Consider the following 57,398-nt stretch of genomic DNA (forward strand, 5'->3'; position numbering starts at 1 on the left):
GAAGGGAAGTGCATGTCCACGCACCTCGCAGGTCACGTCACGGGACAGCTGACTGGACAGTTGACGGTGATGGCGGAGACGCTGATCGACGCGCAGTTCGTCGACTACGCGATCCTCGCGATCTACTTCGGCTTCGTGCTCGGGATCGGACTGCTCGCGCGGCGGCACATCTCGGACTCGGTCGACTTCTTCCTGAGCGGCCGCTCGCTGCCGGCGTGGGTGACCGGGCTGGCGTTCATCTCCGCCAACCTCGGCGCCGTCGAGATCATGGGCATGTCCGCATCCGGTGCGGAGTTCGGGTTGCCGACGGTCCACTACTTCTGGGTCGGCGCGATCCCGGCGATGCTGTTCCTCGGCGTCGTGATGATGCCCTTCTACTACGGCTCGAAGGTCCGGTCGGTCCCCGAGTTCATGCTCCGCCGGTTCGGCCCGGGCGCGCACCTGGTGAACGCGATCTCCTTCGCGCTGGCCCAGCTGCTGATCGCGGGCGTCAACCTCTACCTGCTGTCGACGATCGTCCAGGCGTTGCTCGGCTGGCCGCGCTGGACCGCGCTGTTCGTCGCGGCCATGGTCGTGCTCTTCTACATCACGCTCGGCGGTCTCTCCGCGGCGATCTACAACGAGGTCCTGCAGTTCTTCGTGATCGTGGCGGCGTTGCTTCCGCTGACGCTGATCGGCCTTCACCGCGTCGGCGGCTGGAGCGGCCTGACCGACGAGATCACCAAGGCAGCAGCGAACAACGAGGCTGGACCACCGGCGGACCAACAGCTGAACTCGTGGCCGGGGCAGGCGCTCACCGGCTTCGACTCACCACTGCTGTCCGTCATCGGGATCGTCTTCGGCCTCGGGTTCGTGCTGTCGTTCGGCTACTGGACGACCAACTTCGTCGAGGTGCAGCGGGCGATGGCGTCGAACTCCATGTCGGCGGCGCAGCGGTCGCCGATCATCGGCTCGTTCCCGAAGATGTTCGTGCCGTTCATCGTGGTCATCCCCGGCATGCTCGCGGCGGTCACGGTGAGCGAGCTCGTCCAGCTCAAGGAGGACGGGTCCGGCGGGGCGACGTACAACGACTCGATCCTGTTCCTGATGCGCGACCTGCTGCCCAACGGGATGCTCGGGGTCGCGATCGCCGGCCTGCTCGCGTCGTTCATGGCCGGCATGGCGGCGAACATCTCGGCCTTCAACACGGTGTTCTCCTACGACCTGTGGCAGACCTACTTGGTGAAGGAGAAGGACGACTCGTACTACACCGGCGTCGGCCGGGTCGCGACGGTGGCGGCGACCGTGATCGCGATCGGTACGGCGACGTTCGCGGCCAACTACTCCAACATCATGACCTACCTGCAGACGCTGTTCGGGTTCTTCAACGCGCCGCTGTTCGCGACCTTCATCCTGGGCATGTTCTGGAAGCGGATGACCGCCGCGGCGGGTTGGTCCGGCCTCGTGGCCGGGACGGTCGCCGCGGTCACGGTGTGGGTCCTCAGCGAGGACGTGCTCGGCGTGATCGCGATCGGCGAGCAGGGGGCCGCCTTCGTCGCCGCCGGTGCCGCCTTCGTCGTCGACATCATCGTCTCGGTCGTCGTCAGCCTGGGCACGGAGCCCAAGGCGGAGAGCGAGCTAGAGGGGCTGGTCTACTCACGCGAGCGTCGGGCGAGGCAGCACGCGGAGTACTCGCGCCTGCCCTGGCACCAGCAGCCGGCCCGTCTTGCCGGGGTGTCACTCGGCCTGGTCGTCCTGCTCAACATCCTGTTCTGGTAACCCGAGGGAGTCGTCATGTCCGAGTCCAGCCCCGGCACCCCGTCACGGGAGACGTCCGAGGGTCGCCACCAGGCGGGTGCCTTCGACATCCGCGTCTTCATCGCGAGCCTGATCGGGTTGTACGGCGTGGTGCTCGTCGTCACCGGCCTGGTCGGCACGTCAGAGGAGGAGCTGGCCCGCGCCGGCGGTGTGAACGTCAACCTGTGGGCCGGCCTCGGCATGATCGCGTTCGCGGCGTGCTTCCTGGCCTGGGCGCGGCTGCGTCCCGTCGTGGTACCGGAGAAGCCGGACGCCGCCGAAGACGGTGCGGACGAGGGCGACGCCGCGTCCCATTGACCCTCGAGCCGACGTCCCAATTGTTAAAAATGCAAGAAACTGCATCGTCAGCAGCAGAGCCGGCGCCACAATCGCCGTAGGCAGGGGGGAACTTGCCTACCTGACAATTTCACCGGCTCTGAGGGGGGCTATCCGCGTGGGGGAGAAACATGTCGACGGGCTACCGCCGGCCGCAGCACTGCTGCGCCGGCCGGCGGTCATCGTCCGTCACGAGATCATGTCCGGGCTGGCTGCGGCCGGCTACACCGACGTCCTGCCGGCTCACCTCGGGGTGTTCCAGCATCCAGGACCTGACGGCCTGCGACCCGGCGTGCTCGCTGCACGCACGCTGGCGTCGAAGCAGGCGATGAACCATCTGCTCCACCAGCTCGAAGCCGGTGGCTACCTCGTCCGTGAGGCGTCGTCCGGCGACCGGCGTACCCGCGTCGTCCGGCTGACCGAGCGCGGCTGGGACGCCCTGGCCGTCATCCGGCAGACGGAGCTGGAGGTCGAGAAGCGCTGGGCGGAGTCTCTGGGGGAGGAGACCTACCGCGAGCTGCGACACGGCCTGACCCGACTCGAGGAGCTGCTGGACCGGCCGAAGGGCTGAACCGACCGGGGGAGCCGGCCCGGCGTCACGCCGGGCCGGCGTCCCTCCGCCCGCAATCGGGTGGGCCACCCCGGAGTGGGTGGGGTAACCTACGCCCATGCGGAAGAGCCTCCTGCTTAGCAGGCCGCGTTGACGCTCCGGGCCTGACCCGGATCGACGTCCACGCGGCTACCCCTCACGCCTGAGGGGTTTTTTTGTGCCCGGCGCGAGCCGCCGGCACGAAGAAGCCGACCGGCAGGAAGCAGCCACCAGCAGACCGCACAGGAAGACGACGAGACGACATGACTGACCACGCTGACACCTCGCGTGACACCTACGACGTGGTCGCGGCCCAGGAGAAGTGGCGCAAGGTCTGGGAGGACCTGGACCCGTTCCGCGCCGCCGACGACGGCTCCCGCGAGCGCCGCTACGCGCTGACGATGTTCCCCTACCCGAGCGGTGACCTGCACATGGGTCATGCCGAGGTGATGGCCCTGCACGACGTGATCGCCCGTGCCTGGTGGCAGCAGGGGTACGACGTGCTGAACCCGATCGGCTGGGACTCCTTCGGGCTGCCCGCCGAGAACGCCGCCATCAGGAACGACGAGCACCCGGCGACGTACACCTACGCCAACATCGAGACGCAGGCCGAGTCGTTCCGCCGCTACGGCATCTCCTTCGACTGGTCCCGGCGCCTGCACACCTCCGACCCGGACTACTACCGCTGGACCCAGTGGCTGTTCCTGCGCTTCCGCGAGCGCGGCCTGGCCTACCGGAAGTTCTCGCCGGTCAACTGGTGCCCCAACGACCAGACGGTGCTGGCCAACGAGCAGGTCGTGGCCGGCATGTGCGAGCGCTGCGGTGCGGAGGTCACCAAGCGCGAGCTGTCGCAGTGGTACTTCAAGGTCACCGACTACGCCCAGCGGCTGCTGGACGACATGGAGGGGCTGTCCGACACCTGGCCGGAGCGGGTGCTGGCCATGCAGCGCAACTGGATCGGCCGGTCCGAAGGCGCGCACGTCGACTTCGACATCGAGCCCCGCGAGGACTCCGGCGGCGGCACGCTGGCCGGCCGGACGGTCACCGTGTTCACGACGCGGCCGGACACGTTGTTCGGCGCGACGTTCTTCGTCGTCGCCGCGGACGCGAAGCTGGCCGCGGAGATCTGCGCGCCCGAGCAGCGGCAGGCGTTCGACGCCTACCTGGCGGAGGTCCGCAAGGAGACCGACATCGACCGGCTGTCGACCGACCGCGACAAGACCGGGGTGTTCCTGGGCCGGCACGCGGTCAACCCGGTGAACGGCGAGCGGATCCCCGTCTGGGCGGCCGACTACGTGCTGGCCGACTACGGCACCGGTGCGGTGATGGCGGTCCCCGCCCACGACCAGCGCGACCTGGACTTCGCCAAGACCTTCGACCTGCCGGTACGCCGGGTCGTCGACACCGGCGAGGACAACCCCGAGGACACCTACGTCGCCACGGCGGGCGACGGCGTCTACGTGAACTCGACCGGCGACGGGTTCAGCCTGGACGGGCTGACGGACAAGGCCGCGGGCATCCGCTCGATCGTCGAGCACCTGGAGAGCACCGGGACGGGCAAGGGCGCGGTGAACTTCCGGCTGCGCGACTGGCTGCTGTCGCGGCAGCGGTTCTGGGGCTGCCCGATCCCGATCGTGCACTGCGACTCGTGCGGCGAGGTCGCCGTACCCGACGACCAGCTGCCCGTCGAGCTGCCCGACCTGCGCGGCGCCGACCTGAAGCCGAAGGGCACGTCGCCGTTGGCCGCCGCCGACGACTGGGTCAACGTGGCCTGCCCGTCGTGCGGCGGTCCGGCCAAGCGCGACAGCGACACGATGGACACGTTCGTGGACTCGTCGTGGTACTTCCTGCGGTACTGCTCGCCGCACTACACCGACGGTCCCTTCGACCCGGAGGCCGTGCGGGGGTGGATGCCGGCGCATCAATATGTGGGCGGCGTCGAGCACGCCATCCTGCACCTGCTGTACGCGCGGTTCTTCACCAAGGTCCTGCACGACATGGGGATGCTGGACTTCACGGAGCCGTTCCGGGCGCTGATGAACCAGGGCCAGGTCATCAACCAGGGCAAGGCGATGAGCAAGTCGCTGGGCAACGGCGTGAACCTGGGCGAGATGATCGACGCCTACGGCGTGGACGCGGTCCGGCTGACGCTGGTGTTCGCGGGCCCGCCGGAGGACGACATCGACTGGGCGGACATGTCGCCGGCGGGGTCCTTGAAGTTCCTGCAGCGTGCGTGGCGGCTGAGCGGCGACGTGACCGCCCCGGTCGGCGCGCCGGCCGACGAGGGTGACGAGGCGCTGCGCAAGGTCACCCACCACGTCGTGCACGAGGCGGCGCAGCTGGTCGAGGGCCACCGGTTCAACGTGATGGTGGCGCGGATCATGGAGCTGGTGAACGCCACCCGCAAGGCGGTCGACTCCGGCTGCGGCCCGGCCGACCCCGCCGTGCGCGAGGCGGTCGAGGCCGTCGCGATCCTGCTGAGCCTGGTCGCGCCGTACACCGCCGAGGAGATGTGGCACCGGCTGGGCCACGAGCCCACCGTGGCCCGCGCCGGCTGGCCGACCGTCGACGAGGCGCTGCTGGTCGAGGACACCGTCACCGCGGTCGTCCAGGTGCAGGGCAAGGTGCGCGCCCGGCTGGAGGTCAGCCCCGAAGTGTCCGAGTCCGACCTGGAGGCGGCCGCGATGGCCGACCCCGCCGTCCAGCGCGCGCTGGATGGCAAGACCGTCCGCAAGGTGATCGTCCGCGCCCCGAAGCTGGTGAACATCGTCGCCAGTTGAGGGGGGCGGCGGGGGCCCAATTACCACGGTCCCGTGGTAATCGCCCGCTTCCCGGGGCGAACTCTCCACGGGATGCGGGAGATCCCCTGGGGATGCTCGTGCGCGCGCCGCCTCCCTGGCCCGAGCAGCGCCGCCGGCGGCTCCTACTCGTAGTAGAACTTCTGCGGACCCGGGTAGACCCACGAGAGCGCGTCGCGGAGCCGGTCCCGCCAGTTCTCCCAGTTGTGCCCGTCTCGCGCCTCGACGTACCGCACGGTCATCCCGGCGGACTCGAACGTCGGCACCATCGACCGGTTCTGCACGATCAGCGGCTCGTAGACGCCGCAGCTCACGAAGAGCCGGTCGGCGACGTGCTTGGGACGCGCGCGGTACTTGTTGACGAACTTCACGACCGGGTCGAACACCTCTCCACCGCCATGGTCGGCACCGATGTCGGTGAACACGAACGACCCCGACATCAGGATGAGTGAGCCGTAGGTGTCAGGGGACCGAACCGCCGCCGACAGCGACGCGACCGCTCCGAAGCTGGAGCCCATCAGGCATCGCCCGGACGGTTTGCCAGACAGGGGCAGTTCGGTCTCCAGCCGCGGCAGCAGCTCACTGGTGAGGAAGCGCGAGTGGCCGACCGAGTTCGCGTACTCGGTGAGCCGGTCCCGTGGGTGCAGGAACGCTACGACGGTCTCCGCGACGTCGAGCTGGTGGATCAGGTTGTCGAGCACGGTCTTGGCGGCGGCGTACTGCAGGAAGTCCGGGCCGTCGTGCACGACCAGCAGGGGGTACGACGCGGTGCGGCGGAACCGCGCGGGCAGGTAGACCGTCACCGGGCAGTCCGCCCGCAACGCTCGGCTGCGCACCGTCAGCTCCATCAGGTCACCGGGCCGCACCTCCGGGTTGGGCATCGTCCACTCCGGGGACTCGTAGCCGTGCCCGAAGCAGACGGAGGACGTGCCGACCGGACTGTAGGACAGCTTCTCGTTCAGCGGGTCGTTGATCCGCTCGACGTGGTCCCCTCGTCTGACCTCGAGCTGGTAGTTGACCCGCGACCCCTCGGGCAGCTCGAGCACGAGGAACCACAGATCCGTGCCGTGGAGGGGACGCAGCGGCAGGAGCTCGGGCAGGCCGACGATCCGCTGGGCCAGGGACACCGCGTCGGCCTCGCCGCGATAGAGGAACGTGCAGCGTGAGCCCTCGACGATCGGGACCTCGTGACGCGCGAGGAACCGGTCCACGGCGGCGTCGTCGAGCGGCTTGCGGGCTCGCAGCCGGTTGATCGCGAGCCGACGCGCGGGCGGGCGGGTGCCGGGCGTGCTCACGACGCCGCCTCGGTGATCTGACCGTCGTCGGAGACCACGCGGGCATCAGGCGGGGGCTGTCCGTCGGGTGACAGCGCGAGACGCACGCCGTCGTCGAGGACGACGCAGCGGGCCGGCGCGAACCGCCGGGCCAGCACCGACATTCGCACCGGGTCGTCCACGCGCAGCCGGCGACGCACGTGCGGCAGCGGCACCAGACCACGGACGACCCCGAGACCCTCGCCGAACACCTCCGTCTGGGCCACCCCGTGCGGGACGAAGTCGTGGAAGAGGACCAACCGCTCCGACAGCGCCATCGCGCCGGCGGACCAGGCGATGACGGTCTGCGGAAGGTGCGGCTCGACGTGGAACAGGTGCAGCACCCTCGCCAGCTCGCCGACGTGACCACCGGCGACCACCACGGCCTGCGCCTGTGCCAGCACCTGCCGCACCTCGTCGCGGTGCTGCGCGATCACAGGCCGCTCCTCGGGCCGCCACGCGGAGTAGAACGCGTGCTGGGCGGCGCGGACCCGCGTGAGGTGCTGGCGGTCGACCAGCCGGATGACGTCGATGGCGTCGCCGAACGCCGCCTCGCTGAGCCGGGGGCGGGACTCCCTCGCGGTGCCGACGCCGTACGCCGCGAGCAGCGCGTGGTCGAGCTGGTTGAGGTACAGGCTCCTCAGCTCGGCCAGCGCCACGTCGTGGTCGCGCTCGGCGTGCGCGTACTCCCGGTCCCGCTCGTGCACGTCGAGCCAACGGCGGTGCAGCCCGAGGTTGACCGCCCGACCACCGAGCAGCTCCTGGAGCTCGGCGTCCTCGGGCTCGCGCTCCTGCCAGCCGGCGGTCACGGTGACCACCGGCGCCTGCGGGTCGAGGTCGCGTGCGACGTGCTGGACGCTCGGCCTGCGCTGCGGCCCGAGCAGGGTGACGGTGCGGCTCACGCCACGTGCACGCGGACGGTGCGTCCGACGTCGTCCAACATGCCGCGGAGGACGTCGTAGTCGGCGTGGCGCATCCGGACGTAGGCGTTCGCCATGTAGCCGGCTTCGACCGGCTGGGTGGGGGTGCCCGGGTTCGGCAGGTGGGCGTCGAGCACCCACTCGCCGTGCTTCGCCTGGATCTCCTCGACGCCGGAGTAGCCGGAGATGTTCCCGTCCCGCTCGGGACGAAGGGCGACGATCCCGGTGGCGTAGCGGCGGGACGGGCGGGCCGCGACGTGTCCGTGCACGACGGCGTTGGCCCACTCGCGGTACAGGTCGAGGTCGTTGCCGGCCGAGTAGAGGTCCCACGCGCCGACGCCCGGTGGCCGGCAGCCGATCTCGGAGAACCTCAGCCCCTTGGGCCCGAAGAACCACTCCATGTGGGTGGCGCTGGTGCCGATGCCGAGCGCCTCGGTCACCCGGTGTCCGAGCTCGCGGAGCTCGGCGTACTCCGAGACGGCGTCCACGCGGTTGGTGGAGACGAACTGCGGCGAGATCCACCGGGTCCTCATCGCCTCCAACACGTTGGGGTAGTAGTGCGAGACGAAGTCGAGGGCCGCGTTCCCGTCGACCGACAGCGTGTCGTAGAACCCCTCGTGACCCTCCACGAACTCCTCGACGGCGATCGAGGTGGCCCCCTTCCCGCCGAACATCGAGAGTGCCGCCTCGAGCTGCTGCCCGTTGTCGACGCGGGTGGTGTCCAGGGCGCCGGCGCCGGTGCGCGGCTTGAGGATGATCGGGAAGCCCACGGCGTCGACGAACGTGCGCACCTGCTCGGCGCTCTCCGCCGCCGTCGAGGCAGCGGTCGGGACGCCGGCTGCTCTCAGCGCATCCTTCATCGCCGGCTTGTCGCGGCACAGCCACGTCGTGCGCACGGATGTCCCGGGGATCGTGCAGCGCTCCCGCACCGCGGCGGCGGCGAGCGTGTGCGCCTCGATCGTCGCCTCCAGGCGGTCGATCCAGAGCTTGTCCTGCAGCCAGCGCACCGTCTCCGTCATGCCGTCGACGTCGACGACGTTCGGCACCTGGTGGTAGTGCACCATCCAGCTCCTCAGCTCGTCGTCGAGGTGCTCCTGCGGGGACTCGCCGATGCCGATCACCTCGGCGCCGACATCCGACAGGGCACGCACGAACTGGCGCTGGTTCTTCGGGAAGCCGGGCTCGACGAAGATCACTCGCATCCCGGCATGCTAGCCCCGCACGCAGCCGGCCAGGGTGTCGCTGCGAGCCCGGGTCGCCCGCGACGACTGTCCCCGGGTCTGCGGTGCCGGTAACGTCCGTGCCATGGTCGCCGCCGCCTTCGTCGCGCCGTACCTGCTCGAGGCCACTGCGCGGTTCGTCACCTGTGCGGCCTCCCTTCCGGACGTGCGCCTCGGTCTGGTCACCAGCGACCCGATCGACCGGATCGCACCCGAGCTCCGCGACCGGCTGGCCGGGCACTGGCGGGTCGACAACGCGCTCGACCCGCGCCAGATCGCCGAGGGCGTCGCCGGGCTGAGCCGTCAGATGGGGCGGGTCGAACGGCTGGTGGCAGCACTCGAGCAGCTGCAGGTGCCGCTCGCTCAGGTGCGCGAGGCGATGGGCATCGAGGGCATGGACGTCGACACCGCCATCAACGTGCGAGACAAGCCGCGGATGAAGGAGGTCCTGCGGGCTGCGGGCGTGCCGTGCGCCCGGCACGCGCTGGTGCACGACGCGGCGCAGGCGAGGAGCTTCGCGGCCGAGGTCGGGTTCCCGCTGGTGGCGAAGCCCCCCGCCGGCGCGGGCTCGCAGGCCACCTACCGCCTCGACGACGGTGCCTCCCTCGACGGATGGCTGGGGGTCGTCTCCCCGAGCGGCGACGCCCCGTCCCTGCTCGAGGAGTTCCTGGTCGGGGAGGAGCACACCTTCGACAGCGTCACGATCGGCGGTGAGACGGTCTGGTCCTCGATCGCCGACTACCACCCCCCGCCGCTGGAGGTGCTGCGCAACCCGTGGATCCAGTGGACGGTGCTGCTGCCTCGTGACACCTCGGGGCCCGAGTACGCCGGCATCCACGAGGTCGGACCGGCGGCGCTCCGCGCGCTCGGGGTGACCGACGCGCTCACGCACATGGAGTGGTTCCGGCGGCCCGACGGGTCGGTCGCCGTCTCCGAGGTCGCGGCCCGTCCGCCCGGCGCGCAGCTGACGTCGATGCACGGCTACGCGCACGACTTCGACATCTACACCAGCTGGGCGCGACTCGTCGTGCTCGGCTCGTTCGACGTGCCCGAGCGGCAGTTCGCGGCCGGCACGGCGTACCTGCGCGGGATGGGGCGGGGCAGGGTCCGCGCGGTTCACGGGGTGGACGAGCTCAACCGGCAGATCGGCCACCTCGTCGTGGAGTCGCGGCTTCCCCGGCAGGGTGAGGAGGCAGGCACGGACTACACGGGCCAGGGTTACGTGATGGTGCGCGACCCGGACACCGACGTGGTGCGCGATGCCCTGCGCCGGGTGATCAACGGGACCCGGGTCGAGCTGGTGGAGGCGCTGTGACGAACGTCGTGATGATCTCGCCGGGCTACCCGCTGGAGATGTCCTACTTCACCCGCGGACTGGCCTCCGTCGGGGCCAATGTGATCGGGGTGGGCGACCAACCCCGCGACGCGCTCCCGGGTCCCGCGCGCGAGGGCCTGGCGCACTACGAACACGTGTCGTTGGCCGACGAGGGCGCAGTGGTGGCGGCCCTGCGCGGGCTGTCCCGGCACGTCCGGATCGACCAGATCGAGTGCCTGTGGGAGCCGTACATGCTCCTGGCCGCGCGGCTCCGGGAGGTGTTCGGGCTGCCCGGCATGACGGTCCAGCAGACGCTTCCGTTCCGCGACAAGGAGCTGATGAAACGCACGCTCGACGCCGCCGGGATCCGGACCCCCTGGCACGTGAGCGCCACCACCGTGGCCGGGATCTGGGAGGCCTCCGAGCGCATCGGCTACCCGCTGATCGTGAAGCCGATCGCCGGGGCGGGCTCCGCGGACACCTACCGGGTCGACTCGCCCGACGCGCTCAGCGAGGTGCTGCCACTGCTCAGGCACGTGCCCGAGGTGAGCGTGGAGGAGTTCGTCGAGGCCGAGGAGCTCACCTACGACACCGTCTGCGCCGGTGGCCGGGTGCTCTTCGAGCACATCCTGCTGTACCGCCCCCGCCCGTTGCAGATGAGCATGCACGAGTGGGTGAGCCCGGTGGCGATCTCCCTGCGCGACCTCGGCGTCCCCTACCTGCAGGGCGGTCGGCAGATGGGTGCGCAGGTGCTCGCGGCGCTCGGGTTCGAGACCGGGTTCACGCACATGGAGTGGTACCGCAAGCCTGACGGTGAGGTGGTCTTCGGCGAGATCGCCGCCCGGCCCCCCGGCGTGCGGGTGACCGACCTGATCAACTTCAACACGGACGACGACGTGTACGTCGGCTGGGCCGAGGCAGTGGTCCACGGTCGGATGCGTCAGCTCGAGCACCGGCACAACGTCGGCAGCATCTGCAAGCGGGCCCACGGGTCCGGGCGGATCACGTCGGTGCAGGGCATGGACGAGCTGCTCCGCGCCTACGGCGAGCACGTCGTCCTGGTCGACCTGCTGCCCGTCGGGGCACCGCGCCGGGACTGGCGGGCAACGACCATCGGGGACGGGATCGTGATCGTGCGGCACCACGACCTGCAACGGGTGATGGAGATGACCGAACGCTTCGCGTCAGACCTGCGGCTGTACGCCGCGTGAGCCGCACCGACGCCGACATCCAAGCGGCGGTGACGGCCGCCCTGCCACAGGCCACGGCAGGCCTGGAACGACTGGTGCGCATCCCCTCGGTCTCCGCCGACCCGGCTGCGCGGACCCACGTGGAGGCCTCGGCGGCTGAGGTGGCGGACCAGCTCGCAGCGGCCGGGATGCCGGAGGTCGAGGTGGTGCGGGCCGAGGGTGGCCTGCCGGCGGTGCTGGCGCGACGGCCGGGACCGCCCGACGCCCCGGTCGTGCTGCTCTACGCCCACCACGACGTGCAGCCGGTGGGGGAGCCGAGTGCCTGGCACAGCGAGCCGTTCGACCCGGTGGTGCGGGACGGCCGGCTCTACGGCCGCGGCGCTGCGGACGACAAGGCCGGCATCGCGGTGCACCACGCGGCGATCAGGGCCCTGGGGGACGACCTCGGGGTCGGCGTCACCGTGCTGGTGGAGGGCGAGGAGGAGATCGGGTCGCCGACCCTGCCGACGCTGCTGACGGCGCACCGGGACCGGCTCGCCGCGGACGTGCTGGTCCTGGCCGACTCGACGAACTGGCGGGTCGGGACGCCCGCACTGACGACCTCGCTCCGCGGTGGCGTGAGCGTGGTCGTCGAGGTGGCCACCTTGCGCCACGCGGTGCACAACGGGGTGTACGGCGGGCCGGTGCCCGACGCGCTGACCGCGCTGGCCCGGCTGCTCGCCACCCTGCACGACGAGCGCGGCGACGTCGCGGTTGGAGGACTGGCGCGCGACCCCGCCGACCCCCTCGACCTCAGCGAGGACCGGCTCCGCGAGGAGGCCGGGGTCCTCGACGGGGTCCGGCTCATCGGCTCCGGGTCGCTGACCTCCCGGCTGTGGCGGGGCCCCGCGCTCTCGGTGGTCGGCATCGACGCGCCCCGCGTCGACGGGGCCGGCATGGTGCTGGTGCCGTCGGCCCGGGCTCGACTGGCGCTGCGGATCGCCCCCACCGACGACGCCGGGGCGGCACGCGACGCGCTGGTGACTCATCTCGAGACCCATGCCCCGTGGGGTGCGCAGGTTCGGGTGACGGCGGGGCGGCCGGTGGCGCCGTACTCGTGCGTCACCACAGGACCGGCGTACGCGGCGGCTCGGGACTCGTTCCTGGCCGCCTGGGGGGTGCCACCGGTAGAGATCGGTGTCGGCGGCTCCATCGGCTTCCTCGCGCCGTTCGCCGACGCCTTCCCGGACGCCGAGGTGCTCATCACCGGCGTCGAGGACCCGGACACGCGCGCCCACGCGGCCAACGAGAGCCTGCACGTCGCAGACTTCGAGCGGGCCTGCCACGCCGAGGCGCTGCTGCTGCACCGGCTCGGCGGGCTCGGCTAGCAGACCTCGTTCAGGTACTGCGGCAGCATCCGCCACCAGGTGGCCCAGTCGTGCTCGAACTCGGGCCCCCACGAGTCGACCCGGTTCGGGACGCCCTTGCTCCCGAGCGTGTCGGCCATCGCCCACGACTCGCCGATGTCCTCCCACGCGCCCTCACCCGACGCCAGGATGACCCTCCGCTGCCGGAGGCTGTCCAGCTGCGGTCCCTCGAGTCCGGGCAGGAAGTCCAACGGCGACGCGAGGTAGAGGTCGTCGCTGAACTGCTCGTCGAGGAACCGCTGCAACCGGTAGGTCCCGCTCATCCCGATCGCGGCATCGAACAGATCCGGGTAGCGGCACAGGACGGCCACCGAGTTGAACGCCCCGATCGACGCCCCCGCGGTGACGACGCGCGACCGGTGTCCGCCGAGGTCCGCGTAGATGGCCGGAAGGACCTCGCCGGCCACTGCCTCGTGGAACTTGTTGAGCAACCACATGCGGTAGGCCGGCGTGCCGGCGAACGTGGCAAGCGCCCGCCCGGCGACGCTGTCACAGGAGTAGAGCTTCACCCGCCCGCTCTCGACCAGCTCGCCGCACGCGCCCACCAGGTGGTTGCGCTCGATCTCCTCCGCATCACCTCCCGCCGTGGGGAAGACCAGCACCGGTGTGCCGTAGTGGCCCCACCGCGCCAGGCTGATCGGTTGCTGCATCCGGTCAGACCACCAGCGTTCGGTCGCCTTCATGCAACCCGCACCTCCGCACCTGCATCTCGGTCGTCCCCGAGCATGGCCCAATCCGGCCGTTTCTCATAGATTCGTGTCCGTGACTCACCATCTCATCGGTCTCCTCCTCGGTGCCGAGGACGACTGGCCACGGGCCTTCGAGGCGATTCTCGGCATGGTCGGGCCGATCGACCACGGCGGCGCCACGCACGAGGTCTCCTGTGAAAGGCTCACCATCGAGCCCTTCCAGCTCGACGACCCGGTGCGTACGCCGCTGGTGATCGACAGGCTGGCGCACTGGTACTACCACCCGCGCGAGTGGCTGAAGAAGGCGTCGCTGGTCAACGGCACCTACCTGCTCAACAGCCCGTTCACCTTCCAGTCGATGGAGAAGCACAGCGCGTACTGCGCCATGGTGAGGCTCGGTCTGAAGGTCCCTGCCACCACCCTGGTGCCGTACAAGAACCCGATCGACAACGTGCGCTGGGCCTTCACGTCCGAGCGCTACAACCGGTCCTTCGACCTTGACGCCCTGGCCGAGCAGCACGGCTACCCGCTGTACATGAAGCCGTTCGACGGTGGCGCCTGGCGAGGCGTGTCGCGGATCGACGACCGCGAGGACCTGCACCGTGCCTACGACGAGTCCGGCGAGATGCTGATGCACCTGCAGTCCACGATCGACTACGAGCACTTCGCCCGGGCGCTCTCGATCGGCCCCGAGACGATGGTCATGGACTTCCGCCCCGACCAGCCCATGCACAACCGCTACGCCGTCTCCCACGACTTCCTGTCCGAGTCCGCAGGGTCACAGACGGTGGCGATCAGCCGCATCGTGAACGCGTTCTTCTCCTGGGAGTTCAACTCCGCCGAGATGCTCGTCCGGGGCGACGAGGTGTACCCGATCGACTACGCGAACGCCTGCCCGGACGTGGCGGTCACCTCGCTGCACTACTACTTCCCGTGGGCGATCACGGCACTGGTCCGCTGGTCGACCTACTGCGCCGTCACCGGCCGCAAGTCCAACGTCGACCTGCGGACCCGTGCGTACTTCGCGATCGCCGACGACCCCGACATGTCGTACGACGAGAAGCTCACCGCCTACCTTGCGCTGGCCGACGAGTACTTCGAGACCGAGCGCTACTGGGAGTGGTGTGCCGAGCACCTCGGCCACCTCGAGGAGCGCGTCCACGAGTGGGTGGCCTCCGACGAGTTCGACCGGATTCTGCGGGAGACCGTGTCGGCGACCTACCCCCCGCACGAGCACGAGCAGTTCATGGCGCACTTCCGCGGTCTCATCAAGCTCTGGCTGGACGACCACGCGCCGGCGTGACTCGCTGCGTCGGCGGCGGACCGCGGCTGCCGCTACAGCGAGGCGAGCGCCTCGTCCACGGGCGTGTCTCCACCGAGCAGGTCGAACGTGGCGCCGCTGGTGGACGGCGTGTGCAGCACGGCGAGCAGAGTCGCGGCCACGTCGGCGCGCGGCACCTGTCCGCGCCCGAGCGCCGCGCCGACCTGGATGCGGCCGGTGCCCGGGTCGTTTGTCAGCCGGCCCGGCCTGACCACGGTCCAGTCGAGGTCGCGGGAGCGCACGTCGTCGTCGGCGGCCTTCTTCGCGCGCAGGTACACCTGGAACACGTCGTCACTCGTCGGGTCCGCCCGGTCCGTGCCCATCGCCGAGACCATCAGGTAGCGACGTACCCCGGCCTTCTCGGCGGCGTCCGCGAGCAGGATCGCGGCGCCCTTGTCGACGGTCTCCTTGCGCGCGGCACCGCTGTTCGGGCCGCCGCCCGCCGCGAAAACGACGGCGTCCGCGCCACCCACGGCACCCGCGACGGTGTCGGCGTCGGTGTGCTCGAGGTCGAGGACCATCGCCTCGGCGCCCGTGGCCTCGACGTCCGCGACGTGGTCGGGGTTGCGCACCAGGCCCACGGCCCGGTCTCCGTTCTCCGACAGTGCCCGCTCGAGCAGCAGGGCGATCTGGCCGTGTCCTCCGGCGATGACGACGCGCATGGTGGACCTTTCGTCGAGGGTGCGTACGTCCGTGGCAACAGGCTCAGCGCGGTCACCATTCCATGCGCGTACAGGTAGCCTTCCCGCATGTCCCGCCGGGTCGCGCTCGTCACCGACAGCACCGCGATGCTCCCGCCGGACGTCGTGGCGGCTCGGGACATCATCGTCGTACCCCTCCAGGTCGTCATCGGCGCCACGTCGTACGACGAGGGCGTCGACCCCGAGGCGACGCCGGAGACGATCGCGGCCGCACTGCGGGAGTGGACCCCGGTGAGTACGTCGCGTCCGGCGCCGTCGGTGTTCCTCGACGCGTACCGCCGGGCGCACGACGCCGGCGCCGAGGCCGTGCTCTCCGTGCACCTGTCGAGCCAGGTCAGCGGGACCTACGAGTCGGCGCAGCTCGCCGCTCGGGAGGCGCCGCTCCCGGTGCTGACCGTCGACACCTTGCAGCTCGGTGTCGCCACCGGGTTCGCCGTGCTCACGGCGGCCGACCTGCTCGACGCCGGCAAACCCGTCGAGGAGGCCAAGGGGGCCGCGCTGGCCCGGGCCGGTGCCACCACCTCGCTGTTCTACGTGGACACCCTCGAGTACCTCCGACGTGGCGGTCGCATCGGCGCCGCAGCCGCCGTGCTCGGCTCGGCGCTCGCGGTCAAGCCGCTCCTCACCCTCCGCGAGGGCCGGATCGCGCCGCTGGAGAAGGTGCGCACCACCGCCCGGGCACTCAGCCGACTCGAGGAGCTCGCGGTCACCGCGGCCGAGGACCGGCAGGTGGACGTGGGGGTCGCCCACCTGGCCGGAGCGGACCGCGCACAGGCACTCGCCGAACGGCTGGGCACGCGGCTCGAGGCGAACCTCGACGGTCGGGACGTCATCGTCGGCGAGGTCGGCGCCGTGATCGGTGCCCACGTCGGACCCGGGATGGTCGCCGTCGTCGTCTCTCCCCGCTGACCGGCTCCCGTCCACAGGCCGACCCGCGTTGCCGCCCGTCCACAGCCCGCCCCGGCGCACGTCCGCGCGCACTCCGCGACCCCTACCGTCCTCGACATGCGCTCACGCAGGTCCGCCAACGAACAAGTCGCCGAGGTGGCACGGCGACGGTTGGAGCTGCTCAGCGCCGAGCTCGCCGCGATCCGTCCCGACCCGGGTGCTCCCCCGACACCTGCTGTCGCGGACGGGTCCGGCGAGCACCCTTCTCCACTCCCACGGGCGACCCAGCCGCCGACCGCGGGCGAGCGGGGCAGGCACGCGCGGCGCCGGGCGGGTGTCGCGACGGGGTGGGTCGAGGACCGGCTCCCGTCCACGCTGCAGGGCCGAGTCCGGGTCGGCGCCTCCCAGCTGACCGTCGTCGCCGTGATGGCCGCGGTGGGCCTTGGTCTGCTGGCCTGGTGGTCGGTCCGGGCCGCCGACCCCGGTGACCTGGTCGCGGCCCGGTCGTTCACCGACACCGCGCCGACCGCCCTGGCGAGCAACCTGCCCAGCCCCTCGGCGGAGGCGGTACCCCCGGCACCCCCGGTGGCCGGCTCCGCGTCGGCCGCCGCGCCGGCCGGCGAGCTCGTCGTGGACGTCGCCGGCAAGGTGCGACGTCCGGGCATCGTCTCGCTGCCCGCCGGGTCCCGGGTGGTCGATGCGATCGAGGAGGCCGGTGGTGCCAGACGCGGGGTGAGCCTCACCGGACTCAACCTCGCCCGGCTGCTCGTGGACGGCGAGCAGGTCCTGGTCGGCGTAGGCGCGGTGCCCGGCGTCGCTCCCGAGGCGGCGGCCGCTCCCGGGGCGTCCCCGGGCACGCCGATGGTGAACCTCAACACCGCGGACGCCGACCAGCTCGACACGCTGCCCGGCGTGGGCCCGGTCACGGCGGCGGCAATCCTGCAGTGGCGCGCCGAGCACGGGGCGTTCAGTGCGGTGGAGGAGCTGTTGGAGGTGTCCGGGATCGGCGATGCCACGCTGGCCGACCTGGCACCGTTCGTCACCTTGTGACCCGGCCGCGACCCGGTCCCGCCGGTCGGCCCGACCTGCGGATGGTCGTGCTCGGAGTGGCCGCCTGGTGCGGCGGCCTGCTCGCGCTGCTCAGCCCCGGGTGGGTCGCACCCGCCCTGGCGGCAGCTGCGTTGGCGGGCATCGGCACGGCCGCCCGCCGTGGTCGCCCGACCGGGTTGGCCCTCGCCTGTCTGCTGGTGGGCTCCGCAGTCGCTTGCTGCGCACTGGTGCGGGCCGAGGCGAACAGCACCGGGCCGGTGGCGCGGCTCGCCGAGCAGGGGGCGGTGGTCAGGCTCGAGGCCAGGGTCACCTCCGACCCGGTCACGCGGGTCGGCCGGTACGACGACTTCGTGGTGGTTCGGCTCACCGTCAGCCGGGTCGAGGGGCGAGGCCGGAGCTTCTCGACCCGGGCACCGGTCGTGGTGCTGGCCGACGAGACCTGGGCGGGCCTCGAGCTGGGCTCCGTGGTGACGGCGCGCGGCCGGCTCGAGACGCCCGACGACCGGGGCGTCGCAGGGGTGCTGTCGGGATCGCCCGGTCCCGTCGTGATCGACGCACCGGCCGGCCCGTTCGGTGCGGCCGAGGCCGTGCGAGCCGGCATCCGCGAGGCCGTGTCGGGGGCTGGACCCGAGGCGCGCGCGCTCGTCCCCGCCCTGGTCGTCGGTGACGACCGGCAGATGTCACCTGAGGTCGTCGCGGACTTCCGCACCTGCGGTCTGACCCACCTCGCCGCGGTGTCCGGCACGAACCTCACCCTGGTGGTCGGGTTCCTGCTGCTGGTCGCCCGCGGCGTCGGCGCCCGAGGACGCGCGCTGACCGTGGTGGGGATCATGGGCGTCGCCGGCTTCGTGCTGCTCGCCCGGCCGGAACCGAGCGTGGTGCGGGCAGCGGCCATGGGCTCGGTGGCGCTGGTGTCCCTCGGCTCCCGGGGCCGCACGCGAGGCGCTCGCGCGCTCGGCGTCGCCACGGTCAGCCTGCTGCTGGTCGACCCGTGGCTGGTGCTCTCGGCAGGTTTCGCGCTGTCGGTGCTGGCCACCGCGGGGATCCTGTTCGTCGCGCCGTCGTTCCGCGACCGGCTGCGGAGGTGGCTGCCCCGGTGGGCCGCCGAGGCGGTCGCGATCCCGCTCGCCGCCCAGGTCGCCTGCACGCCCGTGGTCGCGGCCCTCTCCGGTGAGGTCAGCCTGGTCGCGGTCGCGGCCAACATCGCGGTCGCCCCGGCGGTGGCGCCGGCGACGGTCCTCGGGTTGGTGGCCGGCCTCGTGGTGCTGGTCGCGCCGCCGCTCGGGCTGCTCCTCGGCCTGGGCGCCGGGGCGTGCGGGGGCTGGATCGTGCTCGTCGCCACCCAGCTCGCTCGGCTTCCGGTCCCGTCCGTCGACTGGTCCTCCGGCGTCGTCCCGATCGCCCTCCTCACCGCCTGCTGCGCGGCCGGCGCCTGGTGCGCGGGATGGGTGCTCGCCCGAGGACGTCGTACCGCGGTCGCGACGCTCGCACTCGCCCTCGTGGTGCTGCGTCCGCTGCCGGCGCCCGGCTGGCCGCCTGACGGGTGGGTGCTTGTCGCCTGCGACGTCGGTCAGGGCGACGGGCTCGTGCTCAACGCAGGCGGCGGACGCGCTCTCGTGGTCGATGCCGGCCCGGAGCCAGAGGCGATCGACGGCTGCCTGCGCAGACTCGGCGTGGACGAGGTGCCGGTCGTGGTGCTCAGCCATTTCCACGCAGACCACGTCGACGGTCTTGCCGGCGTCCTCGAGGGACGTCGCGCGGGCGAGATCCTCACCACGCCGCTGCGCGATCCGTCCTACGGCGCCGCGGCGGTGGACGCGCACGCCGCGCCGCACGGTGTCCGGATCCGGTCACCGGAGCTCGGCGAGGTCGGTCGCGTCGGAGCCGTCACCTGGCGGGTGCTCGGGCCGCCGGAGTCGCCGCCCGATCCGGGTGCCGAGGGGTCGGCCGCCAACAACGCCAGCATCGTGCTGCTGGTCGAGGTCGCCGGTGTGCGCGTGCTGTTGCCGGGCGACGTGGAGCCGGAGGCGCAGGCGGTTCTCCGGCGCGTCGTGCCCGGCCTCACCGTCGACGTACTCAAGGTGCCGCACCACGGCAGCCGCTACCAGGACACCGAGTGGCTGCTGGGGCTCGACGCCCGCGTCGCCCTGGTGTCGGTGGGACAGGACAACGGCTACGGACACCCGTCGCCCGAGCTGCTCGCGGCGCTGGCGCGTGACGGCGCCCTGGTGCGTCGCACCGACCTGGCCGGCGACGTGGCGGTGCTGGTCGACGGCGGCGGCGGGCTGCGGGTGCGCGCGGCCGACTGACCGGCTAGATCGTCTGGTCGCCGGCGATCAGCGGCCCGCCGCCCTCGTCGACGACGTCGAGGCGGTGCCGCTCGGTGCGGGTCTCGCCGTCGGCGTTGACGAAGACGAGAGTGGCCTCGACGGCGGCACCGCCCGCCACCGTGCGGAGGCTTCGGGCGTCCACCGAGTCGATGGTCGACCAGAACCCGTCGTAGGAGCCTCGCCCGACCTCGGCCTGGTAGTCCGGTGACAGCATCGCCCACCCGGCGTCGAGGTCGTCGGGAACGGTGTCGTAGTAGCTGTCCACGAACGCGGCAGGCTCGGCCGCCGCGCCCTGCTGTTCCGACTGGTCCGGGGTCGGTGACTCCTCGGCCTCGTCCGTCGGCTCGGCCGCCGGCGAGTCGTCCTGTCCCTGCTCCTGATCTGGTTGCTCGGACGCCGACGGCTGTTCGGTGCCACCGCCCGCGGCGTCCTGGTCCACCGGGTCGTCGGAGCCACCGGGGTCGAGGACCAGTACGAGGAGCAGCGCGGCCGCGAGTGCGAGCACCCCGAGCAGCACCGGGCCGACCGGGCTGCGACGCCGTTCGCGCCCGGGCTCGGCGCGCTCCGCTGTAGGCATGGCCCCGGCTGCGGCTGGGGCGGCCGGGGCGGCCGTCGCGGCCGTCGCGGCCGTCGCGGCCGGGAGGTCCCCGGTGAGCGTCGTGGTGCGTTCACGGTGCCTGTCGCTGATCCGGTGCAAGGCGTGGGCGACGTCCTCCATCGACCAGCGCGTCGCCGGGTCGCGATCCAGCATGCGGGTCAGGACCGCTTCCAGGTCGCCCGCACGTCGAGGCCGCGGCGGTGGCTGCTGAGCGATGTCGTGCAGCACCGCGACCGGGTTGTCGCGCGGCTCGTACGGCGGTCGGCCCTCGACCGCGTAGTAGAGGGTGGCACCCAGCGCCCACACGTCGGAGGCGGAGGAGGGGTCGCCGCCGGACGCGAGCTCGGGGGAGAAGTACGTCGGCGTCCCGGTCACCAGGTCGGCGCTGGTCAGGGCTGGATCACCCTCCGTGCGTGAGATGCCGAAGTCGCCGACCTTGGCCAGGCCGTCACCCACGAAGATGTTGCCCGGTTTCACGTCGCGGTGGGTGATGCCGGCCCGGTGCGCGGCCACCAGGCCGTCCGCGACCTGGGCGCCGACCCACGCCGTCCGCTCCGGTGACAGCGGACCCTCGGAGCGGATGAGCTGGGCAAGAGTCCGGGACGGGACGTACTCCATCACCAGCCAGATGTGATCGTTCTCCTCGACGACGTCGAAGACGGTCACGACGTTGCGGTGGCTCAGCGCCGCCGTGGAACGGGCCTCGCGCATGGCGCGAGCGGTGTCGGTGTCGGAGTGGCCGGGCATGAGCCCGACCTGCTTCACCGCGACGTCGCGGGCCAGCTTGTCGTCGCGGCACAACCAGACCGTGCCCATGCCCCCCTTGCCGATGGCCTTGAGCACGCGGTACCGGCCGCCGATGATCTCGGGCTGCATCCAGCTCCTCACGGTCGTCGTCCGATGGCCCCCATCGTTCGGTTACCCAGGGACCCGTGCCGCTACGCGTCCACGCCGTCGTGTGGTCGGAGCCGTGTGGCAGGCTGACCGCACCATGGCGAACCCGAAGGCCTCCGACATCCTCGGCCACGTCACGCTCGTGACCGGGCCCGAGGAGTTCCTCAACCAGCGCACCGTCAGCGGCGCCCTGGCTGCGGTCCGCGCGGCCGACCCGGAGTCCGAGCTCAGCGAGACCGCCGCCGTGACGCTGACCATGGCGGCCCTCGGCGAGCTGGCGGCACCTTCCCTGTTCTCCTCCATCCGGTGCGTGGTCGTGCGCGGTCTCGAGGAACTTCCCGACGAGTCCCATGAGGGACTCCTCGACTATGCGGCCGCGCCGGCCGACGACGTCGGTCTCGTCCTCGTGCACTCCGGCGGACCGAGGGGCAGTGGGCTGCTGACCAAGCTGCGCAAGCTGCCCGCCGTCACCGAGGTGAAGTCGGCGAGCCTGAAACCGTCGGAGGTGAGCCGCTTCGTGGCCGGCGAGGTGCGGGCCCACGGCGGTCGGATCGACGAGCCGGCGGCGGCGATGCTCGTGCAGGCCGTGGGTCAGGACCTACGCGCGCTCGCCGGGGCGGCCCACCAGCTGACCAGCGACTTCCCGGACACGCCGATCACCGAGACGGTGGTGAAGAGCTACTTCGGCGGCCGCGCCGAGGTGAAGTCCTTCGCCGTCGCGGACGCCGCCCTCTACGGCCGCACCGCCGTTGCGCTGGAGGAGCTCAGATGGGCGCTCGACAGCGGCACGTCGCCGGTGCTGGTCACCAGCGCGTTCGCCAACGGCCTGCGCGGGCTCGCGAAGTTCCGGTCCGCGCCACGCGGGCTGCGGGAGGGCGACCTGGCCCGTGAGGCGGGCGTGCCGCCCTGGAAGGTCCGGATGCTGCGCGAGCAGGCCCGAGGCTGGGACGACCTCGGCCTGGCACACGCGATCACGGCGGTGGCGCAGGCCGACGCTGACGTCAAGGGCGCGTCCAGCGACGCGGCGTACGCCCTGGAGCGGATGGTCTTCCGGGTCGCGACCGCGCGCGGCGACCGCTGAGCAAACGAAAAGGCGCCTGCTCCCACAGGGGAGCGGCGCCTTGTCGGTGCGGCGGTTGCCAGCTCAGGTCAGAGCGAGGCGGCCTTCTTGCCGATGGCCGACTTCTTGTTGGCGGCCTGGTTCTTGTGGATGACGCCCGCGGAGGCGGCCTTGTCGAGCTTCCTCGACGCGACGGCGGCGAGCTGCGTGGCCTTCTCCTTGTCCCCCGCCTCGGCGGCCTCGCGGAACTTGCGCACGGCGGACTTCAGCGCCGACTTCACGGACTTGTTGCGCTCGTGCGCAGCGTCGTTCTGTCGGTTGCGCTTGATCTGGGACTTGATGTTCGCCACTGGGCAAGCCTCTGCTGGGTCTCGACTGATACGGGGAGATGGTTCGGGTGCCTGGCCGCGGGCTCGAAGCACCGGCGGACACGCAAGCGCCAACGTTACCAGCGGGGCGCATGGGCGCCCAAATCGAGCCGGTTCGGCGAATCGGCCGCTCAGCCCCAGCCCCGACGCGCCGACAGCCAGGCCCAGGTCGCCTCGGCCCACCAGTTGCTGTGCACGCGGAGGTACGGCGAGCTGGGTGGGACCGGCCGGTCCCGGGCCGTCAACATGAAGCCGGCCAGCATCGCCAGCCAGGCGTCGACGTGGTCGGGGTCGGCATCCCTGGTCATAGGGTGCACGGCGAGGATCGCGTCGGCGTCGAGCCCGTCGCCGTACGCCGAGACCAGCAGGTCGACGGCGTCGAGCCACACGGGTCCGAGGGCCGGCCAGTTCCAGTCGCACAGCATCGCCGGACGCCCCGGCGTGATCAGGAAGTTGTCGTCACGGGCGTCGGTGTGCGCGAACGCGTCGTTGCCGGGGAAGGAGTCGTAGCTCGCCGCCAGCGCCGCGGCGTCCTCGAGGTGCGGCCAGTCGGGGTGGTGCTCGCGCATGTGGTCCCAGCCGGTGACCAGTCCGGGCAGGTCCTCGGTCATGGGGTTCAGGTCGAAGCCGGCCGGCAGCGGGTTCATCGCCTCGGCGACCGCCGCGAGGCTGTCGAGGCAGGCGGTCAGCTCCGCCGGCCGCCAGGGCCGCTTGGGGGGTCGGCCGTCGACGCACTCGAAGCCGAGCACGATCCACATGTCGTCCTCGTGGGACCAGAGCAGCCGCGGCACGGGCAGTCCCGCCGGGAGCAGCGCGAGCTTGCGGACCTCCTCGGCGTACGACGCGGCGAACTGCCGCTGCGCCTTCTTCGACGCGGCCTTCACGAACATCCGGGAGCCGTTCTCACCGGTCAGCCGGGAGGCGAATCCGGGCGTGAAGCCGCTGCCCTGCGACTCCGCCCGCGCCACCGGAGAGCCCAGCCGGCCCTCCACCAGGCGACGCACCGGGGGAGGCAGGTGCGCCCACTCGAGCCGCCGCGCGGTCCGGCCGTGCGGGACGTTCTCGACGGTGGCCAGGTCCTGGGGTCCGGTCATGGTGCGGATTCAACCGGTTGCACACCTGTATCAGACCTGTATGCTGCGGCTATGACAGGTCGGGCCGCCACCGTGGCGCAGCAGCTGCGCGAGCGCATCGCCCTGGGCGACGTGGGTGCCGGCGGCGCCCTGGAGAGCGAGGCGGCGCTCGGCGCGCGGTTCGGCGTCAGCCGGGTCACCGTCCGCCGCGCGCTGCACGAGCTCCGCGAGCAACAGCTCGTCGAGAGCCGCCCGGGTGCCGGCTGGTACGTCACCGCCGGCACCTTCCACCAGGCGCTCGCCGTCGGCACCTTCCGGCACGCCGAGTCGGCGGTCGAGTCGGCCGGCAAGTCCGTCGTACGCCGGGTCGTGCAGTTCGGCTTCGTCGACGCGCCGCCCGCCGTCACCGATGCGCTGGCTCTCGGCGACGCGTCGGACGTGCTTGCCAGCACGTCGGTCCGTTCGGTCGACGACGCCCCCCTCGACCTGGTGCAGGAGTGGGTGCCGGCCTCGCTGGCGGGCGCCATCAGCCGTCGTGACGCCCAGGAGACCGGGATCTGGGCGACCCTGCAGCGCCAGGGTCACTCGATCGACGTGGTCCGCCAGACCGTGACCGCGACCGTGGCCACCGCCGAAGACGCCCGTGCGCTCGGTACGACCGAGGGGTCGGCCCTGCTGCTGGTGCGACGCATCGCACTCGACGCCGACGGTCGTCCCCTGGCGCTCAGCGACCACCGTTACCTGGCGCACCGGTTCAGCCTCGAGGTCGAGTTCCGCGGCTGGTCCGGCGGGACCTCCGACGACCCGCCCGGGCTGCGCAGCACGCCCGCCACCACCGCGACCCTCTGATCGCACCCCCAGATGCACACCCGCACGCCCGACCAAAAACACCACCAGCGAGGAGACAACACATGAAGGTGCTCGTGACCGGAGGTGCCGGCTTCATCGGCGCCAACTTCGTGCTCCGCACGGCCAGGACCCGTCCCGACTGGCAGGTCCGGGTGCTCGACGCGCTGACCTACGCCGGCAACGCCGACAGCCTCGCCGCGGTCTCCGACCGGGTGGAGCTGGTGGAGGGCAGCGTCGCCGACGCCGACCTCGTCGACCGGCTCGTCAAGGACAGCGACGTGGTCGTGCACTTCGCCGCCGAGTCGCACAACGACAACTCGCTGGACAACCCGTGGCCGTTCGTCGAGACCAACGTGATCGGCACCTACCAGCTGCTCGAGGCGGTCCGCCGGCACGGCGTACGGCTGCACCACGTCTCCACCGACGAGGTGTACGGCGACCTCGAGCTCGACGACCCGGCGAAGTTCACCGAGCAGACGCCGTACAACCCCTCGAGCCCGTACTCGGCGACCAAGGCCGCCGCCGACCTGCTCGTGCGCGCCTGGGTGCGCTCGTTCAAGGTGCAGGCCACGCTCTCGAACTGCTCGAACAACTACGGGCCGTTCCAGCACGTGGAGAAGTTCATCCCGCGTCAGATCACCAACATCCTCACCGGCGTGAAGCCGAAGCTCTACGGCCAAGGCACCAACGTCCGCGACTGGATCCACGTCGACGACCACAACGACGCCGTCGTGACGATCATCGAGCAGGGCCGGCTCGGCGAGACCTACCTGATCGGCGCCGAGGGTGAGCGCAACAACCGAGAGATCGTCGAGACCCTGCTGCGGCTGATGGGCAGGCCGGCGGACTGGTACGACCTGGTCAGCGACCGGCCGGGCCACGACCTGCGCTACGCGATCGACGCGACCAAGTTGCGCGCCGAGACCGGCTGGCAGCCGCAATACCAGGACATCGACGCCGGCCTGGAGGCCACCGTCGCCTGGTACCGGGAGAACGAGCAGTTCTGGCGCGGGGCCAAGGAGCGGGCCGAGGCGACGTACGCCCGCCTGGGGCGCTGACCGGCCGCCCCGCGGCACGCCTCGGATTCGCGGAGGCTCCCGCGGTGGGGGAGAATGGCCGTCCGCGCCCGAGCGCGTGAGTCCGGCCGAACCACCGACGATCCAGAAAGCCGCCCGTGTCCCTGTCGCACGCCCCTCAGCCGGGCAAGACCGACCCCGCGATCATCCGCAACTTCTGCATCATCGCGCACATCGACCACGGCAAGTCCACGCTGGCCGACCGGATGCTGCAGCTGACGGGCGTGGTCGACGAGCGCAGTGCGCGGGCGCAGTACCTCGACCGGATGGACATCGAGCGCGAGCGCGGCATCACGATCAAGAGCCAGGCGGTTCGGATGCCGTGGACGGTGCCGACCGGCAACGAGGCCGGCGCCGAGCCCGGGACCTACATCCTCAACATGATCGACACGCCGGGCCACGTGGACTTCACCTACGAGGTCTCGCGCTCGCTCGAGGCGTGCGAGACCGCGGTGCTGCTCGTCGACGCGGCGCAGGGGATCGAGGCGCAGACGCTCGCGAACCTCTACCTCGCCCTCGGGGCCGACCTGCACATCGTCCCGGTGCTGAACAAGATCGACCTGCCGTCGGCGCAGCCGGAGAAGTACGCCGCGGAGCTGGCGCACATCATCGGTTGCGACCCCTCCGACGTACTGCAGGTGTCCGCCAAGACCGGCCACGGCGTCGAGCGGCTGCTCAACGAGATCGTCGCGCAGACGTCGCCGCCGGTGGGCAACCCCGATGCCCCGCCACGGGCCCTCATCTTCGACTCGGTCTACGACACCTACCGCGGCGTGGTCACCTACGTGCGGGTGGTCGACGGCAAGCTCAGCCACCGCGACCGGATCAAGATGATGTCGACCGGCGTGGTCCACGAGATGCTCGAGGTCGGTGTGATCTCGCCCGAGCCGATCAAGGCCGGCGACCTCGGCGTCGGCGAGGTCGGCTACCTGATCACCGGGGTGAAGGACGTCCGGCAGTCTCGGGTCGGTGACACCGTCACGAGCCAGAACCACGGCGCCACCGAGGCCCTCGGCGGCTACAAGCACCCCAACCCGATGGTGTTCGCCGGGCTGTTCCCCATCGACGGTGACGACTACCCGACGCTGCGGGACGCGCTCGACCGGCTGCAGCTCAACGACGCCGCCCTGGCCTACGAGCCCGAGACCTCAGGGGCGCTGGGCTTCGGGTTCCGGTGCGGCTTCCTGGGCCTGCTGCACATGGAGATCGTGCGCGAGCGGCTCGAGCGGGAGTTCAACCTCGAGCTGATCTCGACCGCGCCCAACGTGGTCTACGAGGTCGTCATGGAGGACGGGACCACGCACACGGTCACCAACCCGAGCGAGTACCCGGCCGGCAAGATCGCCGAGGTCCGGGAGCCGGTCGTGAAGGCCACGATCCTCAGCCCGAGCGACTACATCGGCGTGATCATGGAGCTGTGCCAGTCCAAGCGCGGGCAGCTGCAGGGCATGGACTACCTCTCCGAGGACCGCGTCGAGATGCGCTACACGCTGCCGCTCGCCGAGATCGTCTTCGACTTCTTCGACCAGCTGAAGTCGCGCACCAAGGGCTACGCCTCCCTCGACTACGAGCCGACCGGCGACCAGGCGGCCGACCTGGTGAAGGTCGACATCCTGCTGCAGGGCGAGACCGTGGACGCCTTCAGCGCGGTCGTGCACCGTGACCACGCCTACTCCTACGGCGTCGCCCTCGCCGGCAAGCTGCGGGAGCTGATCCCGCGCCAGCAGTTCGAGGTGCCGATCCAGGCGGCCATCGGGGCCCGGGTGATCGCCCGCGAGACGATCCGCGCGATCCGCAAGGACGTGCTCGCCAAGTGCTACGGCGGTGACATCACCCGGAAGCGCAAGCTGCTGGAGAAGCAGAAGGAGGGCAAGAAGCGCATGAAGATGGTCGGCCGCGTCGAGGTCCCCCAAGAGGCGTTCGTCGCCGCGCTCTCCACGACCGAGCGCGGCGAGAAGGGCAAGAAGTAGCCCCTCGTCGTACTCCCCGTGGCGATCTGCCGGTTCCCGTGGAGAGTTCACTGGGGGAAGCGGGCAATTCACTGGGGACCCAGGGGATTGGCCCCACGCTGCCAGGATGGCGCGGTGACCCCGACGCCGGTGCAGCTCCCGCCGGGCCTGACCCGTCAGGCCGGGCTCGGGCCGGACTGGGCCGACTGGCTCGACGCGCTGCCGCGCCGGATCCACGACCTCCTCGACGAGTGGGAGCTGAGCCGAGACGGTGCCGAGGTCTGGCACGGGTTCTGCTCCGCGGTGCTGCCGGTCCACACGTCAGCGGGCGGGCGCGCCGTGCTCAAGGTGAGCTTCGACGGCGACGACGAGGGAGCGCACGAGGGGCTCGCCCTGCAGCACTGGTCGGGGCGCCGGACCGTGCGGCTGCTGCGCGCCGACCCGGGCCGCAGGGCGCTGCTGCTCGAGCGGCTGACCCGACGGGACCTGACGACGGTGCCGGAGCTCGAGGCATGTGCCGTGGTGGCCGGTCTGTACGCCGAGGTGCACACCCCCGCGATGCCGCAGCTGCGCCACCTCACGTCGTACGTCGGGACGTGGCTGGACGACCTGGAGGCGGCGGGGCCGGACGTCCCGCTGCCGCGCCGCATGGTCGGCCAGGCGCTGTCGCGGGGGCGTGACCTCGTGGCCGACCCGGCATCCACGGGCGTGGTCGTGCACGGCGACCTGCACTACGAGAACGTGCTCGCGGACGACGACGGCACCTGGGTGGTGATCGACCCGAAGCCGATGTCCGGCGACCCGCACTACGAGCCGGCGCCGATGCTGTGGAATCGCTGGGACGAGGTGCTCGCCGCGCCGGACCCGAGGACCGCCGTGCGACGCCGGTTCCACACCCTCGTCGACGATGCGGCGCTCGACGAGGACCGGGCACGGGACTGGGTGGTGGTCCGGTCGGTGATCAACGCGCACTGGACGGTCCAGGACGCTGTGCGCGCCCGACAGGACCTCGACGCCGAGCAGCGGGCCTGGGTCACCATGTGCCTGGCGGTGGCGAAGGCCGTGCAGGACTGACACCGATATCGGTAGTCCGACCGTGACCCATGGACCACGGTCGGACTACCGATATCGGTTGTGGCCGCGGTGGGGTCGGCTGACAGGATCGCGACATGAGTGGTCGTGTCGCCTCCGTGAACGTGGGGCTGGCCCGCGACGAGGCATGGGCCGGCTACGTGCGGCGTACCGCCATCGACAAGCACCCGGTCGACGGCCCGGTCCGGGTCGGCGAGCTCGGGCTGAACGGTGACGAGATCGCCGACACCAAGCACCACGGCGGCACCTACCAGGCGGTCTACGCCTTCGCACGCGAGGACCTCGACCATTGGGCCGGGCAGCTCGGCCGGCCGATCCCGCCCGGTCTCTTCGGGGAGAACCTCACGACGGTCGGCATCGACGTCAACGAGGCGCTGATGGGGGAGCGGTGGCGGATCGGGACCGTGCTGCTGGAGGTGGTGTCGGTGCGGACCCCGTGCTCGGTGTTCAAGAACTGGCTCGGCGTCAGCGGGTACGACGACGCCCGGTGGGTGAGGCGCTTCGCCGCGGCCGGCCGGCCCGGTCCGTACCTCCGGGTCCTGGAGTCCGGCACGCTGGCCGCGGGTGACGCCCTCGTCGTCGAGCACCGGCCGGACCACGACGTCACGGTGTCGACGATGTTCCGGGCGCTCACCACCGAGCGGTCGCTGCTGCCGCGCCTTGCCGGTCTGGACCGCATCGACCCGCAGGCTCGGCGAGAGGCCGCGGCGTACGTGTCCGCCTGCGAGAGAGCGGCGTCCGCGGGCCAACCGGGTCTCGATTCGGTGCCGGTTCGCGGCCATTTGTGAGGGATACCTACCCAGCGGTAAGTGCGGTGATCTAGGTTGTGGGCATCCAGTCCGCCGCGGGTCCGGTCATGTGTGCGACCCCGCAGAGAACAGGGAGTCGATCAAGCGTGTCCCCCGAGCAACACGACCTGTCGTTCATCGAGAACCGGCCGGCCAACGTAGCCGTGCAGTTCAAGGAGCGGGTCACGGCCAGCTCGCACCGTGAGGCCTTCCGATACCCGAAGGGCGAGGGCTGGGAGTCGATCACCTGGGGCGAGACCGGTGACCGCGTGACCCGGCTGGCCGCGGGCCTGCTGTCGCTCGGCATCGAGCCCGAGCAGCGGGTGGGCATCGCGTCCGGCACCCGCATCGAGTGGATCCTGGCCGACCTCGCGATCATGTCCGCCGGCGCCGCGACCACCACCGTCTACCCGAGCACCATCTCCGAGGACGTCTCCTACATCCTGGCCGACTCCGAGTGCCGCGTCGTGTTCGCCGAGGACGACACCCAGGTCGCCAAGCTCCGCGAGCACAAGTCCGAGCTGCCCCACCTCGCCAAGGTCGTCGTGTTCGAGCCCGGCTCGGGGTCGGCGGTCGCAGACGGCGACTGGACGATCACCATGGACGACCTCGAGAAGGCCGGCCAGCAGCTGCTCGACGCCAACCCGACCGCCGTCGACGAGGCGATCGCCAAGATCCAGCCCGACGCGCTGGCCACCCTCATCTACACCTCCGGCACCACCGGCCGCCCCAAGGGCGTCCGGCTGCGGCACAGCTCCTGGACCTACGAGGGCGCCGCGATCCAGGCCCAGGACATCCTCCACGAGGACGACCTCCAGTTCCTCTGGCTGCCGATGGCGCACTCGTTCGGGAAGGTGCTGCTGTCCACCCAGCTGGCCTGCGGCTTCGCCACGGCCGTCGACGGCCGCGTCGAGAAGATCATCGACAACCTCGCCGTCGTACGCCCGACGTTCATGGGTGCCGCCCCGCGCATCTTCGAGAAGGCCCACGGCCGGATCGTCACGATGCAGGCCTCCGAGGGCGGGCTGAAGGAGAAGATCTTCAACCAGGCGTTCAAGGTCGGCCTCCAGGTGGACCGCCTCAAGCGCGAGGGCAAGCCGGTCCCGTTCCTGCTGGCCAAGCAGCACGCGCTGTTCGACAAGCTCGTGTTCAGCAAGATCCGGGACCGCTTCGGCGGCCGGGTGCGGTTCTTCATCTCCGGCGCCGCGGCCCTCAACCGTGACATCGCCGAGTGGTTCCACGCCGCCGGCGTGCTCATCCTCGAGGGCTACGGGCTCACCGAGTCCTCGGCCGGGTCGTTCGTCAACCACCCCGACGACTACAAGTTCGGCAGCGTCGGGCTGGTCTTCCCCGGCAGCGAGGTCAAGGTCGGCGAGAACGACGAGGTCCTGATCAAGGGCCCCGGTGTCATGGACGGCTACCACAACCTGCCCGAGGAGACCGCGTCGTCGCTCACCGACGACGGCTGGCTGCGCACCGGCGACAAGGGCACCCTCGACGCCGACGGATTCCTCACGATCACCGGCCGGATCAAGGACCTCTTCAAGACCTCGGGCGGCAAGTACATCGCGCCGTCCGCGATCGAGTCGAAGTTCAAGGCGGTCTGCCCGTACGCCAGCCAGTTCCTGGTGTTCGGCAGCGAGCGCAACTTCTGCATCGCCCTGATCACGCTCGACCCCGACGCGATGACCACCTGGGCGGCCGAGAACGACATGGAGGGCGCGTCGTACACCGACATCGTCCAGTCCGACAAGGTCCAGGCGATGGTCGGCGGTTACGTCGACGAGCTCAACTCGCACCTCAACCGGTGGGAGACGATCAAGAAGTGGGAGCTGCTCGACCACGACCTGACCGTCGAGTCCGGTGAGCTCACCCCCTCGATGAAGGTCAAGCGCAACGTCGTCGAGGAGAACTACAAGCAGCGCATCGACGCGCTGTACGCCTGACGCCACTGCACCACTTCCGATGTCGGTAGTCCCGGCGTGACCCCTGCGTCACCGTCGGGCTACCGACATCGGTGCGTCGGCGTCCGAGTAAAGGACAAGCCGGCGGGTTGGGTCTACCGTGGGTGGGGTCGCTCGGGCACGGACGTCCAGTGGGGGGCTCATGGCCGAGGTGACCGAGCCCGCTGCGCAGGCCGAGGAGCCTTCGCGCCGCGGGATGCTGCGCGAGACCCGCGACTCCATCGTCTCCGTGTTCGCCAACCGCAACCTCCGCCGGATCGAGCTTGCCTTCGTCGGGTCGGCGATCGGGGACTGGGCCTACGCCACGGCAGTCGCGGTCTGGGCGTACGGCGAGGGGGGCGCCAAGGCCGTGGGGATCTGGATGGCCATTCGGTACCTCCTGATGGCCGTGTGCGCGCCGTTCGGCGCTGCCCTCGCGGACAGGATGCCCCGCAAGCGGCTGATGATCCTGGCAGACCTCGGCCGCGCGCTACTCGTGGCGGCTGCCGCCCTGTGCCTGTACCTGGACACGCCCGCAGCGCCGGTCTACGTGCTGGCGACGTTGACGTCGCTGCTGAGTACGCCGTTCCTGGTCGCCCAGCGCGCGATGCTGCCGGCGCTGGCCGACCGGCCGGAGGAGCTCACCGCGGCGAACGGCACAGCGAGCACGATCGATGCGCTGGCGTTCTTTGCCGGACCCGCGCTCGGTGCGCTGCTGCTCGGGTTCACCACCGTCCAGGTCGTCTTCCTGGTCAACGTGGCCACGTTCGTGTGGTCGATGGCGCTCGTCGCGGGCGTCCGCCTGCCGGCGCGCGGTGAGCCCGGTGCCGACGACGTGGACCCTGGCGCGGAGAAACCGCCATCGCCCGGGTTCCTGGCCGAGACGTCGGCCGGCTTCCGGACCATCGGCGCGGACCGCGGTCTCCTGGTCGTGACGGCCGCCGCGTGCGTCCAGACCGTGGTGGCGGGGGCGTCAGCGGTCTTCGTGGTCGTGATGGCGGCCGACGTGCTCGGCACCGGTGCGCGAGGCGTCGGCTTCCTCGACTCCGTCTTCGGCATCGGGTCGATCGTGGGCGGTGTGCTGGCGATCGGCCGGGCCTCACGCGGCCGCCTCGCCACCGACCTCGCGGTCGGGGTCGGGCTCTGGTCGCTTCCGCTGCTCCTGGTCACGGTGCAGCCGAGCCCGGTCACCTGCTTCGCCGCGATGGCGCTGCTTGGCCTGGGCAACCCTCTGGTCGACGTGAACCTCGACACGATCGTCCAAAGGATCACTCCCGACGAGGTGCTGGGCCGGGTCTTCGGCGCACTCGAGGCCTGCTTCATCTCGACGATGGCTCTCGGTGCCCTGGTGATGCCGTTCCTCATCGAGTGGCTGGACCTCCGGTGGGCCATGCTGGCGATCGCGGTCCCCGTGGTGGCTGCGGTCGTGCTCGGCCTCCCGGAGATGCGTCGGCTCGACTTGAGGCTCCAGGAACCCGACAGGCTGCCCCTGCTCCGCAGCATCGACATCTTCGCGCCGTTGGCGCCGGGTGCGCTCGAGTCAGTGGCACGCCGGCTCACCGAGCTGAGGTTCGTCGCCGGCGAGGTGCTGCTGCGTGAGGGTGCGGAGTCCGACCTGTTCTACGTCATCGAGAGCGGGCTGGTCGAGGTCACGCAGCAGGGCCGGGTGCTCAGGCACGAGGGGCCGGGGGAGTACTTCGGAGAGATCGGTCTGCTGCGCAACGTCCCCCGCACCGCGACGATCACGGCGCTCGAGCCCACCGTCGTGCAGGCCCTCGCCCGTGAGGACTTCCTCCGGGCGGTGAGCGGGCACCGCGAGGCGCGTGTCGCTGCCGACAACGTGATCACCCGACGGTTGGCGGTGTAGCGAGATGGCCGCGTGCGTGAGCTGCTCCGTCGACCTCCCCGAGGGTGCCCGCTTCTGCTACAGCTGCGGCACCACCCAGGGTCCGCCCCCCTGCTCCTCGTGCGGCAGCCCGCTGGTCCAGGGCGCCCGCTTCTGCATGAGCTGCGGGGCCGCGCAGACGTCGTCGGCGCCCGCCGGGGTCCAGCCGGTCGCCGCCCGACGGGTCACCAGCGTGCTGTTCGGGGACCTCGTCGGGTTCACCGCGTTGTCCGAGGTGCGCGACCACGAGGAGACCCGCGAGCTGCTGACCCGCTACTTCGACGAGTGCCGGCAGATCATCGTCCGGTACGGCGGCACCGTGGAGAAGTTCATCGGCGACGCGGTGATGGCCGTGTGGGGCGTCCCGACGGCTCACGAGGACGACGCCGAAAGGGCCGTGCGAGCGGGGCTCGAGCTCGTGAACGTCGTCGCGACGATGGGCGAGGAGCTGGCGGTCCCGGGCCTGGACATGCGGGTCGGGATCGTGACCGGCGAGGTCGCGGTCACCATCGGCGCGGAGCAGCAGGGCATGGTGGCCGGCGACGCGGTCAACACCGCGGCGCGGGTCCAGTCGGCCGCGGCGCCGGGTCAGGTGTGGGTCGACGAGACCACCCGGCTGCTGACCTCGGCCGCGATCACCTACCTCGACGTGGGCAGCCACCCACTGAAGGGAAAGGTCGACCCGGTGCCGCTGTGGTCGGTGCGGGCCGTGGTCGCCGCCGTCGGCGGAGCGCAGCGAGCCGACGGGCTCGAGGCGCCCCTGGTCGGCCGGGAGCGGGAGCTGAGGCTGGTCAAGGAGCTGTTCCACTCTGTCGAGGAGACGCAAAGACCCACGTTGCTGGTGATGGTGGGCGAGCCCGGTGTCGGCAAGTCCCGGATCGCGTGGGAGTACGAGAAGTACGTCGACGGGCTCAGCGGCACCGTTCGCTGGCACAGCGGCAGGTGCGTCGCCTACGGGGAGGGCGTCGCGTTCTTCGCCCTGGCCGAAGCGGTCCGCGGACGGCTGCGCGCCGTGGACCCGGACTCAGACGTCGCGAACGAGGATCCGGGCCAGCTCCTGGACGAGGGGCTCGACCTCTACGTCCCGGACGAGACCGAGCGCACCTGGCTCCGCCCGAGACTCGGTGCCCTGCTGGGGATCGGCTCGGTCGGGACCTTCCCTCGCGAGGACCTGTTCAGCGCCTGGACGGCCTTCTTCCAGCGCGTCGGTGGCGACGAGCTGCCCGTGGTCCTGGTCATCGACGACGCCCAGCACGCCGACGACGGGCTGCTCCAGTTCGTGGAGCATCTGCTCAACGTCGCGACGTTCCCGTGCTTCATCTTCCTGCTCACCAGGCCCGGTCTGCTCGAGGCCCATCCGACGCTGGCGACCAACCGCCGCTCCGCCGTCAGCCATCTGGCGGCGCTGAGCGACGACCACGTCGGCGTCCTTCTCGACGGCCTGGTCGTGGGACTGCCCGTCCAGGTCCGGGAGTCGTTGGTGGCTCGGTCCGAGGGGGTCCCGCTCTTCGCCGTCGAGACGGTGCGTTCGCTGATCGACCGCGACCTGGTCATTCCCCGCGGCGGACAGTACGTGCTGGCGGACGCGGACACCCTGGACCTGGACTCGATCAGCGCGCCGGCCTCGCTGCACGCTCTGATCTCCGCCCGGCTCGATGCGCTCGCCCCCGAGCAACGACGGCTGGTCGACCTGGCGAGCGTTGTGGGCAACGTGTTCTCCCGCGACCAGATCGTGGATCTCTGTGGCACGCTCCACGGGCTCGCCGACGTGGACGCGGCGTTGGCCGGACTGGTCCGCTTGCAGATCCTCAGCCAGATGGCGAGCCGCCTCAGCGCCGACTTCGGCAACTACCAGTTCGTGCAGACCGTCGTACGACAGGTCGCGTACGCCACGTTGTCCCGCCGGGACCGTCGCGCGGCGCACCTGGCCGTCGCGGCCCAGACCGAAGCGGTCACCGACGCGTCCGGCGACCTGGCCCCGATCATCGCGCAGCACTACCTCGACGCAGTCGAGGCGCTGCCTTCCGAGCCGGATGTCCCCGACCTGGAAGCCCACGCGATTCTGCACCTCGAACGAGCGGCAGCGAGGGCGCGCTCGCTCGGTGGGCTGACCGAGTCGGCGGGACACCTGCTGGCCGCACTCGAACGGGCTCACGACCCCGCACTGCGGGCGCGGCTCGAGTCCGCGGTCGCGTGGGCACTCGTGGACGCCGGTGAGTACGCCGAGACGGTCCCCCACGCCGTCGCGGCAGTCGAGGCCTTCGACGTTCTGGAGGATGCCGTGTCCGCGGGCACGGCCGCCGCCGCCCATGGTGCCGCACTGACCTTGGACGGCGACAATGCCGGCGCCTGCGCACTCCTGGAGCCTCGGTGGCAGGCCCTGCTCGACGTACCGGGAGCCGACCTGGCCCTGCTGTCGATCGGCAAGGTGTTGTGCCAGGCGTCCGCACGGTTCGGCGACGAGCGTCGCGACGTCGTGGACCGTCGACTACAGATCGCCGAGCGGATCGGCGACAAGGAAGAGCTCGCCGACGCGTTGACCGCACTCAGCCTTTCGTACAGCGTGCTGGGCTCACCGGTGACGGCGCGGACGCTGATGTCGTCCGCGGCCGACCTTGCGCGCACACACCACTACCCGGTCGCGCTGGCTCGCTGTCTGTCCAACCTCACCGTGGAGTACAACCTGGTCGACCTCGACAAGGCGGTCGAGGTGGGGGCCGAGGCGGTAGAGGTTGCCGGGCGCGCCGGGGTCGCGATGTGGCAGAGCTACGCAGGGGCGAACCTGGACCTTGCGCTGTTTGCCGCGGGACGGTGGGCCGAGCTCGACGAACGCCTGGCACATGCGCAAGGCACTGCGGTCGTCGACCGCACGATCCATGCGGCGCTGAACGGCTACCTCACGGCCACCCGCGGCCACGAGGCTCCGGTGCCGTGGGGCGAGGGTGCGGCACCGGAGAGCGACGACCCGTCCGACACCGCGTGGGTCGCCTTCGCCCACGCCGCCGAGGCGCAGTCGCGAGGTGACCTGAAGGCCGCACTCGGCTTCGCGGTCGCGGCCGTCGACACGATGCACGAGCTGTCGGGCATGTCCGACGACTTCGTGCACATGTGGCCGGTTGCAGTCGAGCTGGCGATGGCCCGAGACGACGCGACCACGGTCGAGACGCTGCTCGAGATCGTCGACTCGGGTGCGGCCAAGGTGCTCGTCCCCGCGGCGATCCGGACCCACCGGACCAGGTTCGCCGGCCTGCGGGCACGTGGTGTCGACCCGGAGGTTGTCGAGGCGCTGCTCCGCGAGGCGATCGTAGGGTTCGCCGAGTGGGGGTCGCGGCACTACCAAGCCCGCGCCGAAGGGGAGCTCGGTGCCTGGCTCGCCGGCCGAGGCCGGGCCGACGAGGGCGCCGTGCTGCTCGAGGGAGCCCGGGCGGTGCTCACCGAGCTGGGCGCGGTGGCGTTCGTGGCTCAGCTGGGGGAGAGACAGCCTGCGTCGAGCTGAGCACGGGTACGCCTGAGAGAATGGGTCCGTGCCGTCCGTGCTTCCCGAGGGTGATCCCGCCCCCGTCGACGGGTCGCTACCGGCGGCGGCTCTCGCCACCCTCGGACAGCGCCCGCTGGGGGTCTACGTGCACGTGCCGTTCTGCTCGGTGCGGTGCGGCTACTGCGACTTCAACACCTACACCGCGACCGAGCTCGGCCGCGCCGGTGACGCACCCGGGGCCTCGCAGGCCACGTACGCCGACGCGGCGATCGCCGAGATCCGGTTCGCCCGGTCCGTGCTCGGCACGGCCGACGTGCCGGTATCCACGGTGTTCCTCGGCGGCGGCACACCCACGCTGCTCCCGCCGGCCGACCTGGTGCGGATCCTGGCGACGATCGACGCCGAGTTCGGGTTCACCGACGACGTCGAGGTCACCACTGAGTCCAACCCGGACTCCGTCGACCGGGCCGCCCTGGCGGCGCTGCGCGAGGGTGGGTTCAACCGGATCTCCTTTGGCATGCAGTCCGCGATGCCGCACGTGCTCTCGGTCCTGGACCGCACCCACGACCCGCGCCGAGTGCCACAGGTGGTGGCCTGGGCGCGGGAGGCCGGCTTCGAGGAGGTCAGCCTCGACCTGATCTACGGGACGCCGGGGGAGGCGGCGGCGGACTGGCGGGCCTCCCTCGACGCCGCGCTGGCCTGCGCCCCGGACCACGTCTCGGCATACGCCCTCATCGTCGAGGAGGGCACCGCGCTGGCCCGGCAGGTCCGCCGCGGGGAGGTGCCGATGCCCGACGACGACGACCTGGCCGACAAGTACGTCGCCGCGGACGAGGCGCTTCGGGCCGCGGGGCTCGACTGGTACGAGGTGTCCAACTGGGCCCGGCGGCCGGCGAGCGCCTGCCGGCACAACGTCGGCTACTGGACCGGGTCGGACTGGTGGGGCGTCGGCCCCGGGGCGCACTCGCACGTCGGCGGGGTGCGTTGGTGGAACGTCAAGCACCCCACGGCGTACGCCGCCCGTATCGGCCGGGGCGTGAGCGCGGCCCAGGCTCGCGAGACCCTCGACGACGAGACCCGGCGGGTCGAACGGGTGCTGCTCGAGACCCGGCTGCGCAGCGGTCTGCCGGCCGAGGTGCTCGACGACGCCGGCCGCACGACGGTCCCGGAGCTCGTCGGTCGCGGGCTGGTGGAGCCGGGCGACCCGCTCGTGCTCACCATGCGCGGTCGGCTGCTCGCCGATGCCGTGGTGCGCGACCTGCTGCCCTGACCGGCCTCAGCTGACCAGGCGCAGGCAGAGCGGGTAGCGGTACTGCTCACCGTTGGCCGCCTTGACCGTCGCCATGATGATCACGACCAGCGCGAAGACCGCGACCACGATCGCGACGGGTACGACGACGAGGGCACCGAGTCCGAAGGTCACCAGGGTGATGACGAAGCCGACCACGATGTAGATCAGTAGCGTGATCTGGAAGTTCAGGGACTCGACCGCGTGCTTGCGCACGTAGGCCGAGTCGTTGCCCTTGACCAGCATGATGACCAGCGGGGCGATGAAGCCCATCGCGAACCACGCGGCCACGAACGTGCCGACGTGTGCGGCCAGGGCCCAGTTGCGCTCCTCGGAGGTCGGCACGCCGCCGTAGCCCGGTTGGGGGGCGCCCGCGGGAGGCGGCGGGGGAGCGCCGGGCGGGTAGCTCATGGTGCCTCCTGTGGTGCGGTCACGAAGTCGATCAGCTCCTCAACCCTACCCAGCAGGGCGGGCTCGAGATCGGCGTACGACGACACCCTGCCGAGGATGTGCTTCCAGGCCCGGGCGATGTCGGCCTGGTCGCGGTGCGGCCAGCCGAGCTTCTGGCAGACGCCCTTCTTCCACTCGATGTTGCGCGGGATGGTCGGCCAGGCCTTGATCCCGAGGCGCTCGGGTTTCACCGCCTGCCAGATGTCGACGAACGGGTGCCCGACGACGAGCACGTGCCGGCCCACGGGGCTGCTGGCCACCGACGCCGCGATGCGGCTCTCCTTCGAGCCGGCCACCAGGTGGTCGACGAGCACGCCGACGCGGCGCTCCGGGCCGGGCCGGAAGTCCCGGAGCTGCTCGGCGAGGTCGTCGACGCCCTCGAGGTACTCCACGACGACGCCCTCGAGCCGGAGGTCGTCACCCCAGACCTTCTCGACCAGCTCGGCGTCGTGCCGACCCTCGACGAAGATCCGGCTCGCGCGGGCGACCCGGGCCCTGGTGCCGGGCACGGCGACCGATCCCGAGGCGGTTCGCGTCCTCGCCGCCGGTCCCTTGCGCGTAGGTGGGGTGAGGATCACCGGGACGCCCTCGAGCAGGAAGCCCGCGCCGAGCGGGAACGTGCGTCGCTTGCCGCGCCGGTCCTCGAGGGTGACGGTCATCAGGTCGCGCTCGACCGCGACGATCTCGCCGCACCAGTCGGTGGTGACCTCCTCGACCACCAGCCCCTTGTCGGCCGAGATCTCCACGGCGCGGCCCCGCCTCGGGGCACGCCAGTCGGTGTTGAGGACGTCGGTGCCGTAGCGGTCCACGGGAGGCATCGGGCCACCGTAGGGCGGTGCCGCGAGCACCGCCCGGTGGCGCGCCGTACCCGCTGTGCGATCCACTGGGCGATCCACTGGGCGATGAGATCCCGGTCACGAAAAGTCCTTGCGGGCGTAACAGTCGCGATATATCGTCGGACTATCGCGACTGGCTCGCGACTCGACGCTTCAACCGACGTGCGAAGGAGGGGTCCACATGGGACGCAGTCCATGGGACATGCCTTGGGACGACCCGCGCGCGGGTCGGCCGGGTCGGGGGCCGCACGGCTCCCACGGGCGCGGTGCGCCGTGGGGGTCCGGGCCGCCGCCCTGGCTGCAGGGACTGATCGGCCTGGCGCAGTCGGGTGGCACCGCCACCCGGGGGCCGCGGGTGCGCCGCGGTGACGTCCGCGCGGCGATCCTGGACGTGCTCGCCACCGAGCCGATGAACGGCTACCAGATCATCCAGCAGATCGCCGAGCGCAGCGGCGGCGCGTGGAAGCCGAGCCCCGGCTCGGTGTACCCGACCGTCCAGCAGCTCGAGGACGAGGGTCTCGTCGAGGGCACCGCCAGCGACGGCCGGCGGCTGCTCACGCTGACCGATGCGGGCCGGGCCTACGTCGAGGAGCACCCCGACGAGCTCGCCGCCACCTGGCGAGCGTTCGACGATGCGGCGGAGGCCGAGGGGGCCGACGGCGGTCCCGACCTCAAGCCGGTCATCGGCCAGACGATGAGCGCGGTGTGGCAGGTCGTGACGACCGGCACCAAGCAGCAGCAGGCGGAGGCGGCCGAGATCCTCGCCGACGCCCGGCGCCGCCTCTACGGCCTGCTCGCGGAGGGAGACACGGAATGAGCACTCCCGGGCGGCCGGAGCTGCGGATCAGCGACGAGGAGCGCGAGGCCGCGGTCGCCTCGCTGGGCGAGCACTACGCCGCGGGACGGCTGACCAAGGACGAGTACGACGAGCGCGCGTCGGTGGCCTTCAAGGCCCGGACCGCCTCGGCGCTGCGACCGCTGTTCGTGGACCTGCCGGGCCCGCACCCGTTCGCGGCGACGCCCCGCACGGGCGTGCCGCGGTTCGGCGCACCGGGGTTCGCAGCAGCCGGGTTCGGTGCGACCGGCGGGCAGCCGCGGCCTCCGGCAGGTCCCGGGCGTCGGCCCGGCTTCCGCATGCCGTTCATGCCGCTGTTCCTCGTGCTCATCGGGCTGTCGATCCTGTTCGGCACGCCGTGGCTGATCTTCATCGGGCTGGGCGCGCTGTGGTTCGCGAAGCTGCACCGACGCGGTTCGGCCTGGAGCGGTCACGGCTCCGCCTGGGACGCGTGCGGCTCGACGTCCCGGACGCGCGGGAGCCGCTGACCCGCGTCAGAGCAGGGGCAGGGAGCGCGCGGAGCGGGGCAGCTGCGCGTAGCCGCGGGCGACCGCGTGGCGAAGCTCCTCCTTGGGGTACGGCCAGTCGGCGGCGTCGAGGGCGTCGCCGACCGGTACGCCGCGGCTCGCGAGGTCGCGGATCGTCTCGGCGACCACTCCGACGGCGCTGCGCTGCTCCTGCACGAAGTCCTTGCTGACCGGCAGCCCGTGGCCGGGGACCACGACCGCGTCCTCGCCGAGCATCTGGATCACCAGGTCGAGCGCCGAGGGCCACTCCATCGGGAAGCAGTCGTCGCCGAAGCCGGGCACGCCGGACCGCAGGGCGGACTCCTCGACGAGGTCGCCGGCGAACATCACGTCGGCGTCCGGGACGCGCGCGACGACGTCGCCTGCTGTATGGCCGCGGCCGGGGTGCACCAGCTCGACCAGCCGGTCGCCGAGGTCGACGGCTCGCGCGGAGGAGAACGTGTGCGTGGGCGCGACCACCCGGGTGGCAGCGACGTCGGCGTGCTCGGGACGGCTGTCGTCGTCGCGGGCCTCCTGCTGCAGGGCGGGGGCGGATCGGGCGAGGTCGTCGGGCACCGAGTCGTGGGCGTACACCGGCGGACCGCCCGCCCCGGCGTACTCCTCGAGGAAGACCACGTTGCCGAAGGTGTGGTCGAAGTGCTTATGGGTGTTCGCGACCGCCACCACGTCGCCGACGCCGAGCGCGCGGACCTGCTCGACGACCCGACGGGCCGCCACCTCCGAGGCGTGCGTGTCGACGACGAGCAGCCCGTGGTCACCGCCGACGAGACCCACGTTGACGTCGAGGAACTCGAAGCGCGCCACCCAGCAGCGGTCGGCGACCTCGACGAAGCCGGCGTCGTGGCGGATCGAACGGGGCACCTCGGGCATGGGGTCACCGTACGTGCCGGCGCGGGTCACGACTCGGCGGTCACCCGGGGCGGCGGGTAGGCTTGGCACTCGAATCCAGTGAGTGCCAGGGCGATCGAGGAGGTGCCGGCATGGTCGAGGACCGCAAGCTCAACGTGCTGCGCGCGATCGTCGAGGACTACGTCGCGACCCAGGAGCCGGTCGGCTCCAAGGCCCTCGTCGACCGGCACCAGCTCGGCGTGAGCCCGGCCACCGTGCGCAACGACATGGCCGCGCTGGAGGAGGAGGGGTTCATCACCCAGCCGCACACCAGCGCGGGTCGGATCCCCACCGACAAGGGCTACCGGTTGTTCGTCGACCGGCTGAGCACCGTCAAGCCGCTGTCGGCGGCCGAGAAGCGGGCGATCACCACGCTGCTCGAGGGCGCCGTCGACCTCGACGACGTCGTGCAGCGCAGCGTCCGGCTGCTCGCTCAGCTGACCCGGCAGGTCGCCGTCGTGCAGTACCCGACGCTGTCGCGCTCCACCGTGCGGCACGTCGAGGTCGTCCCGCTGGGCGGCTCCCGGCTGCTGCTTGTGCTGATCCTGTCCACCGGACGGGTCGAGCAGCGGGTGGTCGAGCTGCCCGAGCCGCTGTCCGACGAGGCGGTCGCCGAGATCCGCACCAAGGTCAACCGGGCCACGCTCGGGGAGCGGCTGGCCGACGCCGCCGACAAGCTGGTGCAGCTGCCCGACGAGTTCGAGCAGGACAGCCGGGCGCCGATCGCGGCGTTGGTCGCCTCGCTGGTGGAGGCGATGAGCGACCACCGCTCCGACGAGCGCGTGCTGGTCGGCGGCACCGCCAACCTCGCCCGGTTCGGCGACGGGTTCGACACCAGCATCCGGCCGATGCTGGAGGCGCTGGAGGAGCACGTCGTGCTGCTGCGACTGCTCGGCGAGGCCACGTCGCCGTCGACCCTGACGGTGCGGATCGGGCACGAGGGACCCTACGAGGAGCTGGCGGCCACGTCCGTGGTCGCGACCGGCTACGGCCCGGGTGACGAGGCGCTGGCATCGTTGGGCATCGTCGGCCCGACCCGGATGGACTACCCGGGATCCATGGCGGCCGTGCGCGCGGTGGCGCGCTACGTCAGCCGGATCCTCGACGAAGGATGACCGCCCCGCACGGAACCGGACGGCGGACGCAAACGAGACGCAACCGAGCTGAGAGACCCACGTGAGCCAGGACCTGTACGAAACCCTCGGGGTATCCCGTGACGCGGACGGCGACACGATCAAGAAGGCCTACCGCCGGCTGGCCCGACAGCTGCACCCCGACGTCAATCCCGACCCGGAGACCCAGGAGCGGTTCAAGGACGTCACCCGGGCCTACGAGGTGCTCTCCGACCCCGAGAAGCGCCGGATGTACGACCTCGGCGGAGACCCGTTCAACGGCGCCGGCGGCGGGTTCGCGGGCGCGGGCGCAGGGTTCTCGTTCACCGACATCATGGACGCCTTCTTCGGTGGTGCCGCGGGTGGCGCCGCCGGTGGCGGGCGCGGGCCGCGGCCGCGGGTACGCCGGGGTCAGGACGCGCTGATCCGCCTCGACGTGGACCTCGCCGAGGCGGCGTTCGGCACGACGCGGGAGCTGAAGGTCGACACCGCCGTGCTGTGCTCGCTGTGCCAGGGCAGCGGCGCCGCCCCGGGGTCGTCGCCGAAGCAGTGCGAGACCTGTCACGGGCGCGGGGAGACCGTGCACCAACAGCGCTCGTTCCTCGGCGAGATCCGCACGATGCGTCCCTGTGCGGCCTGCCGCGGCTACGGCACGATCATCCCCGAGCCGTGCCGCGAGTGCTCCGGCGACGGGCGGGTCCGCTCGCGCCGCAACCTCAACGTGAAGATCCCGGCCGGCGTCGACACCGGCACCCGGGTGCAGCTGTCCGGTCAGGGCGAGGTCGGTCCCGGCGGCGGCCCGGCCGGCGACCTGTACGTCGAGATCCACGTCGCCGACCACCCGGTGTTCGTCCGGCAGGGCCACGACCTGCACTGCACGGTCACCGTGCCGATGACGGCCGCGGCCCTCGGCACCACCCTCGACCTGCCGCTGCTCGAGGCGGACCTCGTCTCCGACGACGACGAGGCCACCGAGCTGGAGACGACCGTCGAGCTCGAGATCCGCACCGGCACCCAGTCGGGCACCGAGATCGTGATCGGTGGCCTCGGCGTACCGGCCCTGCGCGGGAGCGGGCGCGGCGACATCGTCGTACGCGTGGTGGTGGAGACGCCCACGCGCCTCGACGAGCGCCAGGAGGAGCTGCTCCGCGAGCTCGCCGCGCTGCGCCAGGAGGAGGCTCCCGACGGGCAGGTGCACGCCGCGCCGAAGTCGGTGTTCAGCCGCTTCCGCGACGCGTTCAACCAGCGATGAGCCTGCCGGTCTTCGTCCACCCCGCGGTGGCCGGAGTCGCGCTGCACGAGTCCTTGACGCTCGACGGCGACGAGGCCAGGCATGCGGTGGTGGTGAAGCGGATCAGGGTCGGCGAGCGCATCGCCCTGACCGACGGCCGGGGTACGACGGTGCAGGGGACGGTCACCGCCGCCGCGAGGACCAGCCTGACCCTGGACGTCGAGGGCTCGGCCTACCTCGAGGGTGAGAACCCCCGGGTGACCGTCGTGCAGGCGATCCCGAAGGGGGACCGCGGGGAGCTCGCCGTCGAGATGCTGACCGAGGTGGGCGCCGACGTGATCGTGCCGTGGGCGGCCGCGCGCTCGGTCGCGGTGTGGCGCGGCGACCGGGCCGCCAAGTCACTTGCCAAGTGGCGCAGCACCGCCCGCGAGGCGGCCAAGCAGGCGCGTCGCGCGTGGTTCCCCGAGGTCACCGACATGGCCGGCACCGACGAGGTGGTCGAGCTGCTGCGCGGGGCGTCGGTCCCGGTGGTGCTGCACGAGGCCGCGTCCGGACCGCTGGCCGACCTTCCCGTGCCGGGGCAGGCCGAGATCGTCATCGTGGTGGGCCCCGAGGGCGGCATCGCCGACGAGGAGCTCGCCGCGTTCGCCGCCGTCGGCGCCGAACCGGTCCGCCTCGGCCGCTCCGTGCTGCGCACCTCCACCGCCGGCGTCGCCGCCACCGCCGCCCTGCTGTCCCGCACCCCCCGCTGGCGCTGACCGGCGAGGGGTCAGAACTTCAGGCTCCTGGACGGCGTGTCTCTGCATCCGTGACTCATCGCCGCGCGTCGGCTCTCAGGACATCAGCAGCGCGGTGACGCGGTCCACCTCTTCGTCGAGCCCGCGCCGCTCGGACCTCGACAGCTTCTTGAACACGTCGAGCACGACCCGGTCGTCGCGCCACCACCACAGGCCGGCCATGAACCCGTCGACGAAGACAGTGTTGCCGACGCCGCCGTTGGTGCCCATCCAGCGGCCGCGGACCTCCGGCGGGACGATCCGGTCCCGGTCGACGTGGGAGAGCCACACGTTGTCGTAGGCGCCGAGCAGTCGGACCGGTGCGGGTGCCGACCCGTCGAGGATCGGTGCCCCCGGTACGTCGTACAGCCGCTTGCCGCGGTCGGTCTCCACCACCTCGAGCTCGTCTGCCATCGACGCGAACACCGGGCCGAGCCGGGTCACCCGCGACCAGACCGTCATGTCCGCGGCCGTGGCCGGGCCGAACGCACGGAGGTAGCGCCGCACCAGCTCGCGGACGTCGACCTCGACGGTCGGCCGGCCGAGGTGGTTCTCGACGGTCTGGTAGACGACACCGCCCGATCCGCGCCAGAGGCCGCGTGGCGGCAGCTGCACGAGGGGTGCTCGTTCGCGGGCCAGGTGGGCGAGGGCGGCGGCCGGTGCGTCGGGGAAGGCGCCGGCCAGCCGTTCACCGAGCTCCTTGACCGGCAGCGGTCCCGCGGCGAGCAACCGTCGCGTCTCCGCGACGATGTCCTCGACCGGGACGTGTCGGGCCGGCTTGTTCATCTGGTTGCTCTTGCTGACCTGGTCGAGAGCGGGCTGCACCCAGGGCCGCAGGGCGAGGGCGTCGTCGGGCGTCAGCACGTGGATGGTGCCGCGCATGGTGAGCAGCCGGACCGCGTCGCCGCGCTCGAGGGCGCCCGACAGCTCCGACGGGTCGAAGTCGTCGATGCGGGCGGCGAGCGACAGGTACGGCGGCAGGTTCTCCTGCGCCTGCAGGCCGACGAGGTGCTCGACCATGGCGAGTGCCGGCGTCGTCGTACGCGAGAGCAGGTGCTGGCGTGCGAGCAGGGTGCGGTTGAGGTCACGAAGAGTCAGACCGCCGGGCACGGGGGCCAGCCTAGGCGAGCCGCCGAGGCTGCCGAGGAGTCAGTTGTGCGGCGACACTCCGCCGAGGGGCCTGAGTACCTGACCCCTCGGCGGGCTTGTGGGTTCAGCGGATGAGGGTCACGCGCTTGGTGTCGCGGAACGGGGCGAAGCCCTCGCCGCCGGACATGTCCTCGTCGTGCACGACCAGGGTGTAGTCGCCAGGCGCAGTGCCGTCGGGGACGTCGACGGTGAAGGAGTACGGCGCCATCGTGCAGCACTCCTGGGCGGTCACCGGGCGGTCGGCGTTGGACGCGACGACCCTGCCGTCCGCGCCGCCCTCCCTGAGCTCCCACGCGACGTTGGCCTCGAAGAACGAGCCGAGGCCGGTCACCTCGAACCCGTCGCGCACCTCGGCACCCTCGCCCGGCGTGATGATCCAGACCTGGGCGAGCGTGGAGGCGGCGTCTGCGCGGGCGAGCGGCTCGGAGACCGGGACGCCGAGCAGCTGGTCGGTGCGACCGCCGTCGAGCCGGAACTGCACCGGCGCCGTCGCCTGCACCGCGGCCTGGGCGGTGTAGACGAGCTGCTGGACCGCCATCTCCGCCTCGGCCTGGCTCATCCCGGCCGGCCGGTCGTGCAGCGGGGTGCCCGGGCTGGTCACGTCGATGTCGATCTGGCCGTCCGCGCCCGCACCGTCGAACGAGGTCGCCGCCTGGGTGCCCGCCGGCCACGGCGTGCGGTAGTCGGGGTCGTCCGGCGCCCGACCCACGGCATCGGCGACCGCCTGCGTGAGCGGGTCCCCGCCGGTGCCGGGGTGGAACTCGCGGTACAGCCGCGGCCCCTGACCGGTCTCACCCACGTAGTAGACCGGGACCGCACCCTCGACCGGCACCGGGTCGGCCTCCGGCGTGGACGGCTCCGGGTCCGTCGAGGCCGAGGCGTCGTCGGTCACCGTCGGCTCGGCCGCCGACGTCGTACTCGCGGCGGGGCCGGGGTCGTCCGTGGCGGTCGGGCCGCCGTTGTCACCGAGCACGGCGACCGCCGCGACGGTGGCGGCCGTGGTCACGACCGCCGCGGTGGCGGCGACCAGCCAGGGGCGCCCGGACATCGTCCTCACCTTCGTGCGGGTCTGGATCGCGTCGAGCCCGTCGCCGGGCTCTACGTCGGAGGTGGCGTCGTCGAGCAGGTCGCGGAGCCGCTGCTCCTCGTCGTGGCGGAAGCCCGAGGGCTCGTAGGGGTTGCTCATGACATGTCCTCCAGCAGCAGCGGGCCGAGCGACGTGCGCAGGGCGTCGGCGGCGCGCGAGGCGTGGCTCTTCACCGCGCCGTTGCTGATCCCGAGCGCCTCGGCGATCTGGGTCTCAGAGAGGTCGAGGTAGTAGCGCAGCACGATCACCTCGCGCTGGCGGCGGGGCAGGGCGGCGAGCGCGTCGAGCACCCGGGTGCGCCGCTCGTCGGTCACCGCGGTCTCGTCGGCTCCGGGCGCCTCCGGCAGCACCTCGGGCACGTGCCGGGCGGCCACGACCCGGCGGCGGAGCACCGACCGGGACCGGTTCACCACGGTCTGCCGCAGGTAGGCGAGCGCCTTGTCCGGCTCGCGGAGCCGGTGCCAACGGCCGTGCATCGCCACGAACGAGTCCTGCACGACCTCCTCGGCCGTCTCCACGTCGCGCACGAGCAGCACCGAGAGCCGCACCAGCCGCCGGTAGTGGGCGGCGTACAGCTCCTCCACCGCGACGTCGGCGTCCCACTGCTGGTGCTGACCGGCGGACGGGGTCGACGACGGCCGCGCCGAGGCGTCGGTCATCGCATCCCTCGTCCGGGGTCGCAGGAGCAGGTCCGTCCTCACGGTAGTTCCACGCGCGGCCGGACCCGGGGGTTGACACCCGGATGCGCCCAAACTTCGGGTACGCCGGGCCGGGCGCACCGGCATACCCTGGCTCCATGGCCGACGCGAGCACGTCCGACTGCCTCTTCTGCAAGCTCGTCGCGGGCGAGATCCCGGCCGACGTGGTGCACGAGTCCGACACCACCGTCGCCTTCCGCGACATCGAGCCGCAGGCCCCGACGCACGTCCTGGTGATCCCGCGGAGCCATCACGCGGACGCCGCCGCGCTCGCGGCGGCCGAGCCGACCGTGCTGGTCGACCTCGTCGACGCCGCCGCGGCGGTCGCCAAGGCCGACGGGATCGCCGACGACGGCTACCGGCTGGTCTTCAACACCGGCGCGTCCGCCCACCAGACCGTGTTCCACGCACACCTGCACGTCCTCGGGGGACGCACGATGACCTGGCCGCCGGGATGACCCGCGGCGTCGCGCCCTGGCTGCCGGTGCTGCTCGGGGTGAGCCTCGTGCTGGGCGGTTGCGGCGGTACGCCCGACGACGACGCACGAGACCCGTCGACGACGACGGCGCCCTCGGCGGAGCCGTCCGTGGACAGCCAGGCGCACGACGGCCACGGGGGCGACGGGGCCGAGCCCGCGAGCACGCCGCTGCGCGAGGGTGAGCGGTTCGCCCGGCTGGCCATGCCGGCGCCCTACTCGCCGTCGGCTCCCAACGGCACCGGGACCGACGACTACCGCTGCTTCCTGCTCGACCCGGAGCTCGCCGAGGACGCCTTCATCACCGGCTTCGACGTGCAGCCCGGCACCCCGGACACCGTGCACCACGTGATCATGTTCCGGGTGCCTCCCGAGCTCGTCTCGCAGGCGGAGGCCGCCGACAAGGCCACGCCGGGGGAGGGCTGGACCTGCTTCGGCGACGCCGGCATCCCGGCCGCGAGCGGCAGCGTCGACGACGTGCCGTGGCTCGGCGCGTGGGCGCCGGGCGGCGGGGAAAGGGTGCTCGCCGACGACCTCGGCACCCCCGTCGAGGCCGGCTCCCAGGTGGTCATGCAGGTGCACTACAACCTGCTCGCCGGCACCGGCCCCGACGTGACCGCCGCCAGGCTCCGGCTCGCCTCCGCGGACAAGGACCTCGCACCGCTGCAGACGATGCTGCTGCCCGCGCCGGTCGAGCTGCCCTGCCGACCCCGCCACTCCGACGGCAAGCTGTGCGACCGCGACGCGGCCGTCGACGACGTGATCGCGCGGTTCGGGCCGTCGGGCAACACGGCCAACGGGCTGCACATGTTCTGCGGCTCCCAGCCGGTCGGACCCGAGCAGCACTGCGACACCACCATCGAGAGGCCCGCCACGCTGCGCGCCGTGGCCGGGCACATGCACCTGCTCGGCCGGAGCCTGACCATCGACGTCAACCCCGGCACCCGACGCGAACAGCGGGTGCTCGACATCCCGGTCTGGAACTTCGACGACCAGGGCGCCGTGTCCGTCGACCCGCTGCGGCTCCGGCGCGGCGACACGGTCCGGGTGACCTGCACCCACGACCAGTCGCTGCGCGACCAGCTGCCCGCGTTCGAGGGGCAGGAGGAGCGGTACGTCGTGTGGGGCGAGGGCACCACCGACGAGATGTGCCTCGGCATGCTGCTGGTCACCCGCCCATGAGCGCGGCGCGCCGTACCCCGACCGGGGGTGGACCTTGCCGCGCGACAACTCGGTGGGCGGCGCAGAGGGGTCGCAGTAGCATGGAAGGGACAGATCGCCCCACGACCGCAGGAGGGCAGGCCGCACCGGCCACCCCATGACAGACACCGATACCCCTCAGCACATCATCGTGGTGCCGGCGAGCGTCCCCATGGTCGCCCTCCTCGGGCCCCGGGACGAGCACCTCGCCCTCATCGAGAAGGCGTTCGAGGCCGACATCCACGTCCGGGGCAACCAGGTCACCCTGCGCGGCGAGCCCGCCGAGGTCGCCCTCGTGGAGCGGCTGCTCGACGAGCTCGTGACGATCATCCGCACCGGCCAGGGCGTCACCCCCGAGACCGTCGAGCGTGCGATCGGCATGCTCCGGCAGGAGACGACCGAGCGTCCCGCAGACGTGCTCTCGATGAACATCCTGTCCAACCGCGGCCGCACGATCCGTCCCAAGACGCTGAACCAGAAGCGGTACGTCGACGCGATCGACAAGCACACGATCGTGTTCGGGATCGGCCCGGCCGGCACCGGCAAGACCTACCTCGCGATGGCGAAGGCCGTGCAGGCGCTGCAGTCCAAGAACGTCAACCGGATCATCCTGACCCGCCCGGCGGTCGAGGCCGGGGAGCGGCTCGGGTTCCTGCCCGGCACGCTGAGCGAGAAGATCGACCCCTACCTGCGGCCGCTGTACGACGCGCTGCACGACATGCTCGACCCCGAGACGATCCCCAAGCTCCTGGCGGCCGGGACGATCGAGGTCGCCCCGCTGGCCTACATGCGCGGGCGCACCCTCAACGACGCGTTCATCATCCTCGACGAGGCGCAGAACACCTCGCCCGAGCAGATGAAGATGTTCCTGACCCGCCTCGGTTTCGGCTCCAAGATGGTGGTCACCGGCGATGTCACCCAGGTCGACCTGCCGGCCGGCACCAAGAGCGGGCTGCGGATCGTCGAGGACATCCTCACCGGCATCGAGGACGTGGGGTTCAACCGGCTCACCTCGCACGACGTCGTACGACACCGGCTGGTCGGTCACATCGTCGCGGCGTACGACGTCTACGAGGCCCGCCGCGAGCAGCAGGACAGCGACCGGCACGAGCGCGGCAACGGCGACACCGGCCGCCGCCCCCGCCGAGCCTGAGAGGGCCCATGAGCATCGAGATCCTGAACGAGTCGGGCGCCGACGTCGACGTCAAGGCCCTGGCCCGGCTCTCGCGCTTCGTCATCGACCGGATGCGGGTGCACCCGCAGGCCGAGCTGTGCATCAAGCTCGTCGACGAGGAGACGATCGCCTCGCTCAACGAGCACTGGATGGAGAAGGAGGGCCCCACCGACGTGCTGGCCTTCCCGATGGACGAGCTGCGGCCCGGCATGGTCGACGAGGACCCCGAGGAGGGGGTGCTCGGCGACCTCGTGCTGTGCCATGCGGTGGCCGAGAGGCAGGCCCAGCAGGCCCGGGAGTCCGGCCAGTCGGAGTACCGCACCGCCGACGAGATCGACCTGCTCACCGTGCACGGGATCCTGCACCTGCTCGGCTACGACCACGCCGAGCCGGAGGAGCACCGCGAGATGTTCGGCCTGCAGGCCCGGCTGCTCGCCGAGTGGCAGGGCGCCCGCAACGGCGAGGTGCTTCCCGGCGACGAGGAGTCGCAGCCCTCGCCGACCGAGACCCGATGAGCGACCGACCCGCACCGGGGTGCCGACGATGAGCACCGTCGACCTCTGGCTGCTCGTGGCCGCCGTCCTGCTGACGGTGCTCGCCGGGCTGTTCAGCAGCGCCGACGCCGCACTGTCGTCGTTCTCCAAGGCCCGCGCCGAGGAGATCGCCCACGACGGCAAGCCCGGCGCCAAGCGGCTGCTGGTGATCGTCGAGGACCCGCCCCGCTACCTCAACTCCGCGCTGCTGCTGCGGATGCTCTGCGAGATCACCGCGATCGTGATGGTCACCGTCGTGATGCTCGACGTGGTCGTGCGCGATGGTGGCGCCGAGGCCGGTCCCGCGGTGACCGAGGGCCGCTGGCTGGCGATGGTCGCCGCGATCGGCATCTCGCTGGTCGTCTCGTTCGTGGTCATCGGGGTCGCCCCGCGCACCGTCGGCCGGCAGCACTCCGAGCGCGTCGCGCTGCTGTCCAGCGGCCCGCTGATCGTGTTCACCAAGGTGCTCGGCCCGATCCCGCGGCTGCTGATCCTGGTCGGCAACGCCATCACGCCCGGCCGCGGGTTCAGCGAAGGCCCGTTCGCCTCCGAGGCCGAGCTGCGTGAGCTCGTCGACCTCGCGGAGGCCTCCAGCGTCATCGAGTCCGGCGAACGGGAGATGATCCACTCCGTCTTCGAGCTCGGCGACACGATCGTCCGCGAGGTGATGGTGCCGCGCACCGACGTGGTGTTCATCGAGCGCAGCAAGACGCTGCGCCAGGCGATGTCGCTGGCGCTGCGCAGCGGCTACTCGCGGATCCCCGTGATCGGGGAGAACCTCGACGACATCGTCGGCTTCGCCTACCTCAAGGACCTGACCCGGCGCGTGTTCGACCGGCACGAGGCCGAGCAGACCGAGCGCGTCGAGTCGGTGATGCGCCCGGTGATGTACGTCCCCGACTCCAAGCCGGTCGACGGGCTGCTGCGCGAGATGCAGGCCGAGCGCAAGCACGTCGCCGTGGTCGTCGACGAGTACGGCGGCACGGCCGGACTGGTCACCATCGAGGACGTGCTCGAGGAGATCGTCGGCGAGATCACCGACGAGTACGACGTCGAGCACGTGGACGTCGAGCACCTCGCCAACGGCAGCACCCGGGTCAGCTCGCGCTACCCGGTGGACGACATCGAGCACATCTGCGGGGTCGCCATCGAGGACGACGACGTCGACACCGTCGGCGGCCTGCTCGCCAAGCACCTCGGCCGGGTGCCGATCGCGGGCTCCGTGGTCGAGGCGCACGGGCTCCGGTTCGAGGCCGAGGCCCCGTCCGGGCGCCGCAACCGCATCGGCACGGTGCTGATCACGCGGCTCCAGCCCGTGGACGAGGACCACGGTTCCGAGTCCTACGCTGACTCCCATGCCGACCCCGAACGAGCTCACTGACCCCGAGGACCGCAAGCTCGTCACGCTGGCTCGCTCCGCCCGGGCCCGGACGGGTGCAGCCGAGGGGGCATGCGTGCGCGACGGTGACGGTCGCACCTTCGCCGGCGCCACGGTCGACCTCCCGACGCTACGGCTGACCGCCGTGCAGGTGGCCGTCGCGATGGCGGTCACGTCCGGCTCCCGCGAGCTCGAGGCAGTGGTGGTGCTCGGGTCGGCCGCCACGATCGACGAGGCCGACCTGTCCGTGGTCCGGGACGTTTCCGGGCACGGCGTACCCGTGCACCTGGCCGGCCCCGACGGCACCGTGGTCGCGTCGCTCGCCTCCTGACCAGCAACGAGACCTGCCCCAGGAGACCTGCCGGTTCCCGTGGTGAGTTCACACCGGGAAGGGGCCAATTCACAGGGGACCCAGTGAATTGGCCAGGCCCCCACCGCCCAGACACAGCACACCCAGCCCGGTTCGCGCTAGATTCGAGTCGTGGCCGTTCCGGTAGGACTCGACCGGCACGCCGAGGCGGTACGCCGGCTGAAGGCGTCGTACGACGCGCTTCCGCCCGACGCCCCGGTGCGCCTGGCGAAACGCACCTCGAACCTGTTCCGCACCCGCGCACGCACCGATGCGCCGGGGCTCGACGTCTCCGGCCTGCTCGGCGTCATCGTCCTCGACGAGGCGGGGCAGACCGCCGACGTGCAGGGCATGTGCACCTACCAGGACCTGGTCGACGTCACCCTGCCGCGCGGCTTCATCCCGTACGTCGTGCCACAGCTGCGCACCATCACGCTCGGCGGCGCGGTCACCGGCCTCGGCATCGAGTCGACGTCGTTCCGCAACGGGCTGCCGCACGAGTCGGTGCTGGAGATGGACGTGCTCTGCGGCGACGGCGAGATCCGCACGGTCCGTCCCGGCGACGACCTGTTCGACGCGTTCCCCAACTCCTACGGCTCGCTCGGCTACGCCACCCGGCTGCGCATCAGGCTCGAGCCCGTCCCGTCGTACGTGGAGGTCCGGCACCTCCCGTTCGCCGACCTCGACCAGCTCGCCCGAACCGTCGCGGACATCGTCGCCACCGGCACCCACGACGGCCTGCCGGTCGACGGGCTCGACGGGGTGGTGTTCGCACCCGGCGAGGCGTACCTGACGCTCGCGCGGTTCACCGGGCTCGACCACCGGTCCGGTCCCGCCAGCGACTACACCGGCCAGGAGCCGTACTTCCGCTCGATCCAGCGCATCGGCCGCACCGGTCCGCGCGGCGGCACCGACCGGCTCACCATGTACGACTACCTGTGGCGCTGGGACACCGACTGGTTCTGGTGCTCCGGCGCGTTCGGCCTGCACGACCCGCGCGTGCGCCGGCTGTGGCCGCGGCGGTGGAAGCGCAGCGACGTCTACCACCGGATCGTCGGCCTGGAGAACCGCTACCAGGTCAAGGGCCGGCTCGACCGCCGGCGCGGCCTGCCCGAGCGGGAGCGGGTGATCCAGGACGTGGAGATCCCCGTGGAACGACTCACCGAGTTTCTCACCTGGTTCGACGACGAGGTCGGCATGCGCCCGGTCTGGCTGTGCCCGCTGCGCAGCACCCGCGACTGGCCGTCCTACCCGCTTCGTCCCGGCGCGACCTACGTCAACGTCGGCTTCTGGGGGACGGTGCCGATCGCGCCCGGCGCCCGGGACGGCGACAAGAACCGCGCGATCGAGACCAGGGTCACTGAGCTCGGCGGGCACAAGTCGCTCTACTCCGACGCCTACTACGACCGCGCCACCTTCGACCGCCTCTACGACCAGGACTTCACCCGCACCGTTCGCAAGCAGACCGATCCCGACGGTCGGCTCGCCGACCTCTACGAGAAAGCAGTGGAACGCCGATGACCAGCACGATCGACCGCCCCCGCGACACCGCTGCCGGCTCCGGGCCCGGCCGGGTCACGATCGGGCAGGCTCTCGAGCAGCTGATGGCGCGCGGCATGCCGTTCCGGTTCTCCGCGTACGACGGCAGCACCGCCGGCCCGGCCGACGCCCCGATCCACCTCCGGCTGCTCAACGAGCGCGGGCTCTCCTACCTGGTCACCGCCCCCGGCGACCTCGGCATGGCCCGCGCCTACGTGCGTGGTGACCTGGAGATCGAGGGCGTCCACCCCGGCAACCCCTACGACGCGCTCGTGCACCTGCAGAACAACCTCAAGCTGCGGATACCCTCCCCGGCGGAGGCGCTGCGGCTGGCGCGCAGCATCGGGCTGAGCCACTTCGTGCCGCCGGAGCCACCGGTCCAGGAGGCGCTGCCGCGCTGGCGGCGGCTGCTGGAGGGCTACCGGCACTCGCGCACCCGCGACGCCGAGGCGATCCACCACCACTACGACGTCTCGAACCGGTTCTACGAGATGGTCCTCGGCCCGTCCATGACCTACACCTGCGCGTGCTTCCCGAGCGAGGACGCGACGCTGGAGCAGGCCCAGACCTTCAAGTACGACCTGGTCGCCCGCAAGCTCGACCTCAAGCCCGGGATGCGGCTGCTCGACGTCGGCTGCGGCTGGGGCGGGATGGTGCGGCACGCCGCCCGGGAGTACGGCGTCCGCGTGATCGGGGTGACGCTCTCGCGCGAGCAGGCGACCTACGGGCAGGCGGCCGTCGAGCGCGACGGGCTCGCCGACCTGGCCGAAGTGCGGTTCGGCGACTACCGCGAGATCGCCGAGACCGGGTTCGACGCGATCAGCTCGATCGGGCTCACCGAGCACATCGGCGTGCGCAACTACGCGTCGTACTTCTCGTTCCTCCGCGACCGGCTGGTCCCCGGCGGCCGGCTGCTCAACCACTGCATCACCCGCGCCGACAACAGCTCGCGGGCCACGACCGGGCCGTTCATCGACCGCTACGTGTTCCCCGACGGCGAGCTCACCGGCTCGGGGCGGATCATCACCGCGATGCAGGACGTCGGCCTCGAGGTGCGCCACGAGGAGAACCTCCGCGAGCACTACGCGCTGACCCTCAAGGGCTGGTGCGAGAACCTCGAGGACAACTGGGACGAGTGCGTCGACGAGGTGGGCATCGGCACCGCCAAGGTGTGGGGGCTCTACATGGCCGGCTCCCGGCTGGGGTTCGAGCGCAACGAGATCCAGCTGCACCAGGTGCTGGGCGTGAAGCCCGACGAGCAGGGCCGATCCGGCTTCCCGCTCCGCCCCACCTGGCTCTCCTGACCGGGCGAGGAGTCACATCTTCAGGCTCCTGGACGGCGTGTCGCTGCATGAGTGACCCCTCGGCCGCGTCCTGAGGTGACGGCCTCCACCACCGCCGCACGCCGGGTGACACAATCGCCCGGTGCCCGAGAGTCCCGAGTTCCGCAGCGGCTTCGCGTCGTTCGTCGGCCGTCCCAACGCCGGCAAGTCGACGCTGACCAACGCGCTCGTCGGCACCAAGGTCGCGATCACGTCCTCGCGTCCGCAGACCACCCGCACCGTCGTGCGCGGCATCGTGCACCGGCCCGACGCGCAGCTGATCCTCGTCGACACCCCCGGCCTGCACCGCCCGCGCACCCTGCTCGGTGAGCGGCTCAACGACCTGGTCACCAGCACGTGGGCCGAGGTCGACATCGTGGCGGTCTGCTTCCCGGCCAACGAGAAGGTCGGCCCCGGCGACCGGTTCATCGTCAACGAGCTCGCCAAGGTCCGGCGTACGACGAAGCTGGCGATCGCCACGAAGACCGACCTGGCGACCCCCGAGCAGCTGGGGGAGCACCTGCTCTCGATCGACCGGCTCGGACACGAGACCGGCACCGACTGGGCTGAGATCGTGCCGGTGTCCGCGAAGGCGGGCGACCAGGTCGGCCTGCTCGCCGACCTCCTCGTCGCCCGGCTGCCCGAGGGGCCGCCGCTGTACCCGGACGGCGAGCTGACCGACGCACCGGAGGAGGCGATCGTCGCCGAGCTGATCCGCGAGGCGGCTCTCGAGGGGGTCCGCGACGAGCTGCCGCACTCCATCGCGGTCGTCGTGGAGGAGATGGGGCTGCGCGAGGGGCGCCCGGAGGACCGGCCGCTGCTCGACATCCACGCGAACCTGTTCGTCGAGCGGTCGTCGCAGAAGGGCATCGTGATCGGGCACAAGGGCAGTCGGCTCCGCGCGGTGGGCACCGACGCCCGCAAGAGCATCGAGGCCATGCTGGGCACGCCGGTCTACCTCGACCTGCACGTGAAGATCGCGAAGGACTGGCAGCGCGACCCCAAGCAGCTGCGCCGACTCGGCTTCTGACCCTCGACGATCCCGGGGGTCGGCGGTCCCGTCCTCATCGGACGCACGGCGATGAGTCCTCGGTGTGCCGCGGGTCCATCCTGGTGGAGGCGCGAGTGACCCAGGGAGGACCGATGGACGAGCAGTTCGAGGCAACGTTGCAGAAGAGCCCCGCGAAGGGCGGCTGGACCTACCTGGTCTGGCCGGGCGCCGCGGATTACTTCGGCACGCGGGGGCTGGTCAAGGTCAGCGGCACCATCGACGGCGAGCCCTTCCGCAGCTCGTTCATGGCGATGGGCGACGGCACGCACAAGCTTCCGGTGAAGGCCGGCGTACGCAAGGCGATCGGCAAGGAGGCGGGCGACACCGTGGCCGTCCGCCTCCTCGAGCGCCACACCGACTGACTGCGACAACGATTCGTCTGCGGTCCGCCCGTGTAAATCCCCCCAAAGACCGCAGACGAATCGTTGTTCAGCGGGTGCGGGCGGTCAGGAGCAGGTACTCCCACTCCATGACGCCGTCGCCCAGGTCGTGCTTGCGGGCCAGGGCAGCCAGGTCCTCGTCGAGGGCGGCGACCTTCTCCGGCTGGTCCGCGATCTGCTTGTACGCCGCGATGGTCGGGCCGTAGGCCGCCTTGAAGAAGTCCC

51 protein-coding genes (1 of these 51 running past the window's edge) are annotated in these 57,398 nt (G+C 71.6%); 36 read left to right on the top strand and 15 right to left on the bottom strand.

Going from position 1 to position 57,398, the window contains the following annotated elements; translation table 11 throughout:
- Positions 1–69 precede the first annotated feature (69 nt).
- The 4 genes from VFH10_RS17015 to leuS all read left to right on the top strand — a co-directional run bounded on the left by VFH10_RS17015 (position 70) and on the right by leuS (position 5,481).
- Entirely contained in the window at positions 70–1,758 is a 1,689-nt protein-coding gene (locus VFH10_RS17015; RefSeq protein ID WP_414689883.1) for a sodium:solute symporter family protein, read from the top strand.
- Positions 1,759–1,773: 15 nt separating this feature from the next.
- The gene (locus VFH10_RS17020; RefSeq protein WP_325130700.1) at positions 1,774–2,094 is read left to right on the top strand and encodes a hypothetical protein; all 321 of its coding nucleotides are present in this window, start codon (positions 1,774–1,776) and stop codon (positions 2,092–2,094) included.
- A gap of 136 nt (positions 2,095–2,230) precedes the next feature.
- Positions 2,231–2,683, top strand: coding sequence for a MarR family winged helix-turn-helix transcriptional regulator (locus tag VFH10_RS17025; protein WP_325130701.1), 453 nt, complete (start codon positions 2,231–2,233; stop codon positions 2,681–2,683).
- 281 nt (positions 2,684–2,964) lie between these two features.
- Positions 2,965–5,481: a leucine--tRNA ligase gene (gene leuS / locus VFH10_RS17030; protein ID WP_325130703.1), complete on the top strand. Its 2,517-nt coding sequence runs from the start codon at positions 2,965–2,967 to the stop codon at positions 5,479–5,481.
- A gap of 143 nt (positions 5,482–5,624) precedes the next feature.
- On the opposite strand, the gene VFH10_RS17035 is transcribed toward leuS, so the two are convergent.
- Genes VFH10_RS17035 through VFH10_RS17045 form a run of 3 tightly spaced genes read right to left on the bottom strand, consistent with a single transcriptional unit; the run spans position 5,625 to position 8,934 of the window.
- On the bottom strand, positions 5,625–6,794 hold the full coding sequence (locus VFH10_RS17035; protein ID WP_325130705.1) for an alpha/beta hydrolase: 1,170 nt from the start codon (positions 6,792–6,794) through the stop codon (positions 5,625–5,627).
- Positions 6,791–7,714: a hypothetical protein gene (locus VFH10_RS17040; protein ID WP_325130707.1), complete on the bottom strand. Its 924-nt coding sequence runs from the start codon at positions 7,712–7,714 to the stop codon at positions 6,791–6,793. Before VFH10_RS17040 ends, VFH10_RS17035 begins: the two co-directional genes overlap by 4 nt.
- Positions 7,711–8,934, bottom strand: coding sequence for an ATPase (locus tag VFH10_RS17045; protein ID WP_325130709.1), 1,224 nt, complete (start codon positions 8,932–8,934; stop codon positions 7,711–7,713). The genes VFH10_RS17040 and VFH10_RS17045 overlap by 4 nt, the downstream gene beginning before the upstream one ends.
- Before the next feature lie 103 nt (positions 8,935–9,037).
- Between VFH10_RS17045 and VFH10_RS17050 the strand changes: the two genes are divergently transcribed.
- From VFH10_RS17050 to VFH10_RS17060, 3 genes are read left to right on the top strand one after another with little or no spacing between them, the layout of a single operon-like run.
- On the top strand, positions 9,038–10,267 hold the full coding sequence (locus VFH10_RS17050) for a hypothetical protein (protein ID WP_325130711.1): 1,230 nt from the start codon (positions 9,038–9,040) through the stop codon (positions 10,265–10,267).
- Positions 10,264–11,478 carry a hypothetical protein gene (locus tag VFH10_RS17055; RefSeq protein WP_325130713.1) on the top strand — a complete coding sequence of 405 codons (1,215 nt, stop codon included), beginning with the start codon at positions 10,264–10,266 and terminating at the stop codon, positions 11,476–11,478. Before VFH10_RS17050 ends, VFH10_RS17055 begins: the two co-directional genes overlap by 4 nt.
- Complete coding sequence (locus tag VFH10_RS17060) at positions 11,475–12,824, top strand: dipeptidase (protein WP_325130715.1); 1,350 nt, start codon at positions 11,475–11,477, stop codon at positions 12,822–12,824. The genes VFH10_RS17055 and VFH10_RS17060 overlap by 4 nt, the downstream gene beginning before the upstream one ends.
- On the opposite strand, the gene VFH10_RS17065 is transcribed toward VFH10_RS17060, so the two are convergent.
- Entirely contained in the window at positions 12,821–13,546 is a 726-nt protein-coding gene (locus VFH10_RS17065; RefSeq protein ID WP_325130717.1) for an esterase family protein, read from the bottom strand. The genes VFH10_RS17060 and VFH10_RS17065 overlap by 4 nt on opposite strands.
- 79 nt (positions 13,547–13,625) lie before the next feature.
- On the opposite strand from VFH10_RS17065, the gene VFH10_RS17070 reads away from it, so the two are divergent.
- Complete coding sequence (locus VFH10_RS17070; protein ID WP_325130720.1) at positions 13,626–14,855, top strand: hypothetical protein; 1,230 nt, start codon at positions 13,626–13,628, stop codon at positions 14,853–14,855.
- 32 nt (positions 14,856–14,887) lie between these two features.
- Here VFH10_RS17070 and VFH10_RS17075 read toward each other — a convergent pair whose 3' ends face one another.
- Positions 14,888–15,535 (bottom strand): SDR family oxidoreductase, encoded by a 648-nt coding sequence (locus VFH10_RS17075; protein WP_325130722.1) that lies wholly within the window; start codon positions 15,533–15,535, stop codon positions 14,888–14,890.
- Between the two features lie 87 nt (positions 15,536–15,622).
- Here VFH10_RS17075 and VFH10_RS17080 point away from each other — a divergent pair, with 87 nt between their 5' ends.
- The 3 genes from VFH10_RS17080 to VFH10_RS17090 all read left to right on the top strand — a co-directional run bounded on the left by VFH10_RS17080 (position 15,623) and on the right by VFH10_RS17090 (position 19,821).
- Positions 15,623–16,483, top strand: coding sequence for a DegV family protein (locus tag VFH10_RS17080; RefSeq protein ID WP_325130725.1), 861 nt, complete (start codon positions 15,623–15,625; stop codon positions 16,481–16,483).
- 96 nt (positions 16,484–16,579) lie between these two features.
- The gene (locus tag VFH10_RS17085; protein ID WP_325130727.1) at positions 16,580–17,512 is read left to right on the top strand and encodes a ComEA family DNA-binding protein; all 933 of its coding nucleotides are present in this window, start codon (positions 16,580–16,582) and stop codon (positions 17,510–17,512) included.
- Complete coding sequence (locus tag VFH10_RS17090; protein ID WP_325130730.1) at positions 17,509–19,821, top strand: ComEC/Rec2 family competence protein; 2,313 nt, start codon at positions 17,509–17,511, stop codon at positions 19,819–19,821. Before VFH10_RS17085 ends, VFH10_RS17090 begins: the two co-directional genes overlap by 4 nt.
- Positions 19,822–19,825: 4 nt before the next feature.
- Here VFH10_RS17090 and VFH10_RS17095 read toward each other — a convergent pair whose 3' ends face one another.
- The gene (locus tag VFH10_RS17095) at positions 19,826–21,316 is read right to left on the bottom strand and encodes a serine/threonine-protein kinase (RefSeq protein WP_325130732.1); all 1,491 of its coding nucleotides are present in this window, start codon (positions 21,314–21,316) and stop codon (positions 19,826–19,828) included.
- Positions 21,317–21,431: 115 nt separating this feature from the next.
- Here VFH10_RS17095 and holA point away from each other — a divergent pair, with 115 nt between their 5' ends.
- Entirely contained in the window at positions 21,432–22,415 is a 984-nt protein-coding gene (gene holA, locus VFH10_RS17100; RefSeq protein WP_325130734.1) for a DNA polymerase III subunit delta, read from the top strand.
- A 68-nt stretch (positions 22,416–22,483) separates the two neighbouring features.
- On the opposite strand, the gene rpsT is transcribed toward holA, so the two are convergent.
- Together rpsT and VFH10_RS17110 are read right to left on the bottom strand one after the other, a co-directional pair.
- A complete protein-coding gene (gene rpsT / locus VFH10_RS17105; protein WP_325130735.1) occupies positions 22,484–22,744 on the bottom strand; it encodes a 30S ribosomal protein S20 in 261 nt (86 codons plus the stop codon).
- A 149-nt stretch (positions 22,745–22,893) separates the two neighbouring features.
- Positions 22,894–23,856, bottom strand: a complete 963-nt coding sequence (locus tag VFH10_RS17110) for a hypothetical protein (protein ID WP_325130737.1) — start codon at positions 23,854–23,856, stop codon at positions 22,894–22,896.
- Between the two features lie 51 nt (positions 23,857–23,907).
- Between VFH10_RS17110 and VFH10_RS17115 the strand changes: the two genes are divergently transcribed.
- The 9 genes from VFH10_RS17115 to hemW all read left to right on the top strand — a co-directional run bounded on the left by VFH10_RS17115 (position 23,908) and on the right by hemW (position 38,165).
- Positions 23,908–24,684 (top strand): GntR family transcriptional regulator, encoded by a 777-nt coding sequence (locus VFH10_RS17115; protein WP_325130739.1) that lies wholly within the window; start codon positions 23,908–23,910, stop codon positions 24,682–24,684.
- Positions 24,685–24,746: 62 nt separating this feature from the next.
- A complete protein-coding gene (gene rfbB, locus VFH10_RS17120) occupies positions 24,747–25,742 on the top strand; it encodes a dTDP-glucose 4,6-dehydratase (RefSeq protein ID WP_325130741.1) in 996 nt (331 codons plus the stop codon).
- Positions 25,743–25,864: 122 nt separating this feature from the next.
- Complete coding sequence (gene lepA, locus VFH10_RS17125; protein ID WP_325130850.1) at positions 25,865–27,730, top strand: translation elongation factor 4; 1,866 nt, start codon at positions 25,865–25,867, stop codon at positions 27,728–27,730.
- Positions 27,731–27,844: 114 nt separating this feature from the next.
- Complete coding sequence (locus tag VFH10_RS17130; protein ID WP_325130743.1) at positions 27,845–28,783, top strand: aminoglycoside phosphotransferase family protein; 939 nt, start codon at positions 27,845–27,847, stop codon at positions 28,781–28,783.
- 95 nt (positions 28,784–28,878) lie between these two features.
- Positions 28,879–29,589 carry an MOSC domain-containing protein gene (locus tag VFH10_RS17135; RefSeq protein ID WP_325130746.1) on the top strand — a complete coding sequence of 237 codons (711 nt, stop codon included), beginning with the start codon at positions 28,879–28,881 and terminating at the stop codon, positions 29,587–29,589.
- Positions 29,590–29,696: 107 nt separating this feature from the next.
- Positions 29,697–31,535 (top strand): long-chain fatty acid--CoA ligase, encoded by a 1,839-nt coding sequence (locus tag VFH10_RS17140; protein ID WP_325130748.1) that lies wholly within the window; start codon positions 29,697–29,699, stop codon positions 31,533–31,535.
- 160 nt (positions 31,536–31,695) lie between these two features.
- Positions 31,696–33,399, top strand: a complete 1,704-nt coding sequence (locus VFH10_RS17145; protein ID WP_325130750.1) for an MFS transporter — start codon at positions 31,696–31,698, stop codon at positions 33,397–33,399.
- Between the two features lie 16 nt (positions 33,400–33,415).
- On the top strand, positions 33,416–36,913 hold the full coding sequence (locus VFH10_RS17150) for an adenylate/guanylate cyclase domain-containing protein (protein WP_325130752.1): 3,498 nt from the start codon (positions 33,416–33,418) through the stop codon (positions 36,911–36,913).
- A 28-nt stretch (positions 36,914–36,941) separates the two neighbouring features.
- Positions 36,942–38,165 carry a radical SAM family heme chaperone HemW gene (hemW, locus tag VFH10_RS17155; RefSeq protein ID WP_325130754.1) on the top strand — a complete coding sequence of 408 codons (1,224 nt, stop codon included), beginning with the start codon at positions 36,942–36,944 and terminating at the stop codon, positions 38,163–38,165.
- Between the two features lie 6 nt (positions 38,166–38,171).
- On the opposite strand, the gene VFH10_RS17160 is transcribed toward hemW, so the two are convergent.
- On the bottom strand, positions 38,172–38,594 hold the full coding sequence (locus tag VFH10_RS17160) for a DUF4870 domain-containing protein (protein ID WP_325130755.1): 423 nt from the start codon (positions 38,592–38,594) through the stop codon (positions 38,172–38,174).
- On the bottom strand, positions 38,591–39,451 hold the full coding sequence (locus VFH10_RS17165) for a DUF3097 domain-containing protein (RefSeq protein ID WP_325130757.1): 861 nt from the start codon (positions 39,449–39,451) through the stop codon (positions 38,591–38,593). The genes VFH10_RS17160 and VFH10_RS17165 overlap by 4 nt, the downstream gene beginning before the upstream one ends.
- Positions 39,452–39,650: 199 nt before the next feature.
- On the opposite strand from VFH10_RS17165, the gene VFH10_RS17170 reads away from it, so the two are divergent.
- Positions 39,651–40,286, top strand: coding sequence for a PadR family transcriptional regulator (locus VFH10_RS17170; RefSeq protein WP_325130759.1), 636 nt, complete (start codon positions 39,651–39,653; stop codon positions 40,284–40,286).
- Positions 40,283–40,792 (top strand): DUF1707 domain-containing protein, encoded by a 510-nt coding sequence (locus tag VFH10_RS17175; RefSeq protein WP_325130761.1) that lies wholly within the window; start codon positions 40,283–40,285, stop codon positions 40,790–40,792. The genes VFH10_RS17170 and VFH10_RS17175 overlap by 4 nt, the downstream gene beginning before the upstream one ends.
- A gap of 6 nt (positions 40,793–40,798) precedes the next feature.
- Here the strand turns inward: VFH10_RS17175 and VFH10_RS17180 are convergent, their stop codons facing one another.
- Positions 40,799–41,701, bottom strand: a complete 903-nt coding sequence (locus tag VFH10_RS17180) for an MBL fold metallo-hydrolase (protein ID WP_325130763.1) — start codon at positions 41,699–41,701, stop codon at positions 40,799–40,801.
- A 110-nt stretch (positions 41,702–41,811) separates the two neighbouring features.
- Between VFH10_RS17180 and hrcA the strand changes: the two genes are divergently transcribed.
- From hrcA to VFH10_RS17195, 3 genes are all read left to right on the top strand, one after another.
- The gene (gene hrcA / locus VFH10_RS17185; protein WP_325130765.1) at positions 41,812–42,834 is read left to right on the top strand and encodes a heat-inducible transcriptional repressor HrcA; all 1,023 of its coding nucleotides are present in this window, start codon (positions 41,812–41,814) and stop codon (positions 42,832–42,834) included.
- 61 nt (positions 42,835–42,895) lie between these two features.
- Entirely contained in the window at positions 42,896–44,083 is a 1,188-nt protein-coding gene (dnaJ, locus tag VFH10_RS17190; RefSeq protein WP_325130767.1) for a molecular chaperone DnaJ, read from the top strand.
- Positions 44,080–44,820, top strand: coding sequence for a 16S rRNA (uracil(1498)-N(3))-methyltransferase (locus tag VFH10_RS17195; RefSeq protein WP_325130769.1), 741 nt, complete (start codon positions 44,080–44,082; stop codon positions 44,818–44,820). The genes dnaJ and VFH10_RS17195 overlap by 4 nt, the downstream gene beginning before the upstream one ends.
- 75 nt (positions 44,821–44,895) lie before the next feature.
- Here the strand turns inward: VFH10_RS17195 and VFH10_RS17200 are convergent, their stop codons facing one another.
- The 3 genes from VFH10_RS17200 to VFH10_RS17210 form a co-directional block, all read right to left on the bottom strand.
- The gene (locus VFH10_RS17200) at positions 44,896–45,948 is read right to left on the bottom strand and encodes a winged helix DNA-binding domain-containing protein (protein WP_325130771.1); all 1,053 of its coding nucleotides are present in this window, start codon (positions 45,946–45,948) and stop codon (positions 44,896–44,898) included.
- Positions 45,949–46,051: 103 nt separating this feature from the next.
- Positions 46,052–47,173 carry a Gmad2 immunoglobulin-like domain-containing protein gene (locus VFH10_RS17205; RefSeq protein ID WP_325130773.1) on the bottom strand — a complete coding sequence of 374 codons (1,122 nt, stop codon included), beginning with the start codon at positions 47,171–47,173 and terminating at the stop codon, positions 46,052–46,054.
- Entirely contained in the window at positions 47,170–47,733 is a 564-nt protein-coding gene (locus VFH10_RS17210; RefSeq protein WP_325130775.1) for a SigE family RNA polymerase sigma factor, read from the bottom strand. The genes VFH10_RS17205 and VFH10_RS17210 overlap by 4 nt, the downstream gene beginning before the upstream one ends.
- 137 nt (positions 47,734–47,870) lie before the next feature.
- Between VFH10_RS17210 and VFH10_RS17215 the strand changes: the two genes are divergently transcribed.
- From VFH10_RS17215 to VFH10_RS17260, 10 genes are all read left to right on the top strand, one after another.
- The gene (locus VFH10_RS17215; protein ID WP_325130777.1) at positions 47,871–48,230 is read left to right on the top strand and encodes an HIT domain-containing protein; all 360 of its coding nucleotides are present in this window, start codon (positions 47,871–47,873) and stop codon (positions 48,228–48,230) included.
- Positions 48,227–49,429, top strand: a complete 1,203-nt coding sequence (locus VFH10_RS17220; RefSeq protein WP_325130780.1) for a hypothetical protein — start codon at positions 48,227–48,229, stop codon at positions 49,427–49,429. Before VFH10_RS17215 ends, VFH10_RS17220 begins: the two co-directional genes overlap by 4 nt.
- 136 nt (positions 49,430–49,565) lie before the next feature.
- Positions 49,566–50,600 (top strand): PhoH family protein, encoded by a 1,035-nt coding sequence (locus tag VFH10_RS17225; RefSeq protein WP_325130782.1) that lies wholly within the window; start codon positions 49,566–49,568, stop codon positions 50,598–50,600.
- A gap of 8 nt (positions 50,601–50,608) precedes the next feature.
- On the top strand, positions 50,609–51,136 hold the full coding sequence (gene ybeY / locus VFH10_RS17230; RefSeq protein WP_325130784.1) for an rRNA maturation RNase YbeY: 528 nt from the start codon (positions 50,609–50,611) through the stop codon (positions 51,134–51,136).
- A 28-nt stretch (positions 51,137–51,164) separates the two neighbouring features.
- On the top strand, positions 51,165–52,535 hold the full coding sequence (locus VFH10_RS17235) for a hemolysin family protein (protein ID WP_325130787.1): 1,371 nt from the start codon (positions 51,165–51,167) through the stop codon (positions 52,533–52,535).
- The gene (locus VFH10_RS17240; protein WP_325130789.1) at positions 52,510–52,863 is read left to right on the top strand and encodes a cytidine deaminase; all 354 of its coding nucleotides are present in this window, start codon (positions 52,510–52,512) and stop codon (positions 52,861–52,863) included. The genes VFH10_RS17235 and VFH10_RS17240 overlap by 26 nt, the downstream gene beginning before the upstream one ends.
- A gap of 150 nt (positions 52,864–53,013) precedes the next feature.
- On the top strand, positions 53,014–54,402 hold the full coding sequence (locus VFH10_RS17245) for an FAD-binding oxidoreductase (protein ID WP_325130791.1): 1,389 nt from the start codon (positions 53,014–53,016) through the stop codon (positions 54,400–54,402).
- Positions 54,399–55,724 (top strand): class I SAM-dependent methyltransferase, encoded by a 1,326-nt coding sequence (locus tag VFH10_RS17250; RefSeq protein ID WP_325130793.1) that lies wholly within the window; start codon positions 54,399–54,401, stop codon positions 55,722–55,724. The genes VFH10_RS17245 and VFH10_RS17250 overlap by 4 nt, the downstream gene beginning before the upstream one ends.
- A gap of 121 nt (positions 55,725–55,845) precedes the next feature.
- Positions 55,846–56,772: a GTPase Era gene (gene era, locus VFH10_RS17255; protein ID WP_325130796.1), complete on the top strand. Its 927-nt coding sequence runs from the start codon at positions 55,846–55,848 to the stop codon at positions 56,770–56,772.
- 113 nt (positions 56,773–56,885) lie between these two features.
- Positions 56,886–57,155: a DUF1905 domain-containing protein gene (locus tag VFH10_RS17260; protein ID WP_325130798.1), complete on the top strand. Its 270-nt coding sequence runs from the start codon at positions 56,886–56,888 to the stop codon at positions 57,153–57,155.
- A 67-nt stretch (positions 57,156–57,222) separates the two neighbouring features.
- Here the strand turns inward: VFH10_RS17260 and VFH10_RS17265 are convergent, their stop codons facing one another.
- On the bottom strand, positions 57,223–57,398 hold the 3' portion of the coding sequence (locus tag VFH10_RS17265; RefSeq protein ID WP_325130800.1) for a class I SAM-dependent methyltransferase. It continues 646 nt past the right edge of the window; the window shows 176 of its 822 coding nt (coding positions 647–822); the start codon falls outside the window, past its right edge — the gene reads right to left on this strand; its stop codon occupies positions 57,223–57,225.

This window comes from Nocardioides sp., from assembly GCF_035697785.1.
Taxonomy (GTDB): domain Bacteria; phylum Actinomycetota; class Actinomycetes; order Propionibacteriales; family Nocardioidaceae; genus Nocardioides_B.

Bases quoted from the DNA above. Each gene is read 5' to 3' on its own strand.
- VFH10_RS17050 (WP_325130711.1), top strand. From the start codon at position 9,038: ATGGTCGCCGCCGCCTTCGTCGCGCCGTACCTGCTCGAGGCCACTGCG.
- VFH10_RS17170 (WP_325130759.1), top strand. From the start codon at position 39,651: ATGGGACGCAGTCCATGGGACATGCCTTGGGACGACCCGCGCGCGGGT.
- rfbB (WP_325130741.1), top strand. From the start codon at position 24,747: ATGAAGGTGCTCGTGACCGGAGGTGCCGGCTTCATCGGCGCCAACTTC.
- VFH10_RS17080 (WP_325130725.1), top strand. From the start codon at position 15,623: ATGTCCCGCCGGGTCGCGCTCGTCACCGACAGCACCGCGATGCTCCCG.
- VFH10_RS17075 (WP_325130722.1), bottom strand. From the start codon at position 15,535: ATGCGCGTCGTCATCGCCGGAGGACACGGCCAGATCGCCCTGCTGCTC.
- VFH10_RS17095 (WP_325130732.1), bottom strand. From the start codon at position 21,316: ATGCAGCCCGAGATCATCGGCGGCCGGTACCGCGTGCTCAAGGCCATC.
- VFH10_RS17240 (WP_325130789.1), top strand. From the start codon at position 52,510: ATGCCGACCCCGAACGAGCTCACTGACCCCGAGGACCGCAAGCTCGTC.
- VFH10_RS17065 (WP_325130717.1), bottom strand. From the start codon at position 13,546: ATGAAGGCGACCGAACGCTGGTGGTCTGACCGGATGCAGCAACCGATC.
- VFH10_RS17110 (WP_325130737.1), bottom strand. From the start codon at position 23,856: ATGACCGGACCCCAGGACCTGGCCACCGTCGAGAACGTCCCGCACGGC.
- VFH10_RS17020 (WP_325130700.1), top strand. From the start codon at position 1,774: ATGTCCGAGTCCAGCCCCGGCACCCCGTCACGGGAGACGTCCGAGGGT.
- VFH10_RS17165 (WP_325130757.1), bottom strand. From the start codon at position 39,451: ATGCCTCCCGTGGACCGCTACGGCACCGACGTCCTCAACACCGACTGG.
- hrcA (WP_325130765.1), top strand. From the start codon at position 41,812: ATGGTCGAGGACCGCAAGCTCAACGTGCTGCGCGCGATCGTCGAGGAC.
- VFH10_RS17210 (WP_325130775.1), bottom strand. From the start codon at position 47,733: ATGACCGACGCCTCGGCGCGGCCGTCGTCGACCCCGTCCGCCGGTCAG.
- VFH10_RS17015 (WP_414689883.1), top strand. From the start codon at position 70: ATGGCGGAGACGCTGATCGACGCGCAGTTCGTCGACTACGCGATCCTC.
- VFH10_RS17205 (WP_325130773.1), bottom strand. From the start codon at position 47,173: ATGAGCAACCCCTACGAGCCCTCGGGCTTCCGCCACGACGAGGAGCAG.
- leuS (WP_325130703.1), top strand. From the start codon at position 2,965: ATGACTGACCACGCTGACACCTCGCGTGACACCTACGACGTGGTCGCG.
- VFH10_RS17260 (WP_325130798.1), top strand. From the start codon at position 56,886: ATGGACGAGCAGTTCGAGGCAACGTTGCAGAAGAGCCCCGCGAAGGGC.
- VFH10_RS17175 (WP_325130761.1), top strand. From the start codon at position 40,283: ATGAGCACTCCCGGGCGGCCGGAGCTGCGGATCAGCGACGAGGAGCGC.
- VFH10_RS17085 (WP_325130727.1), top strand. From the start codon at position 16,580: ATGCGCTCACGCAGGTCCGCCAACGAACAAGTCGCCGAGGTGGCACGG.
- VFH10_RS17220 (WP_325130780.1), top strand. From the start codon at position 48,227: ATGACCCGCGGCGTCGCGCCCTGGCTGCCGGTGCTGCTCGGGGTGAGC.
- VFH10_RS17195 (WP_325130769.1), top strand. From the start codon at position 44,080: ATGAGCCTGCCGGTCTTCGTCCACCCCGCGGTGGCCGGAGTCGCGCTG.
- VFH10_RS17215 (WP_325130777.1), top strand. From the start codon at position 47,871: ATGGCCGACGCGAGCACGTCCGACTGCCTCTTCTGCAAGCTCGTCGCG.
- VFH10_RS17045 (WP_325130709.1), bottom strand. From the start codon at position 8,934: ATGCGAGTGATCTTCGTCGAGCCCGGCTTCCCGAAGAACCAGCGCCAG.
- VFH10_RS17180 (WP_325130763.1), bottom strand. From the start codon at position 41,701: ATGCCCGAGGTGCCCCGTTCGATCCGCCACGACGCCGGCTTCGTCGAG.
- ybeY (WP_325130784.1), top strand. From the start codon at position 50,609: ATGAGCATCGAGATCCTGAACGAGTCGGGCGCCGACGTCGACGTCAAG.
- VFH10_RS17135 (WP_325130746.1), top strand. From the start codon at position 28,879: ATGAGTGGTCGTGTCGCCTCCGTGAACGTGGGGCTGGCCCGCGACGAG.
- VFH10_RS17235 (WP_325130787.1), top strand. From the start codon at position 51,165: ATGAGCACCGTCGACCTCTGGCTGCTCGTGGCCGCCGTCCTGCTGACG.
- VFH10_RS17160 (WP_325130755.1), bottom strand. From the start codon at position 38,594: ATGAGCTACCCGCCCGGCGCTCCCCCGCCGCCTCCCGCGGGCGCCCCC.
- VFH10_RS17115 (WP_325130739.1), top strand. From the start codon at position 23,908: ATGACAGGTCGGGCCGCCACCGTGGCGCAGCAGCTGCGCGAGCGCATC.
- VFH10_RS17250 (WP_325130793.1), top strand. From the start codon at position 54,399: ATGACCAGCACGATCGACCGCCCCCGCGACACCGCTGCCGGCTCCGGG.
- VFH10_RS17145 (WP_325130750.1), top strand. From the start codon at position 31,696: ATGGCCGAGGTGACCGAGCCCGCTGCGCAGGCCGAGGAGCCTTCGCGC.
- holA (WP_325130734.1), top strand. From the start codon at position 21,432: ATGGCGAACCCGAAGGCCTCCGACATCCTCGGCCACGTCACGCTCGTG.
- VFH10_RS17225 (WP_325130782.1), top strand. From the start codon at position 49,566: ATGACAGACACCGATACCCCTCAGCACATCATCGTGGTGCCGGCGAGC.